Origin of the sequence: Streptomyces sp. NPDC050448, from assembly GCF_040655295.1 — a bacterium.
Taxonomy (GTDB): domain Bacteria; phylum Actinomycetota; class Actinomycetes; order Streptomycetales; family Streptomycetaceae; genus Streptomyces.
Genome location: NZ_JBFAJR010000013.1, coordinates 147,501 through 204,641, shown reverse-complemented (window position 1 = coordinate 204,641; position 57,141 = coordinate 147,501). Strand labels below are relative to the sequence as shown.

General features: G+C 71.9%; 50 protein-coding genes and 1 tRNA gene (1 of these 51 cut by a window edge). 8 read left to right on the top strand and 43 right to left on the bottom strand.

Translation table 11 applies throughout. From position 1 onward, the window contains the following. Positions 1 to 142 precede the first annotated feature (142 nt). The gene (locus AB0I68_RS18415) at positions 143 to 505 is read right to left on the bottom strand and encodes a VOC family protein (protein WP_363178345.1); all 363 of its coding nucleotides are present in this window, start codon (positions 503 to 505) and stop codon (positions 143 to 145) included. A gap of 2 nt (positions 506 to 507) precedes the next feature. After that, positions 508 to 1,392 (bottom strand): trans-aconitate 2-methyltransferase, encoded by an 885-nt coding sequence (locus AB0I68_RS18410; RefSeq protein WP_363178344.1) that lies wholly within the window; start codon positions 1,390 to 1,392, stop codon positions 508 to 510. Positions 1,393 to 1,567: 175 nt separating this feature from the next. Between AB0I68_RS18410 and AB0I68_RS18405 the strand changes: the two genes are divergently transcribed. Then, positions 1,568 to 2,065 (top strand): MarR family transcriptional regulator, encoded by a 498-nt coding sequence (locus AB0I68_RS18405; RefSeq protein WP_030297045.1) that lies wholly within the window; start codon positions 1,568 to 1,570, stop codon positions 2,063 to 2,065. On the opposite strand, the gene AB0I68_RS18400 is transcribed toward AB0I68_RS18405, so the two are convergent. The 13 genes from AB0I68_RS18400 to rsmI form a co-directional block, all read right to left on the bottom strand. Continuing rightward, positions 2,024 to 2,788: a response regulator transcription factor gene (locus tag AB0I68_RS18400; protein WP_363178343.1), complete on the bottom strand. Its 765-nt coding sequence runs from the start codon at positions 2,786 to 2,788 to the stop codon at positions 2,024 to 2,026. The two genes, AB0I68_RS18405 and AB0I68_RS18400, sit on opposite strands and share 42 nt — an antisense overlap. A gap of 495 nt (positions 2,789 to 3,283) precedes the next feature. Next, positions 3,284 to 4,231 (bottom strand): UDP-glucose 4-epimerase GalE, encoded by a 948-nt coding sequence (gene galE, locus AB0I68_RS18395; RefSeq protein ID WP_363178367.1) that lies wholly within the window; start codon positions 4,229 to 4,231, stop codon positions 3,284 to 3,286. A 95-nt stretch (positions 4,232 to 4,326) separates the two neighbouring features. Then, positions 4,327 to 5,025 (bottom strand): response regulator transcription factor, encoded by a 699-nt coding sequence (locus AB0I68_RS18390; RefSeq protein ID WP_363178342.1) that lies wholly within the window; start codon positions 5,023 to 5,025, stop codon positions 4,327 to 4,329. Positions 5,026 to 5,168: 143 nt separating this feature from the next. Further along, positions 5,169 to 6,920: a PQQ-binding-like beta-propeller repeat protein gene (locus tag AB0I68_RS18385; RefSeq protein ID WP_363178341.1), complete on the bottom strand. Its 1,752-nt coding sequence runs from the start codon at positions 6,918 to 6,920 to the stop codon at positions 5,169 to 5,171. A gap of 41 nt (positions 6,921 to 6,961) precedes the next feature. Further along, entirely contained in the window at positions 6,962 to 8,596 is a 1,635-nt protein-coding gene (locus AB0I68_RS18380) for a PQQ-binding-like beta-propeller repeat protein (protein ID WP_363178340.1), read from the bottom strand. A 155-nt stretch (positions 8,597 to 8,751) separates the two neighbouring features. After that, positions 8,752 to 10,548: an ABC-F family ATP-binding cassette domain-containing protein gene (locus AB0I68_RS18375; RefSeq protein ID WP_363178339.1), complete on the bottom strand. Its 1,797-nt coding sequence runs from the start codon at positions 10,546 to 10,548 to the stop codon at positions 8,752 to 8,754. Between the two features lie 54 nt (positions 10,549 to 10,602). Beyond that, a complete protein-coding gene (locus tag AB0I68_RS18370; protein ID WP_363178338.1) occupies positions 10,603 to 11,925 on the bottom strand; it encodes an acyltransferase in 1,323 nt (440 codons plus the stop codon). 81 nt (positions 11,926 to 12,006) lie between these two features. Then, positions 12,007 to 12,897: a 4-(cytidine 5'-diphospho)-2-C-methyl-D-erythritol kinase gene (locus AB0I68_RS18365; RefSeq protein WP_363178337.1), complete on the bottom strand. Its 891-nt coding sequence runs from the start codon at positions 12,895 to 12,897 to the stop codon at positions 12,007 to 12,009. A gap of 32 nt (positions 12,898 to 12,929) precedes the next feature. Continuing rightward, complete coding sequence (rsmA, locus tag AB0I68_RS18360; protein ID WP_363178336.1) at positions 12,930 to 13,841, bottom strand: 16S rRNA (adenine(1518)-N(6)/adenine(1519)-N(6))-dimethyltransferase RsmA; 912 nt, start codon at positions 13,839 to 13,841, stop codon at positions 12,930 to 12,932. A gap of 119 nt (positions 13,842 to 13,960) precedes the next feature. Then, positions 13,961 to 15,403, bottom strand: a complete 1,443-nt coding sequence (locus AB0I68_RS18355) for a ubiquitin-like domain-containing protein (protein WP_363178335.1) — start codon at positions 15,401 to 15,403, stop codon at positions 13,961 to 13,963. Positions 15,404 to 15,515: 112 nt separating this feature from the next. Then, complete coding sequence (locus AB0I68_RS18350) at positions 15,516 to 16,391, bottom strand: TatD family hydrolase (RefSeq protein WP_363178334.1); 876 nt, start codon at positions 16,389 to 16,391, stop codon at positions 15,516 to 15,518. A 23-nt stretch (positions 16,392 to 16,414) separates the two neighbouring features. Continuing rightward, positions 16,415 to 16,801 carry a hypothetical protein gene (locus AB0I68_RS18345; RefSeq protein WP_363178366.1) on the bottom strand — a complete coding sequence of 129 codons (387 nt, stop codon included), beginning with the start codon at positions 16,799 to 16,801 and terminating at the stop codon, positions 16,415 to 16,417. 274 nt (positions 16,802 to 17,075) lie between these two features. Next, positions 17,076 to 17,972, bottom strand: coding sequence for a 16S rRNA (cytidine(1402)-2'-O)-methyltransferase (rsmI, locus tag AB0I68_RS18340; protein ID WP_363178333.1), 897 nt, complete (start codon positions 17,970 to 17,972; stop codon positions 17,076 to 17,078). Between the two features lie 105 nt (positions 17,973 to 18,077). Between rsmI and AB0I68_RS18335 the strand changes: the two genes are divergently transcribed. Both AB0I68_RS18335 and AB0I68_RS18330 read left to right on the top strand, forming a co-directional pair. Beyond that, on the top strand, positions 18,078 to 19,829 hold the full coding sequence (locus AB0I68_RS18335; protein WP_363178365.1) for a phospholipid carrier-dependent glycosyltransferase: 1,752 nt from the start codon (positions 18,078 to 18,080) through the stop codon (positions 19,827 to 19,829). A gap of 275 nt (positions 19,830 to 20,104) precedes the next feature. Beyond that, positions 20,105 to 21,745: a penicillin-binding transpeptidase domain-containing protein gene (locus AB0I68_RS18330; RefSeq protein ID WP_363178332.1), complete on the top strand. Its 1,641-nt coding sequence runs from the start codon at positions 20,105 to 20,107 to the stop codon at positions 21,743 to 21,745. A gap of 279 nt (positions 21,746 to 22,024) precedes the next feature. Here AB0I68_RS18330 and AB0I68_RS18325 read toward each other — a convergent pair whose 3' ends face one another. From AB0I68_RS18325 to AB0I68_RS18310, 4 genes are read right to left on the bottom strand one after another with little or no spacing between them, the layout of a single operon-like run. Next, positions 22,025 to 23,206, bottom strand: coding sequence for a serine hydrolase domain-containing protein (locus AB0I68_RS18325; RefSeq protein ID WP_363178331.1), 1,182 nt, complete (start codon positions 23,204 to 23,206; stop codon positions 22,025 to 22,027). Between the two features lie 28 nt (positions 23,207 to 23,234). Further along, positions 23,235 to 24,014, bottom strand: coding sequence for an ABC transporter ATP-binding protein (locus AB0I68_RS18320; RefSeq protein WP_363178329.1), 780 nt, complete (start codon positions 24,012 to 24,014; stop codon positions 23,235 to 23,237). After that, positions 24,002 to 24,775: a cobalt ECF transporter T component CbiQ gene (cbiQ, locus tag AB0I68_RS18315; protein ID WP_363178328.1), complete on the bottom strand. Its 774-nt coding sequence runs from the start codon at positions 24,773 to 24,775 to the stop codon at positions 24,002 to 24,004. The genes AB0I68_RS18320 and cbiQ overlap by 13 nt, the downstream gene beginning before the upstream one ends. Position 24,776: 1 nt before the next feature. After that, on the bottom strand, positions 24,777 to 25,844 hold the full coding sequence (locus AB0I68_RS18310) for an energy-coupling factor ABC transporter permease (protein WP_363178327.1): 1,068 nt from the start codon (positions 25,842 to 25,844) through the stop codon (positions 24,777 to 24,779). A gap of 181 nt (positions 25,845 to 26,025) precedes the next feature. Between AB0I68_RS18310 and AB0I68_RS18305 the strand changes: the two genes are divergently transcribed. Continuing rightward, complete coding sequence (locus AB0I68_RS18305) at positions 26,026 to 26,445, top strand: SsgA family sporulation/cell division regulator (protein WP_363178326.1); 420 nt, start codon at positions 26,026 to 26,028, stop codon at positions 26,443 to 26,445. 58 nt (positions 26,446 to 26,503) lie between these two features. On the opposite strand, the gene AB0I68_RS18300 is transcribed toward AB0I68_RS18305, so the two are convergent. Beyond that, positions 26,504 to 28,705 carry an MMPL family transporter gene (locus AB0I68_RS18300; RefSeq protein WP_363178325.1) on the bottom strand — a complete coding sequence of 734 codons (2,202 nt, stop codon included), beginning with the start codon at positions 28,703 to 28,705 and terminating at the stop codon, positions 26,504 to 26,506. A gap of 116 nt (positions 28,706 to 28,821) precedes the next feature. Then, positions 28,822 to 29,412, bottom strand: a complete 591-nt coding sequence (locus AB0I68_RS18295) for a TetR/AcrR family transcriptional regulator (RefSeq protein ID WP_363178324.1) — start codon at positions 29,410 to 29,412, stop codon at positions 28,822 to 28,824. A gap of 153 nt (positions 29,413 to 29,565) precedes the next feature. Here AB0I68_RS18295 and AB0I68_RS18290 point away from each other — a divergent pair, with 153 nt between their 5' ends. Further along, the gene (locus AB0I68_RS18290; RefSeq protein ID WP_363178322.1) at positions 29,566 to 32,847 is read left to right on the top strand and encodes a S41 family peptidase; all 3,282 of its coding nucleotides are present in this window, start codon (positions 29,566 to 29,568) and stop codon (positions 32,845 to 32,847) included. Positions 32,848 to 32,946: 99 nt separating this feature from the next. On the opposite strand, the gene AB0I68_RS18285 is transcribed toward AB0I68_RS18290, so the two are convergent. The 4 genes from AB0I68_RS18285 to AB0I68_RS18270 form a co-directional block, all read right to left on the bottom strand. Next, a complete protein-coding gene (locus AB0I68_RS18285; RefSeq protein WP_363178320.1) occupies positions 32,947 to 33,123 on the bottom strand; it encodes a hypothetical protein in 177 nt (58 codons plus the stop codon). A 76-nt stretch (positions 33,124 to 33,199) separates the two neighbouring features. Further along, a complete protein-coding gene (locus AB0I68_RS18280) occupies positions 33,200 to 34,093 on the bottom strand; it encodes an SDR family oxidoreductase (protein WP_363178319.1) in 894 nt (297 codons plus the stop codon). Continuing rightward, complete coding sequence (locus AB0I68_RS18275) at positions 34,090 to 35,004, bottom strand: alpha/beta hydrolase (protein WP_363178318.1); 915 nt, start codon at positions 35,002 to 35,004, stop codon at positions 34,090 to 34,092. The genes AB0I68_RS18280 and AB0I68_RS18275 overlap by 4 nt, the downstream gene beginning before the upstream one ends. After that, positions 35,001 to 36,614 carry an NAD(P)/FAD-dependent oxidoreductase gene (locus AB0I68_RS18270; RefSeq protein WP_363178317.1) on the bottom strand — a complete coding sequence of 538 codons (1,614 nt, stop codon included), beginning with the start codon at positions 36,612 to 36,614 and terminating at the stop codon, positions 35,001 to 35,003. The genes AB0I68_RS18275 and AB0I68_RS18270 overlap by 4 nt, the downstream gene beginning before the upstream one ends. Positions 36,615 to 36,829: 215 nt before the next feature. On the opposite strand from AB0I68_RS18270, the gene AB0I68_RS18265 reads away from it, so the two are divergent. Next, positions 36,830 to 37,486, top strand: coding sequence for a MerR family transcriptional regulator (locus AB0I68_RS18265; protein ID WP_363178316.1), 657 nt, complete (start codon positions 36,830 to 36,832; stop codon positions 37,484 to 37,486). Here the strand turns inward: AB0I68_RS18265 and AB0I68_RS18260 are convergent. Beyond that, positions 37,468 to 38,271 carry an exodeoxyribonuclease III gene (locus AB0I68_RS18260; protein ID WP_363178315.1) on the bottom strand — a complete coding sequence of 268 codons (804 nt, stop codon included), beginning with the start codon at positions 38,269 to 38,271 and terminating at the stop codon, positions 37,468 to 37,470. The genes AB0I68_RS18265 and AB0I68_RS18260 overlap by 19 nt on opposite strands. A gap of 38 nt (positions 38,272 to 38,309) precedes the next feature. Here AB0I68_RS18260 and AB0I68_RS18255 point away from each other — a divergent pair, with 38 nt between their 5' ends. Next, positions 38,310 to 38,807 (top strand): GNAT family N-acetyltransferase, encoded by a 498-nt coding sequence (locus AB0I68_RS18255; protein WP_363178314.1) that lies wholly within the window; start codon positions 38,310 to 38,312, stop codon positions 38,805 to 38,807. A gap of 151 nt (positions 38,808 to 38,958) precedes the next feature. Here the strand turns inward: AB0I68_RS18255 and AB0I68_RS18250 are convergent, their stop codons facing one another. Together AB0I68_RS18250 and AB0I68_RS18245 are read right to left on the bottom strand one after the other, a co-directional pair. After that, positions 38,959 to 40,284: a CoA transferase gene (locus AB0I68_RS18250; RefSeq protein ID WP_363178313.1), complete on the bottom strand. Its 1,326-nt coding sequence runs from the start codon at positions 40,282 to 40,284 to the stop codon at positions 38,959 to 38,961. Between the two features lie 118 nt (positions 40,285 to 40,402). Next, entirely contained in the window at positions 40,403 to 40,843 is a 441-nt protein-coding gene (locus tag AB0I68_RS18245; protein WP_363178364.1) for an IS3 family transposase, read from the bottom strand. 67 nt (positions 40,844 to 40,910) lie between these two features. On the opposite strand from AB0I68_RS18245, the gene AB0I68_RS18240 reads away from it, so the two are divergent. Continuing rightward, positions 40,911 to 41,564: a Type 1 glutamine amidotransferase-like domain-containing protein gene (locus tag AB0I68_RS18240; RefSeq protein ID WP_363178312.1), complete on the top strand. Its 654-nt coding sequence runs from the start codon at positions 40,911 to 40,913 to the stop codon at positions 41,562 to 41,564. 83 nt (positions 41,565 to 41,647) lie between these two features. Here the strand turns inward: AB0I68_RS18240 and AB0I68_RS18235 are convergent, their stop codons facing one another. The 15 genes from AB0I68_RS18235 to galU form a co-directional block, all read right to left on the bottom strand. After that, complete coding sequence (locus AB0I68_RS18235) at positions 41,648 to 42,106, bottom strand: PaaI family thioesterase (protein ID WP_363178311.1); 459 nt, start codon at positions 42,104 to 42,106, stop codon at positions 41,648 to 41,650. Between the two features lie 23 nt (positions 42,107 to 42,129). Then, a complete protein-coding gene (locus AB0I68_RS18230; RefSeq protein WP_363178310.1) occupies positions 42,130 to 43,332 on the bottom strand; it encodes an MFS transporter in 1,203 nt (400 codons plus the stop codon). 14 nt (positions 43,333 to 43,346) lie between these two features. Further along, positions 43,347 to 44,477, bottom strand: coding sequence for a GNAT family N-acetyltransferase (locus tag AB0I68_RS18225; protein WP_363178309.1), 1,131 nt, complete (start codon positions 44,475 to 44,477; stop codon positions 43,347 to 43,349). Next, positions 44,467 to 45,699 (bottom strand): ATP-grasp domain-containing protein, encoded by a 1,233-nt coding sequence (locus tag AB0I68_RS18220; protein WP_363178308.1) that lies wholly within the window; start codon positions 45,697 to 45,699, stop codon positions 44,467 to 44,469. The genes AB0I68_RS18225 and AB0I68_RS18220 overlap by 11 nt, the downstream gene beginning before the upstream one ends. Continuing rightward, on the bottom strand, positions 45,696 to 47,069 hold the full coding sequence (locus AB0I68_RS18215; protein ID WP_363178307.1) for an aldehyde dehydrogenase family protein: 1,374 nt from the start codon (positions 47,067 to 47,069) through the stop codon (positions 45,696 to 45,698). The genes AB0I68_RS18220 and AB0I68_RS18215 overlap by 4 nt, the downstream gene beginning before the upstream one ends. Then, positions 47,048 to 47,605, bottom strand: coding sequence for a cupin domain-containing protein (locus AB0I68_RS18210; RefSeq protein ID WP_363178306.1), 558 nt, complete (start codon positions 47,603 to 47,605; stop codon positions 47,048 to 47,050). The genes AB0I68_RS18215 and AB0I68_RS18210 overlap by 22 nt, the downstream gene beginning before the upstream one ends. A gap of 40 nt (positions 47,606 to 47,645) precedes the next feature. Beyond that, the gene (locus AB0I68_RS18205; protein WP_363178305.1) at positions 47,646 to 49,778 is read right to left on the bottom strand and encodes an AMP-binding protein; all 2,133 of its coding nucleotides are present in this window, start codon (positions 49,776 to 49,778) and stop codon (positions 47,646 to 47,648) included. Between the two features lie 25 nt (positions 49,779 to 49,803). Then, on the bottom strand, positions 49,804 to 51,171 hold the full coding sequence (locus tag AB0I68_RS18200; RefSeq protein ID WP_363178304.1) for a His/Gly/Thr/Pro-type tRNA ligase C-terminal domain-containing protein: 1,368 nt from the start codon (positions 51,169 to 51,171) through the stop codon (positions 49,804 to 49,806). A 653-nt stretch (positions 51,172 to 51,824) separates the two neighbouring features. Further along, positions 51,825 to 51,898: transfer RNA gene (locus AB0I68_RS18195), tRNA-Ala, on the bottom strand. Between the two features lie 76 nt (positions 51,899 to 51,974). Next, a complete protein-coding gene (locus AB0I68_RS18190; RefSeq protein WP_363178303.1) occupies positions 51,975 to 53,000 on the bottom strand; it encodes a hypothetical protein in 1,026 nt (341 codons plus the stop codon). Positions 53,001 to 53,155: 155 nt separating this feature from the next. Next, positions 53,156 to 53,764 (bottom strand): GNAT family protein, encoded by a 609-nt coding sequence (locus tag AB0I68_RS18185; RefSeq protein WP_363178302.1) that lies wholly within the window; start codon positions 53,762 to 53,764, stop codon positions 53,156 to 53,158. A 17-nt stretch (positions 53,765 to 53,781) separates the two neighbouring features. Then, positions 53,782 to 54,285 (bottom strand): MogA/MoaB family molybdenum cofactor biosynthesis protein, encoded by a 504-nt coding sequence (locus tag AB0I68_RS18180; protein WP_363178363.1) that lies wholly within the window; start codon positions 54,283 to 54,285, stop codon positions 53,782 to 53,784. A 113-nt stretch (positions 54,286 to 54,398) separates the two neighbouring features. Next, positions 54,399 to 54,911, bottom strand: coding sequence for a cyclic pyranopterin monophosphate synthase MoaC (gene moaC / locus AB0I68_RS18175; protein ID WP_078987875.1), 513 nt, complete (start codon positions 54,909 to 54,911; stop codon positions 54,399 to 54,401). Positions 54,912 to 54,985: 74 nt separating this feature from the next. Beyond that, on the bottom strand, positions 54,986 to 56,335 hold the full coding sequence (glp, locus tag AB0I68_RS18170) for a gephyrin-like molybdotransferase Glp (RefSeq protein ID WP_363178301.1): 1,350 nt from the start codon (positions 56,333 to 56,335) through the stop codon (positions 54,986 to 54,988). Between the two features lie 4 nt (positions 56,336 to 56,339). Continuing rightward, positions 56,340 to 57,141, bottom strand: the 3' portion of a protein-coding gene (gene galU / locus AB0I68_RS18165; RefSeq protein ID WP_363178300.1) for a UTP--glucose-1-phosphate uridylyltransferase GalU. Its footprint extends 101 nt past the window's final position; only the last 802 of its 903 coding nucleotides appear in the window; the start codon falls outside the window, past its right edge; its stop codon occupies positions 56,340 to 56,342.

Sequence of the window (57,141 nt, the reverse complement as noted above, 5' to 3'; positions counted from 1 at the left end):
AAAACGCTCGACTGGAGAACCCCAGCCGAGCGCCTGCGTGATCTACTGACAGCCGCGTAAGCCATCAGGTGTTGCGAGGACCCCAAGAATCCGCCAGATCCGGTGGCGGGGCGCCGTCGCGTTGCACGGCGAGTCAGGGAGCTCAGTCGAGCGGCTCCAGGAACTCGAGCCTGTTCCCGACGGGGTCCTCGGAGTAGAAGCGGCGGTGCCCCGGCAGGTTGTCGTCCCAGACGACCTTGGCACCCCGTTCCTCCAGTCTGCCGGCGTACGCCTCGATCCCGGTCACCCGCAGCCCCGGGTGCGCCTTGCGGGCGGGCCGGAAGTCCTCCTCGACGCCCAGGTGCAGCTGCACCGGCCCGGCGGCGAACCAGCAGCCGCCGCGGGCGGCGAGGACGGGCGGTTTGGGGACCTCGGTCATGCCGAGGACGTGTGTGTAGTACGCGCGGAGCCGGTCCTCCGAGCCGGGCGGCGCGGCGAGCTGGACGTGGTCGACTGCGGTCAGCACGGTCAGAGCTCCTTACGGGCGACGGCGAAGATGCGGCGGAACGGGAAGACGGTGCCGCGCGGCCCGGGCGGGTAGGCCTCGCGCAGCAGGTCGCGGTACTCGGCGAGAAAGGCGTCCGCGGCGTCCCGGTCGTCCTCGAGGGCGGTCAGGACGGGCCGCAGGGCGGTTCCCTTGACCCAGTCGAGCACCGGATCGGGGCCGGACAGCAGCTGGTGGTACGTCGTCTCCCAGGTGTCGACGGCGCAGCCCAGTTCGGTGAACCGGGCCAGGTACTCGGCGGGTTCGAGGAGGTGGACGTAGCGGGCGCCGTGGCCGCCCAGCCGGCTCCGCCAGCGCGGGGTGTCGCAGAGCTCGGCGAGCAGGGCGTGGCTGGGGGCGGTGAAGTTGCCGGGGATCTGGAAGGCGAAGGTGCCGCCGGGGCGCAGGCCGTGGATCCAGGCGGCGAAGGAGCCGGGGTGGCTCGGGACCCACTGGAGGGCCGCGTTGGAGACGATCAGGTCGTACGGCTCCTCGGGGAGCCAGCTCGCGAGGTCTCCGTGCCGGAAGTCGAGGCTGCCGCCGCCGGCGGTCTTGCCCGCGTACTCCTCGCGGGCTTGCCGGAGCATTTCCGGGGAGAGGTCGAAGCCGGTGATGCGGGCCTCGGGCCATCGCTCGGCGAGCAGCGCGGTGACGTTGCCGGGGCCGCAGCCGAGGTCGGCGATGCGGGCGGTGGGGGTCCCCCCGGACGAAGTCTGGGGGAGGGTGGGGAGTTCGGGTATCCGGTTCAGGAGGTCGAGAAAGGGACGGGTCCGGTGTCCGGCGTGCCGGAGGTACTGCTGGGGGTCCCAGGTGGGCGCGGCGTGGGTGGTGGCCGCGGGGATCCTTGCCGACGCGATATCGGAATGCATGTTCGAGCCTCCCTGCTGGCGGGGCGGGCGGAAGCGGAAGCTGTTCCGGCCCCCTCCATGCCCATCGTCGCCCAAAATATATCTTGACGTCAAGACTCATGTCATCAAGATATCCATACCCGAGATCCTCGATTTGAAGAGACTTCACGTCGACATACCCCTTACACTGATCGGCATGGAGGACGAGGTCGACCGATTGGTCGCGGCATGGCGGCGGGAGCGCCCTGACCTCGACGTGGAACCGCTCGAAGTGCTGAGCCGCGTCAGCAGGCTCGCCCGCCACCTCGACCGCGCCCGCAGGCTGGCCTTCTCCGAGCACGGCCTGGAGCCTTGGGAGTTCGACGTCCTGACGTCGCTGCGCCGCGCCGGTGCGCCCTACCAGCTCTCCCCCGGCCAGCTGCTGACACAGACCCTGGTCACGTCGGGCACCATGACCAACCGCATCGACCGGCTCGCCAAGAAGGGCCTCGTCGAGCGGCTGCCCGACCCCAACGACCGGCGGGGGGTGCTGGTCCGCCTGACGCCGGAGGGCCGCGACCGCGCCGACCAGGCCCTGGCCGGCCTGCTGGCCCAGGAGCGGGCGATCCTCGCCCAGCTCTCCCAGGCCCAGCGCGGCGATCTCGCGGCGCTGCTACGCCAGTTGACCGCTCCGTTCGACAACATCCCCGGCTAGGTCCGCCGGCCGCACACCGGCCCGCCGGGCCAGTGCCACCGCCGCGAGCGTGGAGTGCACCCCGAGCTTGCCCAGCACGTTCTGCATGTGCGTGCGGACGGTGTGCGGGGACAGGAACAGGCGGGCCGCCACGTCCTTGCGGCCCAGCCCCGCCACCATGCAGCGCAGCACCTCGTGCTCCCGCGGCGTGAGGGACTCGACGAGCCGCTCGCTGTCCGTACGGTGCTTGCGCGCAGCGGTCAGTTCGCGGAGTACTCCGGTGAGCAGCGCGGGCGGAAGGTGCGTCTCCTCGCGCAGGACCCCGCGGATGACGGCCAGCAGCCGCGAGAGCGAGCAGTCCTTCGCCACCCAGCCGGAAGCCCCTGCCTGCAGGGCGTGCGCGGCCCGGCGCGGGTCGTCGCGCTCGGCGAGCACGACCGTGCGGACCCCGGGGTGGGACACCCGTACCCCGGCGACCAGTGCGATCCCGTCTGTGCCGGGCGGTGACCCGGAGCCCGGTTCGCGCTGGGCGGGCACGGTCCCGGCGGCGGCGCCGAGATCGGCGTCGACCAGCAGGACGTCGAAGCGGCGGCCCTCGGCCACCGCCCGTTCGAGGCAGCGCAGCGCGGCGGGGGCGCTGCCGGCCGCGGACACGTCCACGTCGGGCTCGGCCGCGAGCGCGGCTGCGAGCGATTCGGCGAAGATGCGGTGATCGTCGACCACGAGAACCCGGATGCGAACCACAAAACCCCCAAGGGTCGGGGAACGGACGACTGCGGGTACGGCGCCCGGACCGGGTGATCCGCAGCTGCCGCGGCCGCCGCCGAGACATCTCTGCACTACCCCGGACCGGACGCCGTACCCGGCGTGTCTCGACCCCTGAATCAACACCGGCCCCCACCGGTGTCACGCATCAGCGTAGAACGGGGCACGGCTCGCGGTTGGCCGAATAGCAGAAGTTTTCCGAGCGATTTTCCGGTTGGGCTGTGGCGAACGGGGAGTGGCGTGGCTTGAATTCGACCGCACGGAAGGCCTGGAAGGCGGTTTCCGATCAGGGTGTGCCCCGGGCAGTTGCACGGAGGGAATTTCACCCGGCGTGTGCACGCCGGGCGCCCGCGCACTGCGCCCGCTCACGGCGCTGGCCCGTATCCATGCGCTCCCTGCGCGCGCCGCCGCACGCACCGCGCCCCCCGCACCATCGGGTGCGGGGGGGCGGGGGTGAGCAGGTGCGGCAGGGAGTCAGGAACGGTGCTTGCGCGTGAAGTTCCACGCGTCCGTGATGATGCCGGTGAGGTCCGAGCGGGCCGGCGTCCAGCCGAGCCTCTCGTGGGCCGCGCGCGCGGAGGCGACGAGTACCGCCGGGTCGCCGGCCCGGCGCGGGGCGACGACCTCGGGGATCTCCGCGCCCGTGACCTTGCGGACCGTCTCGACGACCTCGCGGACCGAGAAGCCGTTGCCGTTGCCGAGGTTGCAGATCAGGTGCTCGCCCCCGGTGGCGGCCTCCAGGGCGGCCAGGTGGGCCTCCGCCAGGTCGGCCACGTGGATGTAGTCGCGGACGCAGGTGCCGTCCGGGGTCGGGTAGTCCTCGCCGAACACCGAGATCGACTCCCGCTCGCCCAGCGCCACCTGGAGCACCAGCGGGATCAGGTGGGTCTCGGGGTCGTGCCGCTCGCCGAACTCCCCGTACGCGCCCGCCACGTTGAAGTAGCGCAGCGAGACCGCCGCCACGCCGTGCGCCGCGCACTCGCCCGCGATCATGTGGTCGACGGCCAGCTTCGAGGCGCCGTACGGGTTGGTGGGCTTGGTGACCGAGTCCTCGGTGAGCAGGCCCTCGGTCGGCTCGCCGTAGGTGGCGGCGGTGGAGGAGAACACCAGCTTGCGCACTCCGGCCCCGCGCATCGCGGCCAGCAGGGCGAGCGTGCCGCCGACGTTGTTCTCCCAGTACTTGCCCGGGTTGACGACGGATTCGCCGACCTGCGAGGACGCCGCGAAGTGCAGCACCGCGTCGTAGGAGGAGTCCAGGTACCGGTCGGCGTCCTGGATCCGGCCCTCGATGAAGGCGGCGCCCGCGGGGACGCCCTCGCGGAAGCCGGTGGAGAGGTCGTCGAGGACGGTGACCTCGTGCCCGGCCTCCAGGAGGTGCGCCGCAACGACGCTGCCGACGTACCCGGCGCCGCCGGTGACCATGTACTTAGAAGACGCCGTCTTGCTCACTCGCCTACTGCCTCTCACAGGGGGATGCACGCGGGGCGCGTGCACATGCCGGTCACTGGCTTACCGGATTAAAGGCTTCCGGGGAAATCGGCGGCCCCCGCCGGCAGCCCCGCCCGGTCCAGCAGACCGGTCCGGGCGGCCAGCGCGGCCGCCTCCAGCCGGGAGCCGACGCCCAGTTTCATCAGCACCCGCTGCACATGCGTACGGGCGGTGCTGGGCGCGATCTCCATGCCCGCGGCGATGAGCCGGGTGTCCTCGCCCTCGGCGACCCGGACCAGCACCTCCACCTCGCGCGGGGTGAGCAGCCGCAGCAGCCGGCTGCCCTCGTCGTCGGGCTGGGCGGCGGGGTTGAGCAGCTCCGCGAAGGCCCCCTGGAGCAGCTGCGGGGAGATCGCGACCTCCCCCGCACGCGCCTTGGCCAGCGCCCGCTCCACGCCTTCGATGCGCTCGTCGTGGCGTACGTACCCCGAGGCGCCGGCGGCGAAGGCGGCCGCGATCCCGCGCGGGCTCGGCACCGGGCCGAGGACGACGACGGCGATCTGCGGCCGCTCCCGCTTGATGCGGACGACCGGCTCGAAGACCCCGGGCTCGGCGGGCGTGGCGGTGCCCAGCAGGCAGACCTCCGGCGCCCGGCTGATGACCAGTTCGGCGGCGCCCGCGGCCGGGGCGGCCGCGGCCAGCACCCGGTGCCCGCGCAGCTTGAGGGCCGAGGCCAGCGCCTCGGCCAGCAGTCGGTGCTCGTCGAGCACCATGACCCGTACGCCCATCGCGCACCACCCCCGACCCTTCTGACCCGGCAAGCTACACGCTTGTTCGACGGTGCGCGGCGGATACCGCGCAGAAGCCCCCGGAAGGCGGACCTTCCGGGGGCTCGTACCTGCTGCGGGGACCGACCGGGATCGGCCGGGGATCAGCTGGCGCTGAACGAGATGAACAGGTACTCCGTGTCGCCCGCCGAGGACGGCTTCCTGGCCGTCGTCCGGGAGATGAAGAGCTTGCCGTTGTGGTAGCGGTATTCGGAGTAGTCGGGCGAGTAGTCGGCCTCGGTGGTCCGGCTGCCCACCGGGTTCTCCATGAGGAGGGTCTCCTTCATCGTCTTGCCGTCGATGCTGACGATCTGGCCGCCCTTGTCGTACGGGGGCTCCTTGTACGCGATGACGTTCGGCCCGTCCATGCGGAGCGGGAACAGGGTGCGGTGCTCGCCCGCGTCGGCACGGTCGGTGGTCTCCTTGCCGGTCTCCAGGTCGAAGGAGAGCAGCTCGTTGGTGCGGCCGCCCTCCTCCTTGCCCTGGTGTTCGACCGAGGGCAGGTAGACCTTGCCGTTGCCGACCACGAAGCCGGAGCACTTCTCGACCTCGGTGCCCCCGCACTTGCCGCCGTAGTTGCCGGAGGCGAGCGAGATGTGCGCCTTCAGCTCGCCCTTGGGGCCGACGACGAAGAGGTCGCTGACGCCGGAGGCGTTCTTGGCGGTCTTGCCGACGTCGGCGCCGACGATCAGGGGCTTCGTGGAGACGATGGACGCCCACTCGATGCCCGGGGAGAGCTTGTACGAGGCCGTCTGCGCGCCGGTGGCCGGATCCAGGGTCTGGGCGTACAGGGTCTGGTTGTCGCCGTGGCCGCACTTGCGGATCACGGCGAGGGCCTCGCCTCCGGCGTAGCCGCTGTCGTAGCAGCCCTCGCCGTCGACCTTGGGCGTCCACAGGGGCTTGCCGTCGGCGAGGTTCCAGGCGGCGCCGCCGCTGGTGCCGCCCGCGGCGACGATCTGGCCGCTGAGCGTGACCTCGTAGTAGGAGGCGGGCTTGTCGCCGGTGGTGGCGCCCTTGGCGTTGCCGGACCAGACGAGCTTGCCGGCGTTCAGGTCGATGACGCCGACCTCGGTGCACGCCGGGTACTTGTTGTCGGGCGTGGGCTGCGTCGGCCGGAAGAGGACCGCCGTCTTGTTGTCGCTGACGTGCTTGGTCTCCCCGCAGAGCTCGCCCGGGAAGGGGATCTCCCACTTCTTGCCGCCGTCGACGGTGTTGTAGCCGACGACCTTCGCCACGTCGGACTTGACGTAGGTGGAGTCGGTGAGCCAGGAGCCCGCGACGTCGACGATCTCTTCCGGGGTCGGGCTCGGCTGGTTGAACAGCGGCTTCGACTTGGTGTTGGCGGGCGCCTTCTCCGAACCGGCGGTGCCCCCCGCGGGCTTGTCGCCGCTGGGGCTGCCGTTCGCGGTGGGCTGCTTGTCGTCGCCGCCGTCGTCGCCGGAGACGTACCAGAAGCCGCCCGCGATGATCAAGGCGATGGCCAGCAGGGCCGCGCCGACGATCATCAGCTGGGAGCGCTTGTCGTTGCCCGCGCCGCCCGGGGCCGGGGGCTGGGGGGCCTGCATCGGCGCCGGGGGCTGGGCCGCCTGCATCGGGGCCGTGGGCGCGCCGTAGTGCGGCGGGGCGCCCGCGCCGGCGGCGGGCTGCTGCGGGTAGCCGTATCCCTGCTGCGGATAGCCGTACGCCGGCTGCCCCTGCGGGGGCGCGGCCGGCGCGGGTGACTGCACGGTCGGCGGCACGGGCGGCTGCTGCGGGGCCGTCGGCGGTACGGGCGGCACCGGCGGCGGCGCGCCGAAGCCCCCGGGCGGGGGGGTCCCCCATTCGGGCGGCTGGTGGGGGGGCGGCGGGGTACTCATCGGTTGCTACTGCCTCTCGGTGGGCGGCTCGGTGGACTCGTTCACTTGCCGAAGACCATCAGGAGCTTCTCGTCCGTGCCCTTGGCGAGAAGGCGCGTTTGGGAGATGAAGAACCGGCCGTCGACGTAGTCGACCTTCGGGGTGTAGAAGGTGCTCTCGATCGGCGCGGAGGTTCCCGACGGGTTGCGCAGGAGCGCGGTGGGCGTGCCGCCGGCGGCCGGGATCGAGACGACCTCGCCGCCCTGGTCGGACGTGGCCTTGCGGTAGGCGAGCAGCTGGCCGTTCGCGGCGCCCATCGGGGTGAGGGTGCGGCCGTCCCCGGCGGGCGTGCGCCACTTGACCTTGCCGGTGCCCAGGTCGAAGGCGACGATCTCGTTGGCCTTGCCGGATTCCGCGACGGTCGGCATGTAGAGGGTGTTCGCGTCCACGGCGGTGGTGGAGCAGACCTCGACGGAGCGGAAGAGGCCGTTGGTGCACTCCGTGGCGAAGTTGCCCTCGCCGCTGACGGTGGCGCGCTGCTTCCCGTCGGGTCCGAGGACCACGATGGCGCGTTCCTTCTTCTCCTCGTTGCCGATGTCGAGGACGAGGGGGTCCAGCGAGTAGACGGCGCCGACCCGGTACTTCGTGGGCAGTTTGAAGGTCCAGGTCTTCTTGCCGGTGACCGGGTCGGCGTCCGACACCTCGCTCGTCAGGTCGTCGTCGTAGCAGGTGGAGACGGCGATCATCTTGCCCTTGTGCACGACGTACGAGTCGGGCTTGCAGCCCTCGGCGGTGGCGCTGCCGAAGAGCTTGTCGCCGGTGCTGACCTTGAAGGCGCTGGCGGTGCCGCTGCGGCTGACGGCGACGGTGTCGCCGGTGATGCCCAGGCTGGGGCTGGTCATGATGTCGAAGAGGCCCTCCTTGGGGACCTCCTTCGTCCAGCCCTCCTTGCCCGCCTTGAGGTCGACCTGCTTCATCTGGTTGCAGGTGGCGGAGTCCGAGTCGCCGTCCTTGAACATGACGACGGTCTTGCCCTCGGTGGTGGTCTGCGCGGTGACGGAGCAGATGGGAGCGGGGAACGCGAGCGTCCACTTCTCCTTGCCGTCGGTGACCCCGTAGGCGGTGAGGTTCTTCCAGACGCTCTTGACGACGGTGTCGCCGACGATCCACTGGCCGGCGGACTCCACGCCGAGGCCGGGGCCGTCGATCTTGGCGGTCTTGAGCCAGAGGGCCTTGTCCTCGCCCTGCTTGCGGCCGGCGTTGAGGTCTTCGGTCTCCTTGGAGCCGTTGCCGCTGCCGTCGCCCTTGTCCACCTCGGCGGAGGGCTTGTCGTCGGCGGGCCCGGAGCTCTGCGCGACGGGCTTCTCGGGGTCCTTGCCGCCGCCGCCGGCGAACGCGAAGTAGCCGCCGGCGGCGAGGACCAGCACGCCGGCGGCCGCTGCGGCGATGACGACGGCCGTCTTCTTCCCGGGCGGCATGCCACCGCTCTGCTGCATCGCGACGGTCGGCGCACCGGGGGGCGGCGGCGGGAGGTAGCCCTGCTGCGGCATCGACTGCACGGGCTGCGTCGGGGGCTGCTGGGCGTACGGGTTCTCGCCCTGCTGCGGATACCCGTATCCGGGCTGCGGCGGGCCGGGCAGGTGACCGTAACCGGAAGGTGTGGGCGGCTGGTTCGGCGGCTGGGGCGGCTCGGTCATCAGCGCATACCTTCGACGTCGGGTGGCGTAGGGGGATCACCTTTCTATCACTGACAGCGCTCATACATCGGGCCGGTCCAGCCCCTGTTCCCAAGGGAGGACCGGCCCGTGACAACGCCGTTATCAGGTCAGTTGACGCCTGCGGATGGCGGAATCTAGGCCTCCTCGGCCAGCTCCAGCCAGCGCATCTCCAACTCGTCCCGGTCTGAGATGAGTTCACGGAGCTCGGCGTCGAGCTTCGCGACCTTGTCGAAATCGGTGGCGTTCTCGGCGATCTGGGCGTGCAGGTTCGTCTCGCGGTCCGACATCTTGTTGAGCTGGCGCTCGATCTTCGCGAGCTCCTTCTTCGCCGCGCGGGAGTCGCCCGAGGCCGTCGACTTGGCGGCGGCCGGGGCCGGCGCCGGGGCGGCCGCCTCGATCATCTTCTGCCGGCGCTCCAGGTACTCGTCCAGGCCGCGCGGCAGCATCCGCAGGCTCGCGTCGCCCAGCAGCGCCATCACCGTGTCGGTGGTGCGCTCGACGAAGAACCGGTCGTGGGAGATCACGATCATCGAGCCCGGCCAGCCGTCGAGGAGGTCCTCCAGCTGGGTGAGCGTCTCGATGTCGAGGTCGTTGGTGGGCTCGTCGAGGAACAGCACGTTGGGCTCGTCCATCAGCAGCCGCAGGATCTGCAGTCGGCGCCGCTCACCACCGGAGAGGTCGCCGACGGGCGTCCACTGCTTCTCCTTGGTGAAGCCGAACTGCTCGCACAGCTGACCGGCCGTCATCTCGCGGCCCTTGCCGAGGTCGACGCGGTCGCGTACGCGCTGCACCGCCTCCAGGACCCGCAGGGACGGGTCGAGTTCGCCGACCTCCTGGGAGAGGTACGCCAGTTTGACCGTCTTGCCGACGGTGACGCTGCCGGCGGCCGGCTGGACGTCCCCCTGGGTGCGGGCCGCCTCCGCGAGCGCGCGCAACAGGGAGGTCTTGCCGGCTCCGTTGACGCCGACGAGGCCGACGCGGTCGCCGGGGCCGAGGTGCCAGGTCAGGTGCTTGAGCAGGGTCTTCGACCCGGCCTGGACGGTGACGTTCTCCAGGTCGAACACGGTCTTGCCGAGGCGGGCGTTGGCGAAGCGCATCAGCTCGGACTTGTCGCGCGGCGGCGGCACGTCGGCGATGAGCTCGTTGGCGGCCTCGATGCGGTAGCGCGGCTTGGAGGTCCGGGCGGGGGCGCCGCGGCGCAGCCAGGCCAGCTCCTTGCGCATCAGGTTCTGCCGCTTGGACTCCTCGGTGGCGGCGATCCGCTCACGCTCGGCGCGGGCGAAGACGTAGTCGCTGTAGCCGCCCTCGTACTCGTGCACGTCGCCGCGCTGCACGTCCCACATGCGGGTGCAGACCTGGTCGAGGAACCAGCGGTCGTGGGTGACGCAGACGAGCGCGGAGCGCCGCTCCTGGAGGTGCTTGGCCAGCCAGGAGATGCCCTCGACGTCGAGGTGGTTGGTGGGCTCGTCGAGGACGAGCAGGTCCTGGTCGGCGATGAGCAGCTTGGCGAGCGCGATGCGGCGGCGCTCACCGCCGGAGAGCGGGCCGATGACGGTGTCGAGGCCCTGGCCGAAGCCGGGGAGGTCGAGGCCGCCGAAGAGTCCGGTCAGCACGTCGCGGATCTTGGCGTTGCCGGCCCACTCGTGGTCGGCCATGTCCCGGATGATCTCGTGCCGGATGGTCGCCGAGGGGTCGAGGGAGTCGTGCTGGGTGAGCACGCCCATGCGCAGGCCGCCGCTCTGGGTGACCCGGCCGGTGTCGGGCTCCTCGAGCTTGGCGAGCATGCGGATGAGGGTGGTCTTGCCGTCGCCGTTGCGGCCCACGACACCGATCCGGTCCCCCTCGGACACGCCGAGGGAGATGCCGTCGAGCAGGGTACGGGTGCCGTACACCTTGCTGACTGCCTCGACATTGACCAGATTGACGGCCATCAGGAGCGCTCCAGGTGGGGGTCCCCCCGGACGGTGTCCGGGGGAGGGTGTGGATCAGCCCCCCAGCCTAACGCTCCGGGCCGCTCCGGAGCGTTCCACCAGGAGCCAGCCGCCCAGCGCCATGGCGATCGCGGCGGGCGCGGTGACGGGCAGGGCGATCAGGGTGGCGCTGTGGCCTTCGAGCAGGCCGCCGAGCCCGGTCATGGACAGGCCGAGGATGCCGAGCAGGCAGAGGGTGATCCCGAGGGCGGCGAGGGGCCCGCTGCCGGGCTCGGCGGCGGTGGGAGCCGGGGCTTCGAACCGGCGGAAGAGGGCGACGAGGACGGCGGTCAGCCCGGCGGCGGCGAGCAGCCGCGGGGGCACCTGGGCCCACCAGGCGGCGGAGGCGGGTGCGGGGAGCCCGATGCCGAGCGCGAGCTGGGCCGCGTACACGGCGAGCATGGCGGTGAGGTGCCAGAGGAAGGCGGTCATGGCGATCCCGTTGGCGGCGACGACCGTGCGCCAGACGCGGGGGCGGGCGAGCCAGGCGGTGGCGGGGGCCACGAGCAGCTGCACGGCTCCGACGAGCCACGTCCCGTGCGCCAGCAGGGCGAGGGTGGGCGGCGCCATGTTGGAGACCTTCTCGCCGGGCATCCCGACCATGGACAGCGGGTACGGGCCGTACGCGACGAGCAGCACGGCGCCGGTGAGCCCGGCGGCGGCGAGCGGGCCGGGGCGGGTGATCCGGCCGTCGGCGCGCAGGAAGCCGAGCTGGTGGACGGCGAGCCAGACGAACGCGAAGTTCAGGAACTCGACGTACGGGACGTCGAGCGCGAAGCGGAGCACGTCGACGGCGGCCGCGGCCCCGACGAGGAGGGCGAAGGCCCCCCAGCCCCACCGCTGGTGGAGCTTCAGCAGGGCCGGGGTGAAGGCGACCATGGCGAGGTAGATCCCGATGAACCACAGCGGCTGGGTGACCAGCCGCAGGGCGGCCCCGGTCAGCCGCCCGTCACCGCCGCCGGCGAGCTGCACGGCGAGCGCCCCGGCGGTCCAGACGAGGACGAACACGAGGGTGGGCCGCAGCAGCCGCTGGAGCCGGGCCCGCAGGAAGGCGGCGTAGACGGGCCGCCCGTCGGCCTTCCTGGCGAGGGACCGGTACGACAGGGCGTGCGAGAACCCGCCGACGAAGAAGAACACCGGCATGATCTGCAGCCCCCAGGTGAGCACCTGGAGCGCGGGGACGAGGGCGAGCAGGTTCCCTATCCCGTCGCTGCTGACGGCGGCCATCAGCCAGTGCCCGAACAGCACGGTCCCGAGCGACCCGACGCGCAGCAGGTCGACGTACCGGTCCCGGCTCCCGGGGGTGGCGTCGGCGAGGTCCTTGGCGGTGTATCCCATGGGGGCACGTTCCCGCGCGGGCCCCGGCCGGGACCAGAGCGCAGATACTCATGTCGCCCTGGGTACGTACGGGGACCCGGATCAGGACGGCAGGACCGTTGCCCCCGGGGCCGGGCTGGTGGCCGTGCGGGTGGTGCGGCAGGTCGCCGAGGCCTCCAGGGCCGCGGCGACCTTGAGCGCGGATTCCGGGTCGCGGACCAGGAAGGCCGTCGTCGGGCCCGAGCCGGAGACCAGCGCGGCCAGGGCTCCGGCGGACGTGCCCGCCTCCAGCGTCGCGGCCAGCTGCGGGCGCAGCGACAGCGCCGCCGGCTGGAGGTCGTTGGCCAGGGTCGCGGCCAGCGCGTCCGGGTCGCCCGATGCGAGGGCGGCGAGGAGCGCCGGCGAAGCCTGCGGGGCCGGGACGGACCGCCCCTCGGCCAGGCGGTCGAACTCGCGGAACACCGCGGGCGTCGACAGCCCGCCGTCGGCCACCGCGAACACCCAGTGGAAGGCGCCCGCCTCCACCGGGGTCAGGAGCTCCCCGCGCCCGGTGCCCAGCGCCGCCCCGCCGACCAGGCTGAACGGCACGTCACTGCCCAGCTCCGCGCAGAGCTCCAGCAGCTCGGCCCGCGGCGTGTTCAGGCCCCACAGGGCGTCGCACGCCAGCAGGGCGCCCGCCCCGTCCGCGCTGCCGCCCGCCATGCCGCCGGCCACCGGGATGTTCTTCGCGATGTGGATGTGGACGGCGTCGGACAGGCCGTGGCGGGCCGCCAGGATCTCCGCCGCCCGCGCCGCCAGGTTCGTCCGGTCCAGCGGGACCTGGTCCGCGTCCGGGCCCGCGCAGGTGACGGTCAGGGCATCGGCCGGGGTGACCGTCACCTCGTCGTACAGCGACACCGCCAGGAAGACGTTGGCCAGGTCGTGGAAGCCGTCCGGCCGGGCCGCGCCCACCGCCAGCTGGACGTTGACCTTCGCGGGGACCCGTACGGTCACGCCGCCGCGTGAACCGCCGCGCGCTCCGCCGCTCACAGGGCCGGCCTCTGCGCCGCGGGCTTGTGCTCGGCGATCGCCGCGAACTCCTCCACCGTCAGCGACTCCCCGCGCGCCTGCGGGGAGACACCGGCGGCGACCAGCGCCGCCTCGGCGCCCGCCGCCGAGCCGGCCCAGCCGGCCAGCGCGGCGCGCAGCGTCTTGCGGCGCTGTGCGAAGGCCGCGTCCACGACGGCGAAGACCTCCGCCTTCGAGGCGGTCGTCTTGATCGGCTCGGCCCGCCGCACCAGCGAGACCAGACCCGAGTCCACGTTCGGCGCCGGCCAGAAGACCTTGCGGCCGATGGACCCGGCGCGCTTGACGTGGGCGTACCAGTTCGCCTTGACCGAGGGCACTCCGTACACCTTGTTGCCCGGCTTGGCGGCCAGCCGGTCGGCGACCTCCGCCTGCACCATCACCAGCGTGCGCTCGATGGTCGGGAAGCGGTCCAGCATGGTCAGCAGCACCGGCACGGCCACGTTGTAGGGCAGGTTCGCGACGAGCGCGGTCGGCGCCGGCCCCGGCAGTTCCTCCACCAGCATGGCGTCGGAGTGCACCAGCGCGAAGCGGTCCTTGCGGGCCGGCATCCGCGCCTCGACGGTGGCGGGCAGCGCCGCGGCCAGGACGTCGTCGATCTCGACGGCGGTGACCCGGTCGGCGGCCTCCAGCAGCGCGAGCGTCAGCGACCCCAGCCCGGGCCCGACCTCGACCACCACGTCGTCGGGACGCACCTCGGCGGTGCGCACGATACGGCGCACCGTGTTGGCGTCGATGACGAAGTTCTGGCCCTTCTGCTTCGTCGGCCGTACGCCGAGTACGGCGGCCAGTTCCCGGATGTCTGCCGGGCCGAGAAGGGCGTCGGGGGGCGTACTGGTCGTGCTCTCGGGCTGCTGCTCTGCGGTGCTCACCGGTAAAGCGTCTCAGATCGGCTCGGGTTTCCCGCATGCGATCCTCGCGTTGCGGGACCGCCCGGGAAGTGACTCGTCCTCCGCCCGGCTCTTCGCCCGCGACGGCAGCGGGCGATCGATCAGCCGTGGTAGAGCCTCCGGCCGCAGTGGGGCCACGGGCTCGCCCCCCGCTGCACGTAGAGCTTCTTCGCCCGGTACGTCTGTTCCGCGCCCGATGCGTCCTGGGGCCGTCCGCTGCCGCCGAGGCTCTGCCAGGTGTGGACGTCGAACTGGTACAGCCCGCCGTACGTGCCCGAGGCGTCGGTGGAGGCGGGCCGTCCGCCGGACTCGCACTGGGCCAGCGCGTCCCAGTCGAGGCCGTCCGCCCCGGAGACGGAGCTCGGCAGCGGCTTCGTGCCGACCTTGACCAGTTGGGTGACGGGCTCGCGGACGGTCTCCTCGGCGACCTTGCGGGGCTTCTGCCGGACCCCGTTGACGGTGCGCAGGACGTACGTGACCCTGCGCGCTCCGGGGCGGCCCGCCTGCTCGACCACCTCGGTGCCGGCGAACAGTTCGTCGTCCTCGGCCCTCTCGATGCCGTACGGGATGCGCTCCTCGCGGACCTCCCGGGTGCCGGCGATGCGGAGCACGGTGACGGTCTGGCCGTCGCGCGGGAAGGAGTCGGGCGGGACGGAGGTGGTGTCCTGGCCCTGGAGGGTGATGCCCGCCTGGCCGAGGGCCTCCTGGATGGTGGCGGCGTTGGTGCGGATGGTGCTTTCGCGGCCGTCCGCCATGAACGTGACACTGCGTTCGGTGCGGACGGCGAGGGCGAGGCCGGCGCGGGGCACGGGGGCGGTGCGCGGGGCGGAGAGGTAGGCGCCCTCGACGCGGACGCCGAACTGGCGCAGCGCGCCCTCGATGGTGCCGGCGGTGGTCCACACCTGGCGGCTCTGCCCGTCGAGGGTCAGCTGCAGGGGGCGGCCGTAGCGGACGACGATCTCGTCGCCGTCGTCGAGGGCTTCGCCGCGGGCGGGGGCGACGAGGTCGTGGGGGCCGACGCCGAGCCCTTCGGAGGCGAGGAGCTCGTCGACGTTGTCGGCGAAGGTGTGCAGCGTCCTGGGCTGCCCGTCCACGGTGAGCCGTACCGACTTGTCGGCGGCGACGAAGGCCGTGGTGCCGCCCGCCAGGAAGGCGACGACCAGCGCCTGCGGGACGATCCGCCGCCAGCTGTCCCGGCCCGCAGCCGTCGCGGCGGGTTCGGCCCGGCGCCGTCGGCCGGTTCCGGCGGGGAAGGCGTGGACGACGGCGACCGGGCCGGCGCTTTGCCCCGGGCCCGTGCCGGTGGTGCCGGGGTCCGGGCTGCGGCGGCGCCCGGTGCCGGGGCCGAGGGCCGCCGCGAGGTCCGCGCCGCCGGCGGGCGCACCCCGGCGCCGCCCGGTCGGGGCGGCGGGTGCGAAAACGGCTTCGATGCTCTTGCGGCGCCGGGCGGCTCGCCGCTCCCCGGTGCGCGGGGCGGGCACGGCGGGCTCGGTTTCCGGGGCGGCCTCGTCCCCGTACACCCCGGTGAAAGGAATCTCGCTCACGATGCTCGCTCCACTGGTCCGGCCCCATCGGTTCGGGCACGGCACCCTAGCGGAGCGCCCGTCACTCGCCAAAGCCGGACGGCTACCCTGCGTGTCGCACGGGCGGGCGGACTCAGTAGTCGAAGGCGCGCGCCGTGTTCGCCGCCAGGGCGGTGGCCATCGCGTCCTCGCCGATCCCCCGCACCGCCGCCATCGCCCGTACGGTCAGCGGAATGAGGTACGGCGCGTTGGGCCGTCCGCGGTACGGCGCCGGGGTGAGGTACGGGGCGTCCGTCTCGACGAGCACCAGCTCCAGCGGGGCCACCTCGAGGGCTTCGCGCAGCGGCCGGGCGTTCTTGAACGTCACGGTCCCGGCGAACGACATGTAGTACCCGGCGGCGGCGCACTCGCGCGCCATCCCGGCGTCCCCGGAGTAGCAGTGGAACACCGTCCGCGCGGGCGCGCCCTCCTCGCGCAGGATGCGCAGCACGTCGGCGTGGGCCTCGCGGTCGTGGATGACAAGGGCTTTGTCCTGCCGCTTCGCGATCTCGATGTGCGCGCGGAAGGAACGCTCCTGCGCCGCCATCCCCTCGGGCCCGGTGCGGAAGTAGTCGAGCCCGGTCTCGCCGACGGCCTTGACGTGCGCGAGCTTCGCGAGCTCCTCGATCTCGGCCAGCGCCTCGTCGAGCGCGGCCTCGCCGCCCCCGGCCCGCACGCCCTGCCGGGACCATCTGTCGGGGTCCCCGTGGACGATGCGGGGGGCTTCGTTCGGGTGAAGGGCCACGGCCGCGTGGACGTTCTCGTACGCGGCGGCCGTCTCGGCCGCCCAGCGGGACCCCTTCACGTCGCAGCCCACCTGGACGACGGTGGTCACCCCGACCGAGGCGGCCTTGGCGAGGCCCTCCTCGACGGTGCCGCCCTGCATGTCCAGATGGGTGTGGGAGTCCGCCACCGCGACCCGGAGGGGTTCGGGCAGCGGCGGCGGGGTGTCCTTGGAGGCAGTGCTCATACGGCCGATCTTATGACCGGGATCTATGACCGGCGGAAGATCCTCATCAGCCGGGAGAGCCAGCCCCCGCGCTCCGCGCCGTCGTCCACCGGGACGGGCCCGGGCGCGTCGTGCTGCGGGGTCTTGCGCTGCTTCGGAGCCCGCGGGACGTTCGCGCCGGCCGGCACCGGGCCTGCGATCCCGGGCGAGATGCGGTGGTGGTAGAGCTTGTCGATCGTGCCGAGCACCGAGGACACCTGGCCTTCCCGCATGATCCGCACCACGTGCCCGCCGCAGTTGTGGCAGGTCGGGTTCGACAGCGGGGAGGGGACCCGCTCGCCCTTGACGGTGTAGATGATGAAGGGCTGGCCCTTGCCGTCGACGTGGTGCTCGATCTCGTAGCCCTGCTCCCAGGCGTACCCGCACTTCATGCACGCGAAGGAGTAGGCCTCGTGCACGGTGTGCACACCGGGGGTGGGCACGGAGACGGGTACTGCGGGCGCGGGTACGGGTACGGGTACCGAGGTGTCTGCGATCTCACTCATGCCAGCTCCTCTTGTTCCACTGGTGCCATTGCCAGTGGACGCCTCTTCGGGCGGGAGCGCATCAGGCCCTGTCTACTGTTGGACGGCCTTTGGGCGACTCATGCCCAAAGCGCCCGGTGCGCGGTCTGAGCTTTGCTTTTCAGGTTAGCTCTTTACCGTCTTAGAGCACCTTTTGAGCCGCATTCTTTGCCGCGACGACCGCGTCGAAGACCTCCCGCTTGGGTACTCCGGCCTCGGCCGCGACGGCCGCAATGGCTTCTTTTCGCCGCTCCCCGGCCTCCTCGCGCACCCGTACCCTGCGCACCAGCTCCTCGGCGTCCACGTCGCCGGGCCCGGCCGCCGGGGCGCCCTCCACGACGACGGTGATCTCCCCGCGCACGCCCTCGGCGGCCCAGGCCGCCAGCTCGCCGAGCCCGCCGCGCTTGACCTCCTCGTACGTCTTGGTCAGCTCGCGGCACACGGCGGCCCGCCGGTCGGCGCCGAAGACCTCGGCCATCGCTGCGAGGGTGTCGTCGAGCCGGTGCGGGGCCTCGAAGTAGACGAGGGTGCGGCGCTCGCCCTCGACCTCGCGGAGCCGGCCGAGGCGCTCGCCCGCCTTGCGCGGCAGGAACCCCTCGAAGCAGAAGCGGTCCACCGGCAGCCCCGACAGGGCGAGCGCGGTGAGCACCGCGGACGGCCCGGGCACGGCGGTGACCTTGATGTCCTTCTCCACGGCGGCGGCGACCAGCCGGTAGCCGGGGTCGGAGACGGACGGCATGCCGGCGTCGGTCACCAGCAGCACCCGCTTGCCCTGCTCCAGCGCCTCGACCAGCTCCGGGGTGCGCGCCGACTCGTTGCCCTCGAAGTACGAGACGACGCGCCCGGTGGTGTGCACGCCGAGCCCCTGGGTCAGCCGGCGCAGCCGCCGGGTGTCCTCGGCGGCGACCACGTCGGCCCGCTCGAGCTCGGCGGCGAGCCGGGGCGGGGCGTCGGCGAGATCGCCGATCGGGGTGCCTGCGAGCACGAGCACGCCTGCGGAAGAGGAGGTTTCGGAGCCGGGAAGCTGGTCAGTCGTCACCCGTCCATCCTCTCAGCCGTCCCACCTGGCACACGCTCCGGCGGTCCCCGGCACTGGGGTTCGCACAGGTGCGTTCCCTACGATGACCCGGTGACCAGTACCGCGATGCCGCCGCCCAGCCCCGCGGGGGCCCCGCCCGCCCCTCCGGCGGGGCGCGAAGAACAGCCGTCCACCTGGCTGCGCCGCCTGCGCGGCTTCGGCTACGCGCCGCCCGCCGACGACCCGCGCCCGGACGTCCGCACCCGCCTGGTGCCCCCGTACGCCCAGCCCTCCGACCAGCTGTGGACGGCGCTCGGGATCCCGTTCTCCGCGGCGGGGGCCTGGCAGCGCGTGCTGGCGTGGGCCGGGCCGGTGCTGGTGGCGCTGGTGGCCGGGGTGCTGCGCTTCGTGCACCTGGGCAGCCCGAAGGCGGTGATATTCGACGAGACGTACTACGCCAAGGACGCCTGGGCCACGATCCGGCAGGGCTACGAGGCGAGTTGGCCCAAGGACATCGACAAGTCGATCCTCGCCAACCCCGACGGGGTGGCCCTCCCGCTGGACCCCGGCTACGTCGTGCACCCGCCGGTCGGCAAGTGGGTCATCGGGCTCGGCGAGTGGATGTTCGGCTTCACGCCGTTCGGCTGGCGGTTCATGACGGCCCTGCTCGGCACCCTGTCGGTGTTGATGCTGTGCCGGATCGGGCGCCGCCTGTTCCGCTCCACCTTCCTGGGCTGCCTGGCGGGCGCGCTGCTCGCGGTGGACGGCCTGCACCTGGTGATGAGCCGGACCGCGCTGCTCGACCTGGTGCTGATGTTCTTCGTGCTGGCCGCGTTCGGGGCGCTGCTCGTCGACCGGGACAGGGCGCGGGCCAGACTTGCGGCCGCGCTCCCGGTGGACGACGAGGGCCGCACCCGCCCGGACGTCACCGTCGCCGAGACGCTGCGGCTGGGCTGGCGCCCGTACCGGATCCTGGCGGGCGTCTGCCTGGGCCTGGCCTTCGGCACGAAGTGGAACGGCCTGGTCGTGCTGGCCTTCTTCGGCGTGCTGACCGTCTTGTGGGACGCGGCCGCGCGCCGCACCGCGGGCGCGGGCGCCCCGTACGCGGCGATGCTGCGCCGCGACGCGCTGCCGGGCTTCCTGTCCACGGTGCCGGTGGCGGTCGCGGTGTACCTGGCCTCGTGGACGGGCTGGATCCTGAGCCCGGACAACGGCAAGGGGGGGTACTTCCGCGACTGGGCCGCCAAGAACGACCAGGGGAGCTCGCTGTCGTTCCTGCCGGAGTGGCTGCGCAGCCTGTGGCATTACGAGACCGAGGTCTACAAGTTCCACGTCGGCCTGACCTCGGGCCACACGTACGAGTCCAACCCGTGGAGCTGGCTGGTCCTGGGCCGTCCCGTCTCCTATTTCTACGAGTCCCCCGACCCCGGTACGGACGGCTGCCCGGCGACGGCGGCGGGCAAGTGCGCCCGCGAGGTGCTGGCCCTGGGCACCCCGCTGCTGTGGTGGGCGGGCTGCTTCGCGCTGCTGTACGTGCTGTGGCGGTGGTTCTTCCGCCGCGACTGGCGGGCGGGCGCGATCGCGTGCGCGCTGGGTGCGGGCCTGCTGCCCTGGTTCAACTACCAGGAACGGACGATCTTCTTCTTCTACGCGGTGGTCTTCGTCCCGTACCTGTGCCTGGCGGTGGCGATGATGATCGGCGCCCTGCTGGGCCCATCGGGCTCGACGGAGCGCAGGCGGGCGCTGGGCGCGATCGCGGCGGGCGTCCTGGTGCTGCTGATCATCTGGAACTTCATCTACTTCTGGCCGGTCTACACGGGCCAGCCCGTCCCGATGGACTCCTGGCGCGGCCGCATGTGGCTGGACACCTGGGTCTAGCAGCGAAACGACGGGAGGGCGGGACCGGCGGTCCCGCCCTCCCGGTCGTTGCGCCTGCGCCCGCCCCCGCGGACTTCGCCGCCCAGGCGCGCCCGACGACCCCGGAAGCCGCCGCCGGTGATCCGACTCACGTGCTCTCGAGGAGCGGACGGCTGGATCCGAGGCGTTCCGGTCCGGTAACAAGCTGTACTTCATTCACTCGCACAGCGTAAGGTCTGCACCTGGAGTTCTTTGAACATGTTCAGGGAACTGTGGCTCCTGGGGAGGGGAAGTACGTGAACGGGGCGGCGAAGGGTGCCATCGTCGGCGGGGTGTTTCTCGCGATGGTCGGCGGGGCCGGGTACGGGGTGCACACGCTGATCGCGGACAGCGGCGGAGGCGGTGGCGACGACGGCAAGGGCGGCGGCACCGCCGTCCAGTCCCAGAAGGGCAGCGGGCCCGTCACCGACAAGGAGAGCGCCGCGGCCGCCAAGGGCTTCCTGGCCGCCTGGGCGGCCGGGGACGCGCGCGCGGCCGGCGACCTGACCAACAACCCGACGGCCGCGCAGACCGCGGTGGCCGATTTCAAGGCCAAGGCGTACGTGTCCAAGGCCGTGATCACCCCCGGCACCCAGGAGGGCACCACCGTGCCCTTCAAGGTCGAGGCCGAGATCACCTACGAGGGCACCACCAAGCCCTTCGCCTACGATTCCCGGCTCACCGTCGTACGCGGCGTCGACAGCGGGAAGCCGCTCGTCGACTGGCAGCCCTCCGTCCTCCACCCGCAGCTCCAGAAGGGCGAGCGGCTGCGCGCGGGGGCGCCGGCCAGCCCGCCGGTCAAGGCCGTGGACCGCAGGGGCGAGGAGCTTTCGGCGGAGAAGTACCCGTCGCTGCGGCCGGTCCTCGACGAGCTGCGGCAGACGTACGGCAGCAAGGCGGGCGGCAAACCCGGCGCGGAGCTGTGGATCGAGCCGGCCGCGCAGGACGGCGCGAAGCGGACGCTGCTGACCCTGGTGGAGGGCGAGCCGAGCACGCTCAAGACGTACCTGGACGCGGGCGTGCAGGCGGCCGCGGAGAAGGCGGTGGCCAAGTACCCGGAGTCCTCGGTCGTGGCCGTCCAGCCGAGCAGCGGGCAGATCCTGGCCGTCGCCAACCACCGCAAGGACGGCTACAACGCGGCGATGCAGGGGGCGCGGGCGCCCGGCTCGACGCTGAAGATCATGACGGCGGCGATGCTGATCGACCGGGGCAAGGCTGCGGCCGACAAGCCGGCCGAGTGCGTCAAGGAGGCCTCCTGGGGCGGCCGTTCCTTCCACAACCTGAACAACTTCGAACTGCCCGGGGCGACGTTCGCGACCAGCTTCGCCAAGTCCTGCAACACCGCCTTCATCAAGCAGATCGACGACGTCAAGGACGACTCGGCGCTGTCCAGGGAAGCCACCGAGGTCTTCGGCATCGGCCTGGACTGGAAGACCGGCATCAAGTCCGTCGACGGCAAGGTCCCCGCGGCCTCGGGCGCGGAGGCGGCGGCCGAGTACATCGGCCAGGGCCACGTCACCATGAACCCGCTGAACATCGCTTCGATCACGGCGACGGCGCGCACGGGCCGGTTCCACCAGCCGCTGCTGGTCTCGCCGGAGCTCGACAACCGGCCGGTCGCGGCGGCGGCGCGCTCGATGAAGCCGTCGGTGCAGCGGCAGCTGGTCTCGATGATGCGGTTGACGGCGACCAGCGGAACGGGCGCGGGCGCGATGTCCTCGGTCGGCGGCGACAAGGGCGCCAAGACCGGCTCGGCGGAGGTCGACGGCGCGGGAAGCCCGGACAGCTGGTTCACCGGCTTCAGCGATGACGTGGCCGCGGCGGCGATGGTCGAGGCCGGCGGTCACGGCGGCGACGCGGCGGGCCCGATCGTGGCGGCGGTGCTGTCGGCCTCCTGACGCGCCCCGCGCAGCGGGCCGCTGCCGCCACCCTGACCGACGTCCGCGAAGGCTGACCGCCGATTCCGGCGCCGCCCCGGCGCTTTCCGGACCCGCCGCGGCACGATCCCGGCCCCGCCGGCGTGTGCGTCGCGAGAGCCCGGGGCGCACGCCCCCGGCGGCCGCCGGGGGCACCGCGCGCAGGTCCGGGCGCAGCCCGGGACACGGAGAAGGGGCGGCCGGGCGGGGAGCAGGGCCCCGGCAGCGGCACCCGGCCCCGGGCGGCGGTGCGCCGGCGCGTCAGAGCGAGGCCTGGACGGCCCGGACCAGGGCCTGTGCCCGCGGGTCGGCGGTGACCGACTTGGCATGGGCGTTCGTCACGTAGCCGAAGCCGATGCCCGCCTCCACGTCCGCGAAGGCCAGCGAGCCACCACGGCCCGGGTGCCCGAAGGAGGCCGGGGACAGCAGCGGCGAGGCCGGGCTGTGCAGCATGTAGCCCGGGCCGAAGCGCGTGTTGACCACCAGCACCCGGTCCGGCCCGGACGAGAGCTCCGTACCCGCCAGCCGGACCGTCTCCGGGGTGAACAGCCGCGTGCCGTCCTCGGTGTCGCCCAGCAGGGCCGCGTACAGGCCGGCCAGGCCGCGTGCCGTGCCGATGCCCGCCGACGCCGGGAGTTCGGCCGCCCGGAACCCGGGGTCGTTCTCGTCCGGCAGCGGAGTGATGGCCGCGAACGCCCGCCGGGTCAGCGAGGACGGGTCCGCCCAGGCCTCCGAAACGTTTCGCCGGGGCCGCGTCCGAAGACCCCCCGCCGTCTCCGGCGGGTCCACCGGACCCACCCGGCCCACCCTGGCCGACTCCGCCTCCGGCAGGCCGATCCAGAACTCCAGCCCCCGCGGGCCCGTGACCTCCTGCGCCAGCCACTGGCCCAGCGAGGCCCCGGTCGCCCGCAGCACCAGCTCCGACAGCAGCCAGCTGTACGTCTGCGCGTGGTAGCCGTGCGCGGAGCCCGGCTCCCAGAAGGCCTGCTGCCCGGCGACGGCACGCGCCCCGGAGACCCCGTCCGCCGCCTCGGCGGGGGTCAGCGGCACGTCCAGCGCCGGCACTCCGGCCCGGTGCGCGAGCAGGTCCCGGACCAGCGTCCGCTCCTTGCCGCCCGCCTTGAACTCCGGCCAGTACGCACCCACCGGCGCGTCCAGGTCCAGCAGCCCGCGCTGGTGCAGCAGCAGCGGTACGACGGCGGCCACGCCCTTGGTGGCCGAGCGCACCACCTGCGCGGTACCGGCAGCCCAGGGCTCGCCCGCGTCGCCGCCGTCGCCGCCGCCGCCGTCAACATCCTTCGGGCCCGCCCACAGGTCCACGACCTTCCGGCCGTCCCGGTACACGGCCACCGCCGCGCCCCGGTCCCCGAGCACCTCGAAGTTGCGTACGAAAGCGTCCCGGACGGCCTTGAAGTCCTCCGCCACCTCACCCTGGATGTTCACGAGCGCTCCAACAATCGCCTGGTCGGACTTATGCCACCGATACCGAACGGGGGTCGAAGCCGAACGGAAGCTCCAGCCGGTGGGCCCGCATCAGCTCCTCGTCGCACAGCAGGTCCTGCGTGCGCCCGTCGGCCGCGATGACGCCCTCGCTGAGGATCACGGAGCGCGGGCACAGCTCCAGCGCGTACGGCAGGTCGTGGGTCACCATCAGCACCGTCACGTCCAGCGAGCGCAGGATGTCCGCGAGCTCGCGCCGCGACGCCGGGTCCAGGTTGGACGAGGGCTCGTCCAGGACCAGGATCTCCGGCCGCATGGCCAGCACGGTCGCCACCGCGACCCGCCGGCGCTGTCCGAACGACAGGTGGTGCGGCGGCCGGTCCGCGAAGCCCTCCATGCCGACCTGTTCCAGGGCCTCGCGGACCCGCGTCTCCAGTTCCGCTCCCCGCATGCCGGCGGCCGCCGGACCGAAGGCCACGTCCTCGCGCACGGTCGGCATGAACAGCTGGTCGTCCGGGTCCTGGAAGACGATGCCGACCCGGCGCCGGATCTCGGCGAGGTTCCGCTTCTCGACCGGCAGCCCGGCGACCGCCACGGTGCCGACCCCGCCGCCGAGGATCCCGTTGAGGTGCAGCACCAGCGTGGTCTTGCCCGCGCCGTTCGGGCCGAGCAGGGCCACCCGCTCGCCCTGTCCGACGGTCAGGTCCACACCGAAGAGGGCCTGGTGCCCGTCCGGGTAGGCGTACGCGAGGCCGGACACCTCGAGAGAAGCGGGGGAAGCGGGAGAGGGCGCAGGAGTCACAGGGTCCATCCCATCAGACAGACGGCGAGCGCCGTCGCCGGGAGTACGGCCGCGTACGCCCACTGGGCGCGGGTGGCCACGACTTCGTCGATCACCGGCATCGAGCCGGCGTAGCCGCGGCTGACCATCGCGAGGTGGACCCGCTCACCGCGCTCGTAGGAGCGGATGAACAGGGCTCCGGCGGTCTTGGCCAGCACCCCCCAGTGCCGGATGCCGCTGGCCTCGAAGCCGCGCGAGCGCCGGGCGATCGACATCCGGCGCAGCTCGTCGATGATGACGTCGCCGTACCGGATCATGAAGGAGGCGATCTGCACGAGCAGCGGCGGCAGCTTCAGCCGCTGGAGCCCGAGCAGCAGCGCCCGCAGTTCGGTGGTCGAGGCGAGCAGGACGGACGCGGCGACCCCGAGCGTGCCCTTGGCCAGCACGTTCCAGGCGCCCCACAGGCCGGAAACGCTGAGCGACATCCCAAGTCCGCCGACACTGACGCTGACCCGCTCGCCCTGCGCCACGAACGGCATGAGCACGGCGAAGGCCACGAACGGAACCTCGATCAGCAGCCGCCGCAGCAGGAAGCCGGCGGGGATCCGGGCCGCGGCCGCGACCGCCGCGATGAGGACGGCGTACAGCCCGAAGGCCCACACCGCCTCGCGCGGTGTGGACACGACGGCCACGACGAAGGCGAAGGCCGCGGCGAGCTTGCAGTGCGGCGGCAGTGCGTGGATCGGCGAGTGCCCGTGCCGGTACAGCTTGTGGGCGTGGCCCGCGCCCACCTCAGACCGCCGTCGGCGCGGAAGGGGCCGTCGAGGCGGCGGTCAGGTCCTGCGCGCGGCGGCGGCGCACGGTCCAGAAGATCCCGGTGCCGACGGCGATGGTCGCACCGACGCCGATGACACCGGCGAGGCCGCCGGAGAGGCGGGCGTCGCCGATGTCCCTGACGCTGTAGTCGGCGAGCGGGGAGCCGGCGGCGGCGTGCGACTTCACGTTCTGGTCGATGCCCTGGTCCGCGGCGACCTTCTCCAGGCCGTCGGGGCTGGCGGAGGCGTAGAAGGAGACGAAGCCGGCGAGCACGAGGGCGGTGACCAGGCCGGTGATCCACACGGGCTTGGTGGACCGGGCGGCCACGGGCGCGGCGGCCGGGGCGGCCGCGGGGGCGTCGACCAGCTCGCCGCCGACGCGCAGCTTCAGCGGCGCGGCCAGCCCGCGCGCCCCGTGCACCAGGTCCGGCCGTACGGCCAGGACGGCGCCCACGGTCGCGGCGGTGATGACGGCCTCGCCGATGCCGATCAGCACGTGCACGCCGACCATGGCGGTGAACACCTTGCCGAGCGGGACGTCGGTGGTGCCGCCGAGGGCGTACAGGAGGGTGAACATGACGGCCGCGCCGGGCACCGAGAGCAGTGCTCCGGCGAAGGCGGCGACGGTGACCGAGCGCCGGGTGTCGGGCAGGAGCTTCAGCAGCCCGCGGAAGACGGCGTAGGCGACGACGACGGTCACGACGGCCATGTTCATGACGTTGACGCCGAGGGCGGTCAGCCCGCCGTCGGCGAACAGGACGCCCTGCATGAGCAGCACCACGGACACGCAGAGCACGCCCGTACAGGGGCCGACGAGGATCGCGGCGAGCGCCCCGCCCAGCAGGTGTCCGCTGGTGCCTGCGGCGACCGGGAAGTTCAGCATCTGGACGGCGAAGATGAACGCGGCGACGAGTCCGGCGAGCGGCGCCGCCCGCTCGTCGAGCTCTCGGCGGGCGCCGCGGAGGCTGACGGCCACCGCGCCTGCGGCGGCGACACCTGCCGCCATGGAGACGGGGGCGTCGATGAAGCCGTCGGGCACATGCATGGGGCTGCTCCGCTTCCTGCGGTGTTTGAGCTGACAAAATCTTTAGCCGCTCAAGAATAGTGCCCTATTGCAAACCCTTGGCAAGAACGTCCACCGCACAAATGCAGCCGCGCGGATTCGTGGGAATGTGCGAGGCTGGGGTCAATACGGACTTGTATGACCCGATTAGAGGAGTCTTGTCGTGTCAGCCACCGCCGAGAATCCCCCCGCGACCGCATCCGCCACCGCCGTCGCCACACCCGTCGCCGCTGCCGTAGAAGAGCGCGTCACCGCCCGCGTGATCAGCGACGACCCGCTCTACCGGAAGATCCCCGTCGCCCTGCGCTTCGCCCCCGCCGAGCCGCTCGCCGTACGGATCGTCTTCCCCGCCGGCCTCTCCCCCGAGGGCACCGAGAACGAGTGGGTCTTCCCCCGGGCTCTCCTCGAGGCAGGCCTGCAGGCCCCGAGCGGCACCGGCGACGTACGCGTCTGGCCCTGCGGCCGCGTCCAGGCGGTCGTCGAGTTCCACTCCCCCGAGGGCGTCGCGGTGATCCAGTTCGACATCGCCGCGCTGCGCCGCTTCCTGCGCCGCGCCAACGCCTCCGTCACCCGGAAGGCGTAACAGGCCCGGCCCCGCACCCGGTGATCGGGTGCGGGGCCGGGCCGACCGGGGGTACGGGTCAGGCGTTGACCAGCTCGCGGTCCTTGTCCGGGCCCTCCGGGGAGCCGCCGGCGCCTTCGAGGTGCTTGCGCAGGCTCTCGCCCTCCACGTCCACGTTGGGCAGCAGCCGGTCCAGCCAGCCCGGCAGCCACCAGGCCTTGTGGCCGAGCAGCGCGAGCACGGCCGGGACGATCGTCATACGGACGACGAAGGCGTCGAAGAGGACGGCGATGGCGAGACCGAAGCCGATCATCTTGATCATCTGCTCGCTGGCGCCGATGAAACCCGAGAACACCGCGATCATGATGACGGCGGCGGCCACGACCACCCGCGCGCTGTACTGGAAGCCGGTCACGATGGCCTGGCCCGGGCGCTCGCCGTGGACGTACGCCTCGCGCATCCGGGTGACGAGGAAGACCTCGTAGTCCATGGCCAGGCCGAAGACGACACCCACCATGAAGATCGGCATCATGCTCATGATCGGGCCGGTCTGCTCCACCCCGAAGAGCGAGCCGAGCCAGCCCCACTGGAAGACCGCGACGACCGCGCCGAGGGCGGCGACCACCGAGAGCAGGAAGCCGAGGGCCGCCTTGAGCGGGACCAGGATGGAGCGGAAGACCAGCATCAGCAGCAGGAAGGCGAGGCCGACCACGAGCGCCAGGTAGGGCACCAGCGCGTCGTTCATCTTCTGCGAGAAGTCGATGTTCATCGCGGTCGCGCCGGTGACGAGGACGTCGTCGCCGCTGCCGTCGCGGATGGTGTGGACCAGGTTCTCGGTCTCCACCGAGGACGGGCGGTCCTTCGGGACGACCGTGATCACCGAGGCGTCGCCGGCCTTGTTCGGGGTCGGCGGCATGACCGCGGCCACGCCCTCCAGGCCCTTGATCCGGGCCTCCGTCTCGTCGGCGAGCTTCTTGTCGCCGTCGACGACCACCATCAGCGGGCCGTTGAAGCCCGGGCCGAAGCCCTCGGAGAGCAGGTCGTACGCCTTGCGCTGCGTGGTGGAGACCGGCTGGGCGCCGTCGTCCGGCAGGCCCATCTCCAGCTTGCTCGCCGGGATCGCGATGGCGCCGAGGCCGATCACGCCGACGAGCAGCACCATGACCGGGCGGCGCAGGACGAAGCGGGCCCAGCGGGTGCCGCCGTTGGCCTTGGGCTCGGCTCCGGCGGGCTTGCCCTTGCCGAACAGCCTGCTCTTCGTACCGGCGGGCAGGACCTTCTTCCCCGCGAAGCCCAGGATGGCCGGGACCAGCGTCAGGGCGACGAGGACGGCGATGACCACGGTGCCCGCGGCCGCGAAGCCCATCTTGGTCAGCATCGGGATGTTGACGACGGCCAGGCCCACGAGGGCGATGACCACGGTGAGACCGGCGAAGACGACGGCGGAGCCGGCGGTTCCGGCGGCCCGGCCCGCGGCCTCGTCCCGCTCCCGGCCCTCGGCGAGCTCCACGCGGTAGCGGGAGACGATGAAGAGCGCGTAGTCGATGCCGACCGCGAGGCCGATCATCATCGCGAGGGTGGAGGTGGTGGTGCCGAGGTCCAGCACGTTGGCGAGCGCGGTGATGGAGGAGACGCCGATGCCCACGCCGATCAGCGCGGTCAGCAGCGGCAGCCCGGCCGCGATCAGCGAGCCGAAGGTGATGACCAGCACGATCGCCGCGATGAGGATGCCGACGATCTCGCCGGAGCCCGTCTCGGGGGCCGTCATCAGGGCGTCGCCGCCGATCTCGACGGTGAGCCCGGCGTCCTTGGCCGCGGTGCCGGAGTCCTTGAGCGCGTCGCGCGTCTCGTCCTTCAGCTCCATGCCGCTGACGGTGTACTTGACGCTGACGTACGCGGTGGAGCCGTCCTGGCTCACCGCCTGGGCCTGGTACGGGTCGGAGACCGAGGCGACCTGGGCCTTGCCCGGGCCGTCCTTCAGGCCGGAGACGATCTTCTCGACCTCGGTCTTGTTCTTCGGGTCGTTGACCGAGGCGCCCGCGGGCGCCTTGACGACGATGCGGGCGGTGGCGCCGTCGGCGGCCATGCCCGGGAACTTCTCGTCCAGCACGTCGAAGGCCTTCTGGGCCTCCGTGCCGGGTATCGAGAACGATCCGGAGGTGGGCGCTGACGCCGTCGCCGCGCCGAAGCCGGCGGCGAACAGCAGCGCCACCCAGACGAGGGCGACGAGGCCGCGGCGCCGGAAGGCGCCCCTGCCGAGTCGGTAGAGGAAGGTAGCCACGGAGGCGGTTCTCCCGTTCAGGTCGTGGGATGGATCCGGGATGGATCAGGGCGTGGAAAGCCGGCCCGACGACGAGAGCGGCGTGTCAGGAGCAGCAGAAAGAAGTACGCGAAGACTCAGACGCCGAGGGCGGGGAAGACCACGGCGTCGATGAACTCACCGAGGAAGGCGCGGTCGACGGACCGGTCCTCGATCAGCGGGAGCGCGATGAACGCCCCGATGAGCATGTGCGGTACGAAGGGAAGGGCCGGACAGTCCGGGGCGATCTCTCCCCGGTCGACGGCCCGCTGCAGCATCACCTGGAGACCGGTGATCTCCGGGTCGACCAGCAGTTCGCGCAGCGCCTTGTGGAGCTCCGGGCTCTCGTGGACCGCATGGGTCAGGCCCCGCATCAGCGCGGTGTCCTTCGCCATCTGTGCGTCGTCGGAGTGCTGGACCATGAGCCCGAAGTCCCCGCGCAGGCTGCCCGTGTCGATCTCCCGCAGGGACATCGGCTGGGTGCACCGCAGGGCCTTGGCGACCAGCTCGGGCTTGCTCCCCCACTGGCGGTAGAGGGTGGCCTTGCTGGACTTCGTACGGGCGGCGACCGCATCCATGGTCAGCGCCTCGTAGCCGACCTCGCGGAGGAGGTCGAGGACCGCCTCGTGGAGTTCGGCTTCCCGCTCGGGGGTGATCCGGCTGCGCCGCGACGAGACCTCTTCGGACATATCCGACACCTCCCGACCGAACGAAACTGTTCCGTACACCTACGACGATACCCCCACCACGAACGAAACGAAACCGTTCCGTTTCGTTTGCGCGAGTGGCATGGATCACCTGTACGAGTTGCCAGCACCCCTTGGCGCGGAAAGCATTGTGGGGTGAGTCACGACGGCGCGTACCTCCGCTTCCCGCACCTCCACGACGATCTGCTGTGCTTCGCCACCGAGGACGACCTCTGGGTCGCCCCGCTGGTCCCCGAGGGCGAAACCCCCGGCCGGGCCTGGCGGATCACCGTCGACCGGACCAGGGTCGGCCACCCGCGGTTCTCCCCCGACGGCCGGCACATCGCCTTCACCACCTGGCGCAGCCTCGATCCCGAGGTCCACCTCGCCCCGGTGGCCGGCGGCCCGGCCCTCCGGCTCAGCTACTGGGGCGCCACCGACACCCGGGTCTGCGGCTGGACCCCGCCCGACAAGGACGGCCGCAGCGACATCCTCGCCGTGTCCTCGCACGGGCAGCCGTTCTCGTACTACGCGTGGGCCTACAGCCTGCCCACCGACGGATCCCCCGGCGGCAGGCTCCCCTGGGGCCCGGTCTCCGACATCGCGGTCCACGAGGAGCCGGGGGGCGAGCGGCGCACCCTGCTGCTGACCGGCAAGCCCCCGCACGAGCCCGCCGCCTGGAAGCGCTACCGCGGCGGCGCCACCGGCCGGCTGTGGCTGCACGGGAAGCAGCTGCTGGAGCACGTCGAGGGCCACCTCGACGCGCCGATGTTCGTGAACGGCCGGATCGCCTTCCTCTGCGACCACGAGGGCATCGGCAACCTGTACTCCTGCCTGCCCGACGGCACCGACCTGCGCCGGCACACCGACCACGAGGAGTTCTACGCCCGGCACGCCTCCAGCGACGGCTCGCGGATCGTCTACCAGTGCGCCGGAGACCTCTGGCTCGTCGACTCGCTGTCGCCCGGCGCCGCCCCGCGCAGGCTCGACGTCCGCCTCGGCGGCCCCCGCGCGGGCCGCCGTACGTACCAGGTCCCGGCCGCCAGCCACGTCGACTCGCTCTCCGTCGACGCCACCGGCCGGGCCAGCGCGGTCGTCGTCCGCGGCAGCCTGTACTGGCTCACCCACCGCGACGGGCCCGCCCGGACCATCGCCGACACCCCGGGCGTACGGGTGCGGCTGCCCGAGATGCTCGGCAGCAGCGGGCAGGTCGCGTACGTGACGGACGCGGAGGGCGAGGACGCGATCGAGATCGCCTACCTCCCGCGCGCCTCCGGGGACCGGGAGCCGCGCAGGCTGGCCTCCGGCGAGCTGGGCCGCGTACTGGAACTGCTCTCCGATCCGGACGGGGAGCGGCTCGCCATCGCCTCCAACGACGGGCGGCTGCTGCTCATCGACGCGAGCGAGGAGTCCACCGGTGAGGTCACCGAGCTGATCCGGTCCATCAACGGGCCCGTCACCGACCTGGCGTTCTCGCCCGACGGGGCCTGGCTGACCTGGTCGCACCCGGGCATCGGGCGCTCCCTGCGCCAGATCAAGATGGCCCGGATCTCCGGCCCCGGCGCGCGCGCGATCGTGGACGTCACCAACGGCCGCTTCGAGGACGACCACCCGGTCTTCACCCGCGACGGCCGCTACCTGGCCTTCCTGTCCTGGCGCGGTTTCGACCCGGTCTACGACGTGCACACCGGCGACCTGTCCTTCCCGCTGGGCTGCCGCCCGTACCTGGTGCCGCTGTCCTCGGCGACCCCCTCGCCCTTCGCGTTCACCCCCGACGGCCGCCCGGCGGCGGGCGGACTCGACCCGGGCGAGGGCGAGACCACCGAGGGCGACGGTGCGGTCATGGTGGAGGTGGAGGGGCTGGAGAGCCGGGTCACCCCGTTCCCGGTGACGGCGTCGAAGTACTCGGCCCTGTACCCGGTGCACGGCGGCGGACTGGTGTGGCTGCGCTGGCCGATCTCGGGTGCGCTCGGCGAGACCTTCGCCAACCCGACCGACACCAGCGGCAAGCCGACGCTGGAGCACTTCGAGATCACCAAGGCGCGCAAGACCGAACTGGCCTCCGGGCTGGACTGGTTCGCGGTCAGCGGCGACGGCACCCGGCTCGTCGTCAACGACGACGGGGACCTGCGCGCGGTCCCGGCGACCGAGTCCGGCGACAGCGACTCCACCGTCTACCTGGACCTGCGGCGCATCCTGCACGAGGTGGACCCGGCCGCCGAGTGGCGCCAGGCCTTCGAGGAGGCCGGGCGGCTGATCCGCGCGTACTTCTGGGAGCCGAACATGTGCGACATCGACTGGGACGGGGTGCTGCGCCAGTACCGCCCCCTGGTCGAACGGGTCGCCTCGCCCGACGAGTTCGCGGACCTGCTGCGCGAGGTGCTCGGCGAACTCGGCACCTCGCACGCGTACGTCTCGCCCGCGCGCCGCAACGAAGGCCCGCCGCACTACCAGCGGCCCATCGGGCTGCTCGGCGCCAACCTCGTGCCCCGCGAGGAGGGCTGGGTGCTCAAGCGGATCCTGCCGGGCGAGTCCTCCGACTCCAAGGCCCGCTCCCCGCTCGCCGGCACCGGCATCCGGGAGGGCGCCGTGCTCACCCACGTCGACGGGCGTCCGGTGGACCCGCTGGCCGGGCCCTATCCGCTGCTCTCGGCGGCCGGGGGCACCACGGTCGAGCTGACCTTCAAGCCCGCCGAGGGCGAGGGCCGGGCCCGGCGGGTGGCGGTGGTGCCGCTGATCGACGAGCGGCCGCTGCGCTACCAGGACTGGGTGTCCAAGCGGCGCGCGGTGGTCCGCGAGGTCAGCGGCGGCAAGTGCGGCTACCTGCACATCCCCGACATGGGCGGCTCGGGCTGGGCGCAGTTCAACCGGGACCTGCGGATGGAGATGTCCCGGCCCGCGCTGATCGTGGACGTACGCGGCAACGCGGGCGGGCACATCAGCGAGCTGGTCGTGGAGAAGCTGACCCGCTCGATCCTCGGCTGGGACCTGACGCGGGGCGCCCAGCCGGTGTCGTACGCCTCCAACGCGCCCCGCGGTCCGATCGTGGCGCTGGCCGACGAGGCGACCTCCTCGGACGGCGACATGATCACGGCGGCCTTCAAACTGCTCGGGCTCGGCCCGGTGATCGGCCAGCGCACCTGGGGCGGGGTGGTCGGCATGACCGGCCGGCACACCCTGGGCGACGGCACGGTGATCACGGTGCCGATGAACGCCGCCTGGTTCCCGGAGTACGGCTGGTCGGTGGAGAACCACGGCGTGGAGCCGGACCTCGCGATCCTGCGCACCCCGCTCGACTGGGCGGAGGGGCGGCACGCCCAGCTGGACGATGCCGTGCACGTGGCGCTGGAGCTGCTGGAGCAGGAGCCGGCGGCGGTGCCGCCCGGCTACGCGGACGTACCGGACCTGCGACGTCCGAAGCTGCCGCCGAGGTCGTAGGGCACGCCGCCGAGGCCGAGGGACACGGGCACGGGGAAGGGGCGCGCCCCGTCGTGAATGCGACGGGGCGCGCCCCTTGCGGCATCAGAAGTCCGGGCGTCAGAAGTCCCAGTTGTCGTCGAGCTCGTCGTGGACCTTTTCCTTCTTCTTCTTCTTGGTCTGGTCGGAGGCTTGCGCACCGCGCTCGGACGCTTCGTCCTTGGCGCCCTGCTGGGCCGCCTTGGTCTTGTCCTTGAGCTCGTTCGCCTTGTCCTGGAACTGGTCCTTGATGCCCATGCTGTTCACTCCTGGAAGGGTGTGGGGGACGGGGCCTCGACCAGATTTGCACGGCCGGACAAAGCTCGCATTTCGATCAATGGCGCCCGGCGCCCTGCGTGCGCTCCTTCTCGTCGGCGGCCCCTCCGGCCCCCACAAGTCCCCTGGAGACACTCGTCAGCCTGGGCTCGAAGCGCTTCATCTCCCGCTGCCCGACGGTCGCGATGATCCCGGGCAGGTAGCCGCGCACGCCCTGCATCCCGCGCAGCCACCACTGCGCGTACACGTGCGGCGAACGCCGCTCGATGCCGGCCACGATCCGGTCCACGGCCGGGCCCAGCGGGTACGTGCGGTTCGACGGCCAGGGCAGCCGCCGGCGCAGCTCCCGCATGACCTCGTCCTGGTCGGCGCCGCGCACCATGTCGGTGTCGGTCCAGGAGAGGTAGCCGACGCCCACCTTGACGCCCTTGTGGCCGACCTCGGCGCGCAGGCAGTGCGCGAAGGCCTCGACGCCGGACTTGGAGGCGCAGTACGCCGTCATCATCGGCGCCGGGGTGATCGCGGCGAGCGAGGCGATCTGCAGGAAGTAGCCGCGGCTCTCCGTGAGTAGGGGGAGGAAGGCGCGGGCGGTGACGGCCCCGCCGATCAGGTTGACCTCGATCACCCGGCGCCAGGCGTCGGGGTCGGAGTCGGCGAACGGCCCGCCGGCCGCCACACCCGCATTGGCGACGACGATGTCGACCTTGCCGAAGCGCTCCTTGACCTCCTGCGCGACCCGGGCCATGGCCTCGTGGTCGGTGACGTCCGCGTGCCAGTGGCCGCTGTCGGTGTGCAGCCGCTCGGAGACCTCCTTGAGGGCCTCCGGCTCCAGGCCCACCAGCGCCACCTTCGCGCCGCGCGCGGACAGCTTGCGGGCGAGGAGCTCGCCGACTCCGCGTGCGGCCCCGGTGACGACGGCGACCTGGCCTTCAAGACTCCTGTGCGCACTCACCGCGTGACCTCCTTCAAGAAGTGCGCGGTCAGCTCGCGCACGGCGTTGGTGACGGCCTCGGGGGCCTCGATCGGGGTCATGTGTCCCATGCCGGTCAGCTCGGTCAGCCCCACGCAGTGCGGCAGCGCGGCGGCGAGCCCCCGGGCGTGCACGATCGGCGTGAGCCGGTCGTTCTTGCCGCCGATGACGGCGGTCGGCACGGTGAGCGCCGCCAGGTTCGCCTCCAGGTCCAGCCCGGCCAGCACCTCGGACCAGGCGTACCGGACCCCGGTGGGGCAGGCGTGCACGATGCGGGCGCAGGCCTCGACCTTGTCGGGCGCGGACCCGGGGCCCATCGTGGCGTACTTCAGCACCCGCTTGGCGACCGGCGTGACGGGTCCGAGCGGCGCGCGCGCGCCGAGTACCGCGCCGGTGATACGGGTCCTCGCGCGCCCGGGTCCGAGCGGCACGACCAGCGCCTCCGGGACCAGTCGGGCGCTGCCGGTGCTGCACAGCAGCGCGGCCGCGGCGTGCTCGGCGAACTCCGGCCGCCCGGCGGCGGCCATGATCGTCATCCCGCCCATGGAGTGTCCGGCGACGACCGCCCGCTCGCCGGGGGCCAGGGTGGCGCGCAGGACGGCGACCAGGTCGTCGGCGAGGGCGGTGGTGCCGTAGCGGGAGGCGGCGGGGCTGCGCCCGTGTCCGCGCTGGTCGTACGCGATGACCCGGTGGTCCTTGGCGAGCTCCCGGATCTGCGCGGCCCAGAACGCGGTGGAACAGGTCCAGCCGTGCGCGAGCACCACGGCCGGCGCGCCCTCGTCCCCGTGCTCCTCCACGTGCAGCCGGGAGCCGTCGGCGGAGACCGCGACCAGCTCCCGCCGGGCGGCGGGCGGCGCGTACGGCCCGGAGGTGACGTGCGCCGGCCGGCTCACGCGGCACCCTCCTCGGCGATGGCGGTACCGGTGCCGGCGCCGGCGCCCGCGGAGGCGGAGGCGGCCGAGGCGGAGGCGGCCTTGCTCCCGGCCTTCGTGCGGGCCGGGGCCTGGGCCGGGACCGGCTCGGGCTCGCCCTCCCGAAGGCGGACGACCTCGTACTCGGAGAGGTCCACGCTCCGCGTCTCCTTCCGGAACTCGCCGGTCGTGCCCGGCCAGACCGTCGTGTTGCGCCCCTGGGCGTCCAGGTACCAGCTGGTGCAGCCGCCGGTGTTCCACACCGTCCGCTCCATACGGGCCTGGACCTGCCGGTTCCACTGGTTCACGGCGGACGGCCGGGCGGCGAGCGCGACCTGCCCGCCCAGCACGTTCAGCTGGCGCAGGTAGTCCGCCATGTAGTTCAGCTGCGACTCGATCATCAGGATCATCGAGCTGTTCCCGAGCCCGGTGTTCGGGCCGATGACCGTCATCCAGTTCGGGAAGCCGGCCGCCGTCGCCCCGCGCAGCGACTGCATCCCGTCCTTCCAGTGGTCCGCGAGGGTCCGCCCCTCCGCGCCCACCACCCGGTCGGCGATCGGCATGTCCGTGACGTGGAAGCCGGTGCCGAAGATGATCGCGTCGACCTCGGTCCCGGTCCCGTCGGCGGCGATCAGCGTGTTGCCCCGGACCTCCTTCAGCCCGGAGGCGACCAGGTCCACGTTCGGCCGGGCGAGCGCCGGGTAGTACTCGCTGGAGAGCAGGATCCGCTTGCAGCCGATCCGGTACGAGGGCGTCAGCTTGGCCAGCAGCGCCGGGTCCTTGATCGAGCGCGCCATGTTGGCCTTGGCCAGCGACTCGATGAGCCCGAGCTGGTTCGGCCGCTTGGTGAAGGCGCTGACCTGGAGCTCCCGGATCCCCCACAGCAGGCCCCGGCGGGCCGCCCGGGTGAACGGCAGCTGGCGGTGCAGCCAGCGCTCCGCGCCGCTGATGGCCCGGTCGGTGCGCGGCATCACCCACGGCGGGGTCCGCTGGAACAGCGTGAGCCGCTCCACGTCGGGCGCGATGGCCGGCACGATCTGGATGGCCGAGGCGCCGGTGCCGATCATGGCGACCCGCTTGCCGCGCAGGTCGTAGTCGTGGTCCCAGCGCGCGGAGTGGAAGACCTTGCCGGAGAACTCGGCGAGCCCGGGGATCTCCGGCGTCTTCGGGTCGGACAGCGGCCCGGTGGCGGAGACGACGACATCCGCGGCAAGCGATCCGGCCGAGGTCTCGATCTCCCACCTCAGCCGGTCGGCGTCCCAGCGCATCATCCGGACCTCGGAGTTCAGCCGGATGTGGGGGCGCAGCCCGAAGGTGTCGGCGACGTGCTCCAGGTACGCGCGGATGGCCGGCTGTCCGGAGAAGGTCCGCGGCCAGTCGGGATTGGGGGCGAACGAGAACGAATACAGGTGGGAGGGAACATCGCACGCGCACCCGGGATAGCTGTTGTCGCGCCAGGTCCCGCCGACGGAGTCGGCCCGTTCCAGGACGACGAAGTCCGTGATCCCCTCGCGCCGCAGCCGTACGGCCGCGCCCAGCCCGCCGAACCCGGACCCGATCACCGCCACTCGTACGTGTTTGCGCTCGCCCATGCCCCCACCCGTGCCACCCATGCCCGCCGCCTTCCGCTTCCGCAGTCCCAGCCCAGCCCAGCCCAGTCACAACCACAGCGCCACACTGCCAGCAATCACTGGCACAATCGGGAGAGTAGAGCAGCTCCGTACTCATGGGTAGAGGTCGCGCCCGGAAAGTTACTGCCGGTACGCCATAGGCTTCGCCTGTGGAACAGACGGAAGCAGGGACGACAGTGCGTGAATACCGTACGGAGGAACTGGCCGAGGCGGCCGGCATCCCCGTCCGCACCCTGCGCTTCTACCGCGAGCGCAAGCTCCTCCCGCCGCCGCGCCGCGAGGGCCGGATCGCCTGGTACGACGACCACCACCTGGCCCGGCTGCGCACCATCGCCGCCCTGCTGGAGCGCGGCCACACCCTCGGCGGCATCGCCGAGCTGACCGCCGCGTTCGAGAACGGCCGCGACGTCGGCCAGCTCGGCGAGCTGCTCGGCATCGGCTGGTCCGAGGAGACCCCCGTACGCCTGACGCCGGAGGCCCTCGCCGACTACTTCGAGGGCGAGGTCACCCCGGAGAACCTGGCGGCCTCCCTCGACCTCGGCTACCTCGCCACCGACGGCGACGAGATCGTCCACGTCAGCCGCCGCCTGCTGGACGTCTCCTCGGCGCTGGTCCGCGAGGGGGTCCCGCTCTCCGCGGTCCTCGAAACGGGCCGCCGGGTCCGCGAGCACGCGGACGCCATGGCGGCCCTGTTCACCGAGCTGATCTCCACGCACCTCACGGAGGAGGCCCTGCCGCGGCTGCGCCCGCTGGCGAAGAGCGTGGTCGAGGCGGAGCTCACCATGGCGATGGACCGCCTCCTGGCATCGGGGGCTCAGGACCCCAGCTCGTAGACCACGGTCACGGGCGCGTGGTCGGACCAGCGCTCCGGATGCGTCTCGGCCCGCTCGACGAACGCCTTCACGGCCTTGCCGGCCAGCCCCGGGGTCGTGACCTGGAGGTCGATCCGCCACCCGGCGTCGTTGTCGAAGGCCCGCCCTCGGTAGGACCACCAGGAGTACGGCCCCTCGGTGTCGGGGTGCAGGCTGCGGACCACGTCCACGTACCCGGCCTCCTCGTACACCTTCCCGAGCCACTCCCGCTCCTCGGGGAGGAAGCCGGCGCTCTTCCGGTTGGTCTTCCAGTTCTTGAGATCGGCTTCCTGGTGGCAGATGTTCCAGTCGCCGCACACGACGACCTCCCGTCCCTCACCGGCGGCGCGCACCTTCAACGCGGCAAGGTAGGGCAGGAACTCCGCCATGAACCGGTACTTCTCGTCCTGCTTCTCGGTCCCGGCCTCACCGGAGGGCAGGTACAGGCTGGCGACCGTCACACCGGGCAGATCCGCCTCGAGGTAGCGCCCGCTCGCGTCGAACTCCTCGCTCCCGAATCCCACCTGCACCCGCTCGGGCTCGCGGCGCGTGTAGAGCGCGACCCCGGCCCGCCCCTTGGCGGCGGCCGGCGCGAACACGGTGTGCCAGCCCCCGGGCTTCCGGACCTCCTCCGGAATCTGGCCCTCCTCGGCCCGCACCTCCTGGAGGCAGACCACATCGGCATCCGACCCGGCCAGCCACGGGGAGAACCCCTTCTTGGCGGCGGCACGGATCCCATTCACATTCACGGAGGTCACGGTGAGCATCCCAGCACCATAACGGGACCGTTCCGTACGATGTCCGGATGTCTCACGGGATCCAGCTCCGCGCCGTGTCGTACGACCACCCTGACGCGGTCAAACTCAACGACCAGGTCCAGCTCGAGTACCGGGAGCGCTACCAGGGCGAGGGAGATGTCACACCTCTCGACCCGGCGATGTTCACCCCGCCGAACGGCCTGTACCTGCTGGCGTACGACGCCTCGGGCACGCCGATGGCCAGCGGCGGCTGGCGCAGCCAGGACGAGAACGACGAGGGCTACTCGGACGGCGACGCCGAGCTCAAGCGCATGTACGTCGTCCCCGAGGCCCGCGGCCTGGGCCTGGCCCGCCGCATCCTGGCCGAACTGGAGTCCGATGCCCGCACGGCAGGCCGCACCCGCATGGCCCTGGAGACGGGCGACCAGCAGCCGGAGGCGATAGCCCTCTACCTCTCGTCGGGCTACACCCTGTCGGAAAAGTTCGGCCACTACCGCTTCCACGAGGCAAGCCGCTGCATGACCAAGCCCTTGCAGCCCTCCTGAGGGCTGCCCCGACCCCGCCGGCAATCCCCGCCCCGCCGGTGTTCGAGGCGCTGGGGGCACCCGGCGGGCTGGGGGAGGCTCCGGACAGGGCCCGGGATACGGACAAAGGGCTGGACGGGTCAGAAGAGCGCCGCGCAGCGGCCCGGCAGGGCTACCGCGGGAGCCACTGCGCCCGGTCCGTCCCCCACCGGGACGGCCCCCGCCCCCAGTCGCCGAACGGCACCGGCGACCCCGCATAGCGCAGCACCCCGTACCCCGAGTCCACCTCCCTCAGCCACGGCTCCGCCGCGTACCGCGCCGCGTCCGTCCCCGTCGCCGGCACCTCCCGTACGAGCCACGACGCCGTCCCCGCCAGCGAGAACCGCAGCGACCGCCCGCCCCCCTCGGCCAGCGCCCTCAGCACGCCCGCGGCCGCCAGGTACCCGGTCCCGTGATCCAGCGCCTGGGCCGGCAGCACCCCGGGCCGGTCCCCCTCCCCGTACGCCGCGGCCACCCCGTACCCCGCCTGCACCAGCGAGTCGAACCCCCGCCGCCGCGCCCACGGCCCCTGCCACCCCCACGCGCACAGCTGCGCCACCACCAGCCCCGGCCGGCGCTCCAGCAGCTCGTCCGCCCCGAGCCCGTACCGCTCCAGCGCCCCCGGCCGGTACCCGGTCACCACCACATCGGCCTCGGCCAGCAGCCCCTCGAAGACGGCCCGGTCCCCCGCGTCCGCCAGATCCAGCAGCGCCGACCGCTTCCCGAACCCGGTGTCCGCGTACGCGTCGTCCGACTCCGGCAGCCGCGGCGAGTCGACCCGCAGCACGTCCGCCCCCAGCAGCCCGAGCGTCCGCGTCGCGACCGGCCCCGCGATGACCCGGGTCAGGTCCAGCACCCGCACCCCGGACGCGGGCAGCGCCCCCGGCCCGAGCTCCCGCCCGGCGCCCCCGGACTCCCGTACCTCCACCAGCGGCTGCGGATCCCCGTACTCCGCCGCCACGGCGACGGCCAGTCCGCCCTCCCCGTACACGAGCTCCTGCACCTCGACGGCCCCGCGCCCCGCCACCGCGTCCCGCAGCGCCCCGGGGGTCGCGGACGGCAGTCCCAACGCCCGTACCAGTGCGTCCCGGTGATGCGGATAGTTGGCGTGCGTCCGCACCCACCCGTCCGCCGCCCGCCAGAACCCGGACAGCGGGGCGAAGTTCACCGGCTCACGCCCCTCCACCCGCAGATGCCGCTCGCTGACGAACGCGGTGGCCACGGCCCCCTCGTCCACCACCAGCGGCTCCACCCCGTCCGCCGCGCCCCCGGCCCGTACGGCCGCCAGCTCCGCCGCGGCCAGCGTGCACACGCCCACGGTGGCCCGCGCCAGCTCCCGTACGGGCAGCGGCCCTTCCCCCAGCCCGCTCGGCCCCCGATATCCCACCCGGTCCACCAGCCCGGCCGCCCCACCGAGCACCGCCCACGCCTGCGCCGTCCCACCGTCACGGTTCGTCATGCGCCTCATTTTCACAAAGCCCGGCTCCGGCACCGACGGCCACCTGCCCCCCAACGGACGGATCCCGCCCGGTCTTCCGACCGGACGGGATCCGCTGCACCCGTTCCGCCGGGTTCGGTCAGACGGAACGTTCCGCCGGGCCGGTTCGTGTCCATCCACCACATCTGGTCGGCGTTGCCGCTGCAGTCCTGGCACCTGGGTCGGGTGAAGAAGCCGACCAGCGGGGCACTCCGCCCGGTGTCAATCCCCTCGAACCGTGGAGTGAGGTTCCCCCGTTGGCCGCCGCGCGGGCTCCCGGCGGGACCGTGCCGTCGGTGACCCACAGCCGGTTCGGGCCGTTCGCGGTGAAGTCGCGTTGCACCAGGTCAGGGGCCAGGTCCGCGTCCGGGTCACGCCGGGTGAAACCCTTGCCCCGGCGGGGGCTGATTCCGGCGAGGCCGGCCTGGCGCATGAGCCGTTCGACGCGCTTGCGGCCGACGCGAGTGCCTTCACGTCTGAGGACGGCGTGCACGCGCGGTGAGCCGTAGATCCCGCCGGACTCGTCGTGGACCTGAAGGATCCTGCTGGCAGGCAGGGAAAAGCGCCTTCCCGCCGAAGCGCGGATCAGGCGGCGCTACGGTGCACGGATGCGCATGTATCTCTCCTCCTTCCGCACCGGTGACCACCCGGAGCGGATGCTGGCACTACTGGACAATCCCGCCGATGCAGGTGAGGTAGCGGTGATTGCCAACGCGATCGACGCCCTGTCGTGCATAGAGCGCCGAGCCGCAGTCGAGCGCGAACTCAGTGCACTCGCTGAGCTCGGCCTGCGGCCGGTCGAGTTGGATCTACGCGCATTCTTCGGCCGGCCCCCGACACACATCACCGCCGCTCTTGCCCGATTCCCTCTGATCTGGGTCCGCGGAGGCAACGTGTTCGTTCTGCGTCATGCATTGGCCCTCAGCGGCGCCGACCAAACCCTAATCGAGCTGCTACGGCAGGACGCCATCGTTTATGCCGGCTACAGCGCTGGCGCATGCGTCCTCGCGCCCGACCTGCACGGGCTGGAACAGTGCGACGACCCGCAAGCGGTGCGAGCCGCCTACGACGCTCAAGCCCGCTGGGACGGACTTGCCGTTCTCAATTACGTCGTGGTACCGCACATCGACTCTCCCGGCCACCCCGAAACCGAAATCCTCGGTGTGGTGGCCGACCGATACCGCGCCGACGGCGTCGCCCATCAGGCTCTGCGCGACGGCCAGGCCATCGTGATCAACGGCGCGACCAGCTCCATCCACTAACGCGCGTGGATGAAGCCCATACACGGTGGGCAGACGGCCCAGCACCCGGGCAGGGAGCAGCGCGAACGCTGAAGTCGCCCTGGTCAACCTGAATGGGCGAGGTTCTCCGCGACGTCGATGAACAAACCCGCGGCTTCGGCGTGGGCAGTTCCGCCGAGCAGCACTTGAGCACGGGTGTACACCTTGCGACCCTGCACACCTGTACACCTGGCACGTAGTTCGAGATCCCGGCCGATCGGTACGGGCGCGTGGAAGGCGGTCTCCAACCGTGCGGTCACGCACCTTCGATCCAGTAACCGCCACAAGGCGAGGCTGATCACTTCGTCCAGCAGTGTCGCCACCACCCCGCTGTGCGCGAACCCGGGAGCCCCCTGGTGTGCCGTGTTCAGGCGCACCATCGCCACCAGCTCCTCCGGGTCGTCGTCGACGACGTGGACGTGCAGTCCCGCGGGCATCGCACTGCCGCAGCCGAAGCAGGCGGTGTAGCCCGGCTCGTGCGGTGCTTCGGCGAGCCTACGGGCCGTCGTGGCGGGCAGCGGCACGACGACGCCCGGAGGAGGGGTGGTCAAGCTGCTCTCGCCAGGCGCGTGGCGGCGGTCGTGCCGCCCGCCGCGAGCAGGAACAGCGAACCCAGCAGCGCCCACCCGAGGCCCCCGGCGGGAAGCACCACGGCGGTCATCAGGAGTGGCCCGACAGCCCGCTGGGCGCCGAATCCGAGGCTGAAGAACGCCAGGTACTGCGCGCGTTTGGGCTCCGGCGACACGACGTAGGACAGCTCCCAGCTCGCGGCGACGAGCAGATTCTCCGCCAGTGTCAGGACCATGACTCCGACCACAGCACCGATCACTGCCGGCGTTCCCCCGGCGACGGCTGCCGCGGCGAAGAGGGCACAGGTCAGGACGAGCAGCCCGCAGGCGAGGCGAGTGGTGCGAACGGAGCGGTCCAGTCCCTGTACGGCCCGGCCGAGGTAGCCTTGGAAGAGCGCGGTCTGGACGGTGTTGACGGCCAGCAGCACCGAGGAGAGCGAGGGCGGCAGGTCCAGTACCTTGACCACCCACAGCGGCAGCAGTACGAACATGACCGAGTCGTGCAGCATCGCGAACGCGTTCGCCACGACGAGCCCGATGAACCTCTTGTCACGGTAGGGCGCGGGAACGTCCGCGGCGGAGTCGCCCACCACATCGGCATCGGCCTTGCGGGCCGTCGCCGTAGCGCGCACGCGCCGGATCGCCAGGCCGGTGGCGATGAACGACACACCGTTGACGGCGAACAGGATCTGGAACGCCGGTGTCCAGTGCAGTGCTTGGACGCCTCCCGCCAGGAGGAACCCGGCGCTGAGTCCGATGTTCCGAATGGCCCGGATCGACGTCATCGTCGCACTGCGTTCCTCGGCCGGCACCACGTCGCCGATCACCGCTTGGAACAGCGGGCCGCTGGCCGCGTCCGCGGCAGCGAGCAGGCAGGTCAGCCCGAGGTAGGCCGGATAGCCGTCGACCAGTGCGTAGCCCGCGTATCCGAACGCGCGAATCACCAGTAGCCCGATGAACACCCGGTCGGCACCGATCCGGTCGGCGAGCCGGCCCATCGGTACCGGACTGAGCAGACCGCAGACGCTGCCGATGCCGAGCGCCGCGCCCACCGCGACCATCGGCAGCCCGACGACCTGCACGAAGTACAGCGTGGAGGCCGCGAGGAACAAGCCGGTTCCCAGGGAGTCGACGGTGCCGCCGATCGCGAGGATACGTCCGTTGCGCGACGGCGGGATCATCGAGCGGAGGCCCTTCACAGCCAGCCTTCGCTGTCGTGGGTCCACACCAGGTCCTCACCGGGCAACTCGGCACGCAGCGCCTCGGCCTGCCCGGTGTTGTACGCCTTGGTAGCCGTGGCATCCCAGGCGCCGGGCCGGGTCGGGACGGCCCACATGGGGTGGACGACGGCGCCACGCCGCGCCTTGGCCTGGTAGGCGCCGGCGCCCAGGTGCAAGGCCGTCGCACCGTCGGCGTATGCGTCGCGGATCGGCTGATAGCAGCTCAGCTGGAAGTACTCGCCCACGTGCGGCGCCCGCTCGTAGTCGAATCCGATGGCGCGCGTGTAGGCCGTCTGTCCCTCGGTGAAGATCAGGGAGAAACCGATCGGCTGCTCTTCCGCGTTCATGCACAGGTGCAGCCGGCCGGTATCCCGCGCGGCACGGCTGAGCTGTTCCAGCCAAAGCGTCATGGCATCGGCCGATGCCTGCACGCCGTACTTCTGCTGGGTCGCCGCCAGGAGCGCACCGCACCGCTGGTATTCGTCGGACAGTCGCGCTCGGCTCAGACGCAGACCGGCTGACTCGAACTCGCGCAGGTCGCGACGGATCCGCTTCCTTCTGCTGCTGAGCAGGCCTTCGAGGTAGTCCTCGAAACCGCTGCCGGGCAGGGGGATGACGCACTCGCCGTTGAGCAGGCGCGGGGTGACACCGCTGCGGCGGGCGAGCAGGGCCGCGTCCGCCGAGGTGGCGTAGAGCCACCAGGCGAGCCCGTCGCTGTGCGTGTCGGCGATGTCCTGCACCGCGTCCAGCAGTGGCTCCAGCGCCCGGTCGTCGGAGAGCAGCGGGCCGCTGTAGAAACCGCGGGAGCTGCCGACCAGGGTGACCGGCCGATCGCCCTGGTCCGCCGCGTCGGGGAAGAGCTTGCCGGGGTGGTAGTTGCCGCTGCTGGGCCGGTCCACGACGAACACCGCGACGGCGCCGACCAAGCGGTCGCCGGAGCGGACGCACACGTGGTGAACGCGTCCGCCCTGCTCCTGTTCGCGCTGGAACTCCAGCCAGCGTGTCCCCGCGTAGAACGACTTCGGGGCTGCCAGTTGATCCCACGCCCGACGGTCGTTCTCGTCAAGCCGGTCCAGGATTTCCACTCGTAGTGGCTCAGCCGACATACAGTCCCCCTCCTTCCATCTCGCGAAGGAGCCGGTGGTCGCGTTCGACCTCGGCGAGCCCGCCCGCCAGGGACACGAAACCCGGTGCCGACGGCAGGTCCACGGTGAGCGGCACCGTCTGCCCGGGGACGACCTTCGTGGTCAGGGCGACGAAGGTGGGCAGCGATTCGATGCGCTGCTGCCACCCGTCCTCCCGGCCGGGACCGGGCCGCCGGTTGATCAGCCAGACGTTGCGTACGTGCTGGGAGTACGCCGCGTCGGCCTCGGAGAACCGTTGGAACTCCTCGCAGTTGGTCAACGCGACGGCGAGCAACTGGATCTGCGACGTGCCGCTGAACTTCTCCGAGACCCAGGGCAGGAAGCCACCCATCAGCCGGGCGGCGCTCTCGATCAGCACGGGCCCGTCGGCGGTCAGCATGACCTCGGTGTGGCCCGCGCCGTTGGCGATGCCGAGCGCGGTGACAACGTCGAGCGTGTACGCCGCAACCTGCCGCACATCTCCGTCGGTCAGGGGCAGGGGCTCCTGAAAGTCGCAGATCGGTGCGCCGTGGGGCCCTGCGGTGCGCACCGAGCGCCACACGTCGACCACCTTGTGGACCCCGTCGACGCTCACCGTGTTCACCATGAACTCTTCGCCGTCCAGGAACTCCTGGACGACAGCGTGCTCATTGGTGGCGCCGAAGAAGTCGACGGTGCCGATCAGTGCCGCGCACCGGCTCGCGACCTCCTCCGCCGTGCGGCAGACGGACACGTCGTTCGTGCCGGCGCTCGCCGGCGGCTTGACCACGACCGGACGGCCCCCGCGCGCGGTGAACCAGTCCACGGCCTGGTCCGGCTCGCCGGCGATCACGGTCGCCGGAGCGGCGAGGCCGGACGCGCGAACCTGTTCGGCCATGGCGAACTTGTCCCGCCTGGCTGCGACACGGGTGATGTCATTGCCCGGGGTGCCGAGTTCGTGGTTCAGCGCGTCGGCCAGCTGGACGCCGGACTCCGCGCCCGCGATCACCTGGCCGACACCCAGCTCGCGCAGCCTCGTCGCGATGACCTCGATGTCTTCGTGGTGGCCGAGGTCGTGCAGGTAGACAGCGGGGTTGAAGACCCGCTGATAGGCGGCCGGCGGGTGGGGGTCGCTGGCCACGTGGACACACTGGGTTCCACGCTCGGCCAGCGCGGCGACCAGGAACCGGGCGGTCGCGTAACCGTCGACGATCGCGACTGTCATGACCAGGCTCCTCGCAGTGCGGCAGTGATCGTCTTCGGCCGGGTGTACTCGCGCAGGGCCAGCACGCTCAGGTCGGTTCCGTGTCCGGAGTCGCCCCGGCCGCCGTGCGGCAGCTCAGCGGTCTGGACCAGGTGGCAGTTCACCCATACCTCACCCGCGTCGATCCGGCCCGTGAGGGTGAGTGCGGTGGCCAGGTCGCGGGTCCAGACGCTCGCGGCGAGAGCCTGGGGCATGCTGTTGGCCAGTTCCACGGCGTGCTGCACGCTGTCCGCCGACTGCACGGTGAGGACGGGTGCGAACACCTCCTCCGTGATCGCGGGGTCGTCCTCGGGCAGCCCGGCCAGCAGGGCGGTCGGCCGCCAGAAGCCGTCCTGCTCCTCGGCAGGCACGTCCACTTCGCCGCGAAAGACCGTCTTCGCGCCGGTGGCGGCGAGGATCCGGTCGTACCGGGCGGCCTGGTCGGCGTTGTTCAGCGGCCCGAAGCCGACGCCGGCGGTGTGCCGGCCCATGGCCGCGCCCAGTTGTTCGACAGCCTCGTCGTAGTGCTCCGCGAGCACGATCACACGGGCGGGTGCGGCGCAGCTCTGTCCGGCGTTGTACACAGCTGCCGCGACGATCTCGGTCCAGGTGTGCTCGGGTGCGTCCGGCAGGGCCACGACCGGGCAGTTGCCGCCCAGTTCGAGGCTGGTGCGCTTGAGCCCGGCGCGTGCCACGACGTCGGTGCCGCCGCACACGCTGCCGGTGAACGCGACCGCGTCGACATCGCTCTCGACGAGGAGCTGTCCCGTGGTGCGGTCGCCGGTGAGAGCGGTGAGCACGCCGGATCCCAGCGTGCGGTCGGCCAGTTCGGCCAGCAACAGTGCGGTGTCCGGGGTGGATTCGGCCGGCTTGAGCACCACCGTGTTACCGGTGGCCAATGCCGGCGCCAGCCGCCAGATCGCCATCATCAGCGGATAGTTCCACGGCACGATCACGCCGACCACGCCGATCGGCTCCCAGCGCACCCAGCTCTCGTGGCCTTCGAGCAGTCCGCCCGCGGCCGGGCTGAGCTCCGTACGGGCCGCCTGTGCGTAGAACCGGATCAGGTCGACAGCCTGATCCACTTCGCCCGCTGCCTCCGCCGCGGGCTTTCCGGTGCCCGCCCGCTCCGACGCGGCGAACTGCTCCGCGCGGGAGGTGATCGCGTCGGCCAGGGCGGTCAGCCGCTGTGCGCGCTCTCTGGGCGTGAGCGCCCGCCAGGCCGGCAGCGCCGAGCGGCAGGCCTGGACGGCGTCGGTAACCTCGGACACACGGCTCAGCGTGGATTCGCCGCGACGGCGTCCGGTACGGGGGTCGAGGAGTACCAGGGTCACTGCCCGTCTCCGTTGCATTCGACACAGGGACAGTGCGGGCAGTCCCCGGCGTGCAGCCGCTCGGGCGCCAGAACGCTCTTGTCGCAGATCAGGCAGGTCAGGTCCCCGGCGTCGGCGATGACCTCCTCGTAGGGCACCGGCGCCATGCGGTCGTGGGCGTCGATCGCCTTGTGCGGCGCCCCGACGGCGATGATCACATGGTCGGTGATCGCCCCGACTGCGTGCGGTACGGAGCCCTCGATGAGGTACGTCTGGCCGGCTCGCGTCTCGTAGATCTTGCCGTCGTAGGTGATGGTGCCGATACCGCCGACAACGGTCAGGATGTGGTGGCCGGGGTGGGTGTGCGGCGCGAAGCCCGAACCGGCGGACAGCCTGATCAGGTCTGCGCCGATCTCACCGTTGGAGGCCAGCGCGAGACCGGTGGCGTCGGCACCGTGCACGTCGATGGGCAGCGGGGCGTGAGCCACGGACAGTTCGGTGTGACCGTCCGCCGCCTGGCCCTGGGCCCACGTAACGATGTTGAGGTCACGGGAGCGGTTGAGCGAGCCGTTCATGTCGTCCTTCCCAGTACTGAATGGTGTTGGCCGGATGGCGTTACTTGGAGGCCCAGACGACGCCGCCGAGGTCGTGCCGCCCCGCGTGCAGCGCGGAGAATCCGCCCGTGCGCAGTCCTGCCTGCTCGAACATGGCCATCCACTCCCAGCGAGTACGGAAGCCGCCGCGGTCCCACCAGCCGCCCCACAGCGAGCACAGGTAGTCCAGCGCCCACGGCGTACCCTCGGTGGTGGTCGGGCTGGCCCCCTCCGAGAGGATCAGCCGCCCGCCGTCGTTGAGCAGCGCGGTGAGCCGACGGAGCGTCTTCTCCTTGTCGGCCACGCAGTGCAGGACGTTGGTGGCCATGATCGTGTCGAACTGGCCGAGGCCGGCGGGCGGCTCCTCGTCAAGGTCGAAGACGACGCCCCGGCCCTGCCAGCGGCCCCGCTCCACAAGCTGCGGCACCCGGTCGGACCAGATGAACTCGCCCTCCACGTGGTCGTGGATCAGCGAGGTCGTGTTGCCGACGCCGGAGCCGAGCTCCAGCACCCTGCCCTTGAGGAAGCCGCCCGACTTCACCACGTCGGCCATCACTTCGGCGTAGCTGACCAACGGCCACTCGGTGTTGAACCGTGCCCACAGCCCGCGGTGCTGGTGCATCATTTCCTCGCCGGTGCCCGAGCCGTCGGCCAGGACCGGCCAGAACTCGGCCAGGGCGTCGAAGCACTCGTGCGCGGCGGTACGGGGATGGGTGGCGGGGCGGTCGGACTCGGGGTGCGTGTGCACGAGCGAGACGGCCTGGTTGTACATGTGCGCGGCCTGTGCGCAGTCCGGCTTGTGCGGACTGGAGATGATCTTCACCGCGGTGGCCCTGGCGTAGTCGAGGATCTCCTCGTACTGCTCCGCGTTGTCGCGGCGGGCGGCCAGCTGCAGGCCCATCTCGCGGCGGCGGGGCTTGCCGGTGTCGGTGGTCAGTATCTCGCCTGAAGTCGCCACGGCTGGACGTACCCTTCTGTCGTTGAACACCGCGCGGAGCTGCGCGATGCCGTTCTCCTGAAACACCAGACCGATCTCTTGGCCGAGAGCCGGATCGCCGACGGGCACCGCGGCGAACTCACCGCTCAGGCCCGCAGCGCGCCAGCGCGCCTCGATGTCGACCGGGTAGTACTTTTCGCCGCCTCGGTTGAACGTCTCGACGCGACGCCCGCGCAGCACCAGGAAGCCGTCGCGCGACTCGCCCATGTCATTGGTGCGCAGCCAGCCGTCCTGATCGATCGTCTCCGCGGTGGTGGCCGGGTCCTCCCAGTAGCCGGTCATCAGATCCGGGGAGCGCAGCCATACTTCGCCGTTGCGCAGCTCGAACTCCGTTCCCGGCAGAGGAAGACCGACGGGCGGCGTGTGCTCCACGTACTGGCGCACGAACTCGCGGTCGTCCAGCGTCGGTGTCACGAAGCTGAAGTTGACCGCCTCGGTCATGCCGTAGCCCTGGCGCAGCCGGGGGCCGTAGAGACGGTGGAATTCGGCGGCCAGGTCGCTGGAGAGCGGCGCGGCCGCGGTGATCAGGTAGTCGAGGGAGTCCGGCCAGGCAGGGCGCGCGCGTACCAGATCGTGGAGCAGCGCCGGCACGATGGACGCGGTACGCACCCCCTTGGCGGCCAGCTCGGCGAAGTATCCCGCCGGGCTGAACCGGCTCTGCAGCACGAGCGGCGCACCGGTCAGCCGCGTGCCGAGGAGCGACATCATCAGCGCGTTGACGTGATACAGCGGCAGGCAGGTGGCATGGGGGCGGTCGGGTGAGAACCCGTGCAGCGCGGCCACTTTGGACGCGTTGCCCGTCACGGCCTCGCGGCTGAGCATCACGCCCTTGGGGCGGCCGGTCGACCCGGAGGTGAACATGATGAACGCCAGTCCGCGGGCGTCCTCATGGTCCGGCCGGCCGCCGCGGGTCGCGGTGATCCGGATCGCGCCGGGGGCGGACTGCGCGGCGTCCACCACGGCTGAGGCGTAGACCCGCTCGACCAGTTCCGCCACTTCGGTGTCGGTGGCCCGGGGATGTACCGGCACCGACACCAGCCGGAGGTCGAAGCAGGCCAGCAGGACGTCGGCGAGGGCGCCACCGTTCGGCAGCCTGATCACGACTCGCGAGCCTTCTGGAAGCGCGCGCAACGAATCCACCCACTCGGGGTGAGTCATGGGAATTCCCTGTTCGTAGAGAGGATCAGTCGCCGATGAACGGCAGGCGGCGGTCCCGGGCGAGCGGTCCGGCCGCACACCGGCGAATGCGTTCGCCATGCAGGCGCACGAATTCATCCGGCGTCATCGCGTCCGCGGTGCGCGTGGCATCCTGGATCAGCGGCTGCTGCTCTGTTTCGCGATCACCGATCACGGTGAAGAACGGCTGCCAGGCCTGATTGCTCCTGGCCAGGCGCGCACCTATGGGGCGATTGTATTCGTTATCGATGGCGGCACGGATTCCCGCATTCCGCAGTTGGGCGATGATCTCGCCGGCGCGTTCCGCATGGGCCTCGCGCAGGGGAATGACGGACACCTGGGTGGGTGCGAGTTCTACCGGTATCACCTTCCGGGCGATACCGGAGATGCCGCGGCCGAGTATCAGCGGAAGCATCCGGGACATACCCATGGCCACACAAGCATGGATGACCGTCGGATGGCCACCGCTATCCAGGCGGATATCGAAGCGGGGCGGGTTCACGTCGTCCATCTGCAGGTTGTAGAGCATGACGTTGTCATAGCCCGACCACACCAGCACGCCCGACTTCTGCGCGTAGTACTTGGACTGCTTCGGCAGGCGCCTCACCACGGTGATGCCGCCCGCCGCTTTGCCGGCCCTCGCGTAGAAGTCCTCATTGTCGTTCCGCGAGCCGGCCACGGAGTCCAGCACGTGGACGTAGTCCTCGTCGAACCAGAACCGGGTGGACTCGCCCGCCAGCTCCAGCGCGTGCAGGTAGCGGTCGGCGGCAGTGTCCTGCGTCGTCAGGATGTGGATGTCAGGCACCGTGAACTGCCTGATCCGCTGGATGCTCAACTCGCCGGTGCGGAAGTTCCGGAATACGGGCTGCGGGCTGTACACCGCGTACGGCAGCAGGCCGTGCGCCAGTGTCCGACCCTGGAGCCATCCGAACAGATTGGGGTCGGCCGCGTAGCTGAGCCGCAGCCCCTCACGGTCGGCCAGGGTAAAAGTGCGCCCCTGAACGTGATACGGCTCGATCAGTTCGGCCATGGCCGCGCCGGCGCTGTCGAAGACCAACGGAAAGTCTATCCGGCTGACGTCGAGTGCGGCGAGGTGGGCCACATTGAAGGCGTCGACGGATTCTTCGAATACGTTACCCGCGGGCAGCGTCGTCAGGAAGCCTTTCGGCACGCCGCGACGGCTGACCATATGGAGCTGTTCGGCGGCCCGCATGACGTCGTTCTTACTGCATCGCGCAACGGCCTCGGTATCCGCCACCGCGGTGACGCTACTACCGTCACCCGGAATGGACATCAGCACCTGAGCGCTTTCAGCCTCCGAGCCCGACCATATTTTGCGCCCGTGACCGTCGAATATCAACACATCAACAACCACGTTCGTGCCCCTCAGCAAGGCTGCCAATGTTTCCCGGGCAGCCTGAGATTACATTTTTTGCGGCCTGCCACCTCATAGGCGTGCAGTCTTGCCTGACCGGGCCCTCGGGAGGCCTGATCGGTTCATCTAGCATCGAACGTAGCACGATGATCGACTTCCGGGAAGAGCTGTCCGATATCCGCACCCCGCATTCGAGTCGCCAATAGTGCGACCCGTGAATGCTGTGGCGGTTCGCCCGAAATGCGCCCGAAATATTCTCACTACTGTCGAGATTGGGGCATTCCGCCAGGATGGGAAATAAGGACCGGCCGGGGGCTGCGGATGACGCCGTCTCCTTGGGGGGCGGCGAAGGCGGCGTGGGCCAGGGTGATGACTTCGGGGCAACTCTGGGCTGAATTTTCCCGTGATCTCGGACACTCGATGTCAACACCACAAGCGGGGATCACACGCGCCCGCCGACGGCCCCAAAACGCCAGACGCACCGGAATCACCCCGAAACTTCAGGCCGACGACCGCCGGACACCCGTCCCCAGCATCGACCTCGTGCGGACGCACCTCGAACAGACCCCGGAAACGCCGAGATCCCGCCCGATCAATCAGATCGGACGGGATCTCGTGAACTCTTCCTGAGCGAACTCAAGAACAGTCGTCTGTGGACCTGTGGGGATTTGAACCCCAGACCCCCTCGATGCGAACGAGGTGCGCTACCAGACTGCGCCACAGGCCCTTGCGACGTGTGAAACATTAGCATCCCCGCGCGGGTGCTCCAAAACCGATACCGGGGAGCGTCCGCGCAGGTCCGGTCATTCGTTCGCGGCGCGGGGGCGGTCGTCGCTCTCGTACTGGTCGAACAGCGGCGTGCGGCCGCGGTCGCGGCCGCGCGAGCGGGCGTTCGGCTGGGGCTTCTGGTCCGGCTTCGGCGCCGCCTTCGGGGCCGGCGACGGCTGGGCGCGCAGGCGGGGGTCCGTCGGCTCGGCCGTGCTGGAACGGGTCGCGCTCCAGGCGTCCGGGGCCGCCGGGCCGGTGGCGCGCGGAGCGACCGGGGCCGTCACGTACGTCGGCAGCGGGACCGGGACCGGCTCCCAGCTGTCACCGCGGGCGGGGCCACGCTCGCGCTCGCGCTGCTGGTCCACCCACTCGGCGTGGTCGGTCTGCTCGACCAGTGCGCGCCGTCCGGCCTCCTGCGGCGAGACGGGTGGCGCAGGGTCCGGCTCGGATCCCGCCGCGGCCTCCGGCTCGCGGCGGCGCGGGCGGTTCTCGCGCAGCTGCCGCGCGGCGGCCTCGGCGCGCCGCCGGTCCATGGTGAACTCGTAGCGGCGCCGCTCCTGGACCCGCAGGTGCACGATGTACGCGCTCAGCAGCAGGGCGGGCACGGCGGGCGCCCAGAGGTAGCCCAGGCCGCCGACCGCCGCGACGATGGCGCCCAGTGTGAAGATCAGGAAGAGGAGCGCGGTGGTGCGGCGACGCCGTGCGAGCACCTGGAGGCGCTGCTCGCGCCGGTGCCGCTCCGCCATGGCCGACCTCGGCTCCGCCCTGGTCGGGGGCACGACGACGGACCGGGCGTCGGCGTCCACGGAATTCACCGTTTCCGTCGCGGCGTCCGGGTCCGCGCGGTGCTGGGGCTCGGCCTCCTGGTCGCCGCGTTCACGCAGCCCCTTGGCGTAACGGCGCTCCATTCCCGCCCGGCCGGAAAGCAGCCGAATGGCAGTGGAGAAGCGTTCCGTCGGACGGGCTTCGTTCAGCTCGTCCTGCCTCCGGAGCCACATGGGCACCAAGTAGGCGGCCCAGGCCCCGACAATGACTGCGTAGATGAGGCCGCTGCTGCTCACACCTCACACCGTAGAGGGGCGCGGCCGGGCGGATCCGCCAATTGGGCCGGTGTGTCGCACGAACTGGCTGATATCACGGACTTTTTTTGTGATTCTTCGGATCAGGTTATGGGCGAATCGGTTCTTGGCCCCCGATAATTCGAACAGATATTCGTTTACGAGGGTGAGGTGCCCTGCCTGCGTCCGCGGTGCCAGCGGTGCAGCAGCCCCTCCGGAACCTCCTCCGCCGTCAGCGCGTACACGAGGTGGTCGCGCCACGCCCCGTCGATGTGCAGATAGCGCGGCCGCAGCCCCTCCTCGCGGAAGCCCAGCTTCTCCACCACGCGCCGACTCGGCCCGTTCTCCGGGCGGATGCACACCTCGATCCGGTGCAGCCCGACCTTCGCGAAGCAGTGGTCCACGGCCAGGGCGACCGCCGTCGGCACCACGCCCCGGCCCGCCACCTCGCGGTCCACCCAGTAGCCGACGTGGCCCGCGCACATCGAGCCCCAGGTGATCCCGGCGACCGTCAGCTGGCCGACGAGGCGGCCCCGGTACTCGATGACGAAGGGCAGCATCCGCCCCGCGTTCGCCTCGGCCCGCAGATGGCGGACCATCTGGCGGTACGTCGGGCGGTGGATCACCGGCCCCCAGGGCGCGGGCGGCGGAATCGTCGCCTCCCACGGCCGGAGCCAGTCGCGGTTGCGCCGGTTGACCTCGCGCCAGGCGCTCTGGTCCCGCAGTTTTATCGGCCGGAGCGTGACGTCGCCGTCGGTCAGCACCACCGGCCAGGAGGGACCGTTCAGCTCGGGCTCCCGGCGGATCTGCCCGGGGGCGTGGGGTGGTCGCCGCCCCGGATCTGGTCCACGGCGTGCGGCAGGATCCGCGTGAGGACCGCGAGGCCGTCGCGGACGCCCCCGGTGGAGCCGGGCAGGTTCACGATCAGGGTCCGGCCCGCCACGCCCGCCAGGCCCCGTGACAGGGCCGCGGTCGGCACGGTCGCCAGGCCCTCGGCGCGGATGGCCTGCGGGATGCCCGGAACCTCGTAGTCCAGCACCCGCGCGGTGGCGTCCGGGGTGCGGTCGGTCGGCGAGATGCCGGTGCCGCCGGTGGTGAGGATGACGTCGTACCCGGCGGCCACGCCCTCGCGCAGCGCCTGTTCGACCGGATCCCCGTCGGGGACGACCCGCGGGCCGTCCACCGTGAAGCCGAGCTTCTCGAGCCCCTCGGCCAGCAGCGGCCCGCCCCGGTCGGCGTACACGCCCGCCGAGGCACGGTTCGAGGCGGTGACCACGAGCCCGCGCAGGGCGCGCCCGGGCTCCCGGGCCGCGCCCGCGGCATCCGGCTCGGCCGTCCGGGCCCCGTCCGCCACCGGCGGTACGGGGACGTGGCTGAAGACGTCGCCGCCGCGCGGGGCGTTCACGCGCGCGTCCAGTCGCCGGACTTGCCGCCGGTCTTCTCCTCCACCCGGACGTCCGTGATGACGGCGCCCTTGTCGACGGCCTTCACCATGTCGATGACGGTGAGCCCGGCGACCGCGACCGCGGTCAGCGCCTCCATCTCGACGCCCGTGCGGTCGGTGGTCTTGACGGTGGCGAGGATCTCGACGGCGTCGTCGGCGACCGAGAGGTCCACCTTCACGCCCGACACGGCCAGCGGGTGGCAGAGCGGGATCAGGTCGGGGGTCTTCTTCGCGCCCATGATCCCGGCGATCCGCGCGGTGGCGAGGGCATCGCCCTTGGGCACGCCCTCGCCGCGCAGCAGCTCGATCACCCGCGCGGAGACGAGCACGCGCCCGCTGGCCCGCGCCGTCCGCGTCGTGACGTCCTTCTCCGAGACGTCCACCATCCGGGCCGCGCCGGCCTCGTCGATGTGCGTCAGCCTGCTGTGCTCAGGGGGGCCGGGGGTCTCCCCCCGGGAAAACGCTGCCATAGGTTCGTGCCGCTCCCGCTCCGGGCCCCGCAAGGGCCTGTGTGGTGCAACACGCTACCCGCACCGGCCGGACTTCAGCCGAGCAGGACCACTTCCAGCTCGGCCCCCGGCTCCACCGAGGTGACGTCCTCCGGTACGACCATCAGCGAGTCGGCGTGGGCCAGTGCCGCGATCAGGTGGGAGCCCGATCCGCCGACCGGGCTGACCGTGCCGCTCTCCGCGTCGTACTTGCCGCGCAGGAACTGGCGGCGGCCCGCCGGGGAGCCCAGCGCCTCGTCGGCCTTCAGGACCGCCCGCACGCTCGGCCGGGTGACGTCCGGCAGGCCCATGAGCGCGCGGATCGCGGGGCGCACGAACAGTTCGAAGGAGACGTACGAGGACACCGGATTGCCGGGCAGGGCCAGCAGGGGGGTGTGGTCCGGGCCGATGGTGCCGAAGCCCTGCGGCTTGCCGGGCTGCATCGCGAGCTTGCGGAAGTCCATCCGCCCGCCGTCGGCCTCGTCGTCGGCCGCGAGGCCCGAGCCGACCGAGGACAGCGCCTCCTTGACCACGTCGTACGCGCCGACGCTGACCCCGCCCGTGGTGACCAGCAGGTCGGCCCGGATCAGCTGGTCCTCGATGGTGGAGCGCAGGGTCTCGGCGTCGTCGGCCACGGCCCCGACCCGGTAGGAGATCGCCCCGGCATCGCGCGCGGCGGCGGCCAGCGCGAAGCTGTTCGAGTCGTAGATCGTCCCCGCGGCCAGGGTCTCACCCGGCTGGACGAGCTCGCTGCCGGTGGAGAGCACGACCACGCGCGGGCGCGGCCGGACCCGCACGGCGGCGCGCCCGATGGCGGCGAGCAGCGCGATCTGCGGGGGGCCGAGCACCGTGCCCGCGGCCAGGGCGAGGTCCCCGGCCTGGACGTCGCTGCCGCGCGACCGTACGTGCGCCCGCGCCTCGGCGGCCCGGTGCACCCGCACCTCGCCGCCCGCGCCCTGGGGGGCCGCGCTGGCCGGGGTCATGCCGGCGGCCGCGCCGCCGCCGCTGCCGCCGTCGGTCCACTCGACCGGCACGACGGCTTCCGCGCCCGGAGGCAGCGGGGCGCCCGTCATGATGCGGGCGGCCTGGCCGGGGCCGACGGTGGGCAGCTCGCCGCTGCCCGCCGCCACGTCCCCGATGACCGTGAGCACCGCGGGGAACTCCTCGCTCGCGCCCTGGACGTCGGCCGTGCGGACGGCGTAGCCGTCCATGGAGCTGTTGTCGAAGGGCGGGAGGGCGACGGGCACGGTGACGTCCTCGACCAGGACACAGCCCTGGGCGTCGAGCAGCTGGAGCTCGATGGGCTCCAGCGGCCGGATGGCGGCGAGGACGTCCGCGAGGTGCTCGTCGACCGACCACAGGCGCTGGGTGGCGTGGCCGGTGTCCTGCGGTGCGCGGCTGCTCAAGGTGCTACATCTCCTCCGTGACGTAACGGTGAAGCCAGGTGCGGAACTCCGGGCCCAGGTCCTCACGCTCGCACGCGAGGCGGACGATGGCCCGCAGGTAGTCCCCGCGGTCCCCGGTGTCGTAGCGGCGGCCCCGGAAGACCACGCCGTGCACCGGGCCGCCCACGGTCTCGTCGGCGGCCAGCTTCTGCAGGCCGTCGGTGAGCTGGATCTCCCCGCCGCGGCCCGGCTCGGTCTCCCGCAGTATGTCGAAGATCGCGGGGTGGAGGACGTACCGTCCGATGACCGCGTAATTGCTGGGCGCGTCCGCCGGGTCCGGCTTCTCGACGAGCCCGGTGATCCGGACGACGCCCTCCTGGTCCGTGGCCTCGACGGCGGCGCAGCCGTAGAGGTGGACGTTGGCGGGGTCGACCTCCATGAGGGCGATGACGGTGCCGCCGGTGCGGGCGTGGACGTCGGTCATCTGGCGCAGCAGCGGGTCGCGCGGGTCGATCAGGTCGTCGCCGAGGAGAACGGCGAAGGGCTCGTCGCCGACGTGCGGCTCGGCGCACAGGACGGCGTGGCCGAGGCCGCGCGGGTCGCCCTGGCGGACGTAGTGCATGGTGGCCAGGTCGCTGGACTCCTGGACCTTCTTGAGCCGGTCGTCGTCGCCCTTGGCGATGAGGGCCGACTCCAGCTCGTAGTTGCGGTCGAAGTGGTCCTCAAGGGCGCGCTTGTTACGTCCTGTGATCATGAGAACGTCGTCCAGGCCCGCTGAGACGGCCTCCTCGACGACGTACTGGATGGCCGGCTTGTCCACGACCGGG

Bases quoted from the DNA above. Each gene is read 5' to 3' on its own strand.
- AB0I68_RS18370 (WP_363178338.1), bottom strand. From the start codon at position 11,925: ATGGGATACACCGCCAAGGACCTCGCCGACGCCACCCCCGGGAGCCGG.
- AB0I68_RS18210 (WP_363178306.1), bottom strand. From the start codon at position 47,605: ATGAACGGCTCGCTCAACCGCTCCCGTGACCTCAACATCGTTACGTGG.
- AB0I68_RS18205 (WP_363178305.1), bottom strand. From the start codon at position 49,778: ATGACTCACCCCGAGTGGGTGGATTCGTTGCGCGCGCTTCCAGAAGGC.
- AB0I68_RS18410 (WP_363178344.1), bottom strand. From the start codon at position 1,392: ATGCATTCCGATATCGCGTCGGCAAGGATCCCCGCGGCCACCACCCAC.
- AB0I68_RS18225 (WP_363178309.1), bottom strand. From the start codon at position 44,477: ATGTCGGCTGAGCCACTACGAGTGGAAATCCTGGACCGGCTTGACGAG.
- AB0I68_RS18390 (WP_363178342.1), bottom strand. From the start codon at position 5,025: ATGGGCGTACGGGTCATGGTGCTCGACGAGCACCGACTGCTGGCCGAG.
- AB0I68_RS18375 (WP_363178339.1), bottom strand. From the start codon at position 10,548: ATGGCCGTCAATCTGGTCAATGTCGAGGCAGTCAGCAAGGTGTACGGC.
- AB0I68_RS18220 (WP_363178308.1), bottom strand. From the start codon at position 45,699: ATGACAGTCGCGATCGTCGACGGTTACGCGACCGCCCGGTTCCTGGTC.
- AB0I68_RS18320 (WP_363178329.1), bottom strand. From the start codon at position 24,014: ATGGACCCTGTGACTCCTGCGCCCTCTCCCGCTTCCCCCGCTTCTCTC.
- AB0I68_RS18380 (WP_363178340.1), bottom strand. From the start codon at position 8,596: ATGACCGAGCCGCCCCAGCCGCCGAACCAGCCGCCCACACCTTCCGGT.
- AB0I68_RS18230 (WP_363178310.1), bottom strand. From the start codon at position 43,332: ATGATCCCGCCGTCGCGCAACGGACGTATCCTCGCGATCGGCGGCACC.
- AB0I68_RS18405 (WP_030297045.1), top strand. From the start codon at position 1,568: ATGGAGGACGAGGTCGACCGATTGGTCGCGGCATGGCGGCGGGAGCGC.
- AB0I68_RS18385 (WP_363178341.1), bottom strand. From the start codon at position 6,920: ATGAGTACCCCGCCGCCCCCCCACCAGCCGCCCGAATGGGGGACCCCC.
- AB0I68_RS18310 (WP_363178327.1), bottom strand. From the start codon at position 25,844: ATGCATGTGCCCGACGGCTTCATCGACGCCCCCGTCTCCATGGCGGCA.
- AB0I68_RS18215 (WP_363178307.1), bottom strand. From the start codon at position 47,069: ATGCAACGGAGACGGGCAGTGACCCTGGTACTCCTCGACCCCCGTACC.
- moaC (WP_078987875.1), bottom strand. From the start codon at position 54,911: ATGGCAGCGTTTTCCCGGGGGGAGACCCCCGGCCCCCCTGAGCACAGC.
- AB0I68_RS18270 (WP_363178317.1), bottom strand. From the start codon at position 36,614: ATGGGCGAGCGCAAACACGTACGAGTGGCGGTGATCGGGTCCGGGTTC.
- AB0I68_RS18285 (WP_363178320.1), bottom strand. From the start codon at position 33,123: ATGGGCATCAAGGACCAGTTCCAGGACAAGGCGAACGAGCTCAAGGAC.
- AB0I68_RS18260 (WP_363178315.1), bottom strand. From the start codon at position 38,271: ATGCTCACCGTGACCTCCGTGAATGTGAATGGGATCCGTGCCGCCGCC.
- AB0I68_RS18345 (WP_363178366.1), bottom strand. From the start codon at position 16,801: ATGAAGTGCGGGTACGCCTGGGAGCAGGGCTACGAGATCGAGCACCAC.
- AB0I68_RS18335 (WP_363178365.1), top strand. From the start codon at position 18,078: ATGCCGCCGCCCAGCCCCGCGGGGGCCCCGCCCGCCCCTCCGGCGGGG.
- AB0I68_RS18350 (WP_363178334.1), bottom strand. From the start codon at position 16,391: ATGAGCACTGCCTCCAAGGACACCCCGCCGCCGCTGCCCGAACCCCTC.
- AB0I68_RS18295 (WP_363178324.1), bottom strand. From the start codon at position 29,412: ATGTCCGAAGAGGTCTCGTCGCGGCGCAGCCGGATCACCCCCGAGCGG.
- AB0I68_RS18240 (WP_363178312.1), top strand. From the start codon at position 40,911: ATGCGCATGTATCTCTCCTCCTTCCGCACCGGTGACCACCCGGAGCGG.
- galE (WP_363178367.1), bottom strand. From the start codon at position 4,231: ATGGTCACCGGCGGCGCCGGGTACGTCGGCAGCGTCGTTGCGGCGCAC.
- AB0I68_RS18250 (WP_363178313.1), bottom strand. From the start codon at position 40,284: ATGACGAACCGTGACGGTGGGACGGCGCAGGCGTGGGCGGTGCTCGGT.
- AB0I68_RS18255 (WP_363178314.1), top strand. From the start codon at position 38,310: ATGTCTCACGGGATCCAGCTCCGCGCCGTGTCGTACGACCACCCTGAC.